Below are 56,375 nucleotides of genomic sequence, written 5' to 3'. Positions count from 1 at the left end.
GCGGTGCTTAGCACCGTCCTGCTGTCGCTGCACGGAACGCTGGCGGCAGCGCCACTTTCTGTGGGATCTGTACTTCCCGCATTGACGCTCAAAGATCAGCACGATAAAAGAGTGGTTATTCCTTCCGATACCCAGTGGGTGCTATTCGCCAGTGAAAAGTCGGTGAGCGACATGGTCAGCGCCGTCTTGTCGACGCAACCGGCCGACGTAGTTGCTGGCATGCGACTGATATACCTTGCTGACATCAGCGGAATGCCTGCAATTGTCACAAGCATGTTCGCGCTTCCCAAGCTTCGATCACTTCCTTTCTCGATCGCCCTGGTGCGAGATGCCAATGAAGCGACCCAGATCGCCGATCTACCCCGCCAGCCAGGTGCAGCCACCTTGCTACGACTTGAAGATGGCCGCATTACGCGCCTCGATGCGGTACGCAATTCCACCGAACTTCGCTTGGCGTTGGGACTTCCCCCAGCGATTCAGGCACCTTGAAATCAGCTTCACGTGCCCGCACCACGCCGTTGAATTCGCACTTCGTCTCTTTTTTGCCCGCGATTGTTTTTCCAACCCACTGGAGTTCCACACTATGAAGAAGTCTTTCCTGATCACCACCATCCTTATGTCAACAGCCCTCGTGGCGCAGGCCGACGAGTTGTTTGTGTCCATACATTCGGGCGCAGCCATGGCACAGGGCGCAGGTCTCGTCCTTGCCGGACAAGCGCTAGAACAGAAGGTCGACGTGCGCGTGCTGCTGTGTGACGCAGCCGGTAATATCGCGGTCAATGGCCAGACCATGCCCAGCCTCAAACCGCGCAACGTCACACCGCAACAAATGCTTCAAGGCTTAATCAAAGCCGGAGCTAAGGTAGAGGTGTGTGCGCTTTACTTGCCAAACACGGGTCGTCAGCCCGCCGACTTGCTCACAGGTGTGACCCCGGCAAAACCCGCCGAAGTCGCTGCCCATCTCCTCAAACCTGGCGTACGAACCCTCGCTTTCTGAAAGCGTATCGAGGGAAATCGTTTGACTGATCCCCTTCGAGGCTACGTTCAGTGCTTTCTACACGATCCACACTTTGTCCGTCTCAACCTATTCTCATTGCAAACCTATGAAAACAGCACACGATCTCGTCCTCGCCGCGAAGGCTCAATGCACCGAGGTAGCCGTCGAGCATGCTCAAGATGCTCTTCGCTCAGTTGAAGTAATCATCGACGTTCGTGAGGCGGATGAATACGCAGCGGGGCATTTGGCTGGATCCATCAACATTCCGCGGGGTTTGCTCGAGTTCAAGTTGTCAGGGACGCCGGAATTGGAGCGACGAGACATTAGCGCATTGCTGTACTGCAAGACGGGCGGACGTTCCGCGCTTGCCGCAGCCACCATGCAAAGCATGGGATACCTTCATGTAGTTTCAATGGCAGGTGGCTATGACGCCTGGGTTGCGGGGGGTGGCGCGGTTATTAAGGCGTCTCAGCCGACTTTTGACTGATAAGTTCGCACGGCATTGATTTCCACGCAAGACCTAACTGTCTTGTGTGGGGGTCAACACCGGTTGTCGACGATGTTGCTCTCGACTTAATCTCAAATTCGCTTATTCCCAGGGGCGAGAGATTCGATCAACATGGTAACGCCTGCCACATTGTTACCTGTAAGGACGGCAGGGCTACTTCCGCGGCCAAATTCAGCTATGAAACTGCACAAGCAAGCGTGACTATCTTGCGGGCCATGGGCGGCGATTGCAGGGTTAACACCGTAACCTTCGATCGGACGCTACAGCGCAGCACCAATCTTTGGACAATAGCAGCGCCAACGTATGTCACGCCAAAATTCAAACCCCGGACGGGTACCGCTCAGTCCAACACCAATGTTTGCGCAGCTACCGGGCGACATCGGATAGGCTGTGTTCCCAGACCAACCCTGCCTTGCGGGAGCTCCGTGCTATGGCGAGCATTGAACGTACTGCGTACCCTCGATTTCCTCGAACGCTGACACTCAAGGATCTCCAGGCCTCCTTCACCCCGAGACCTGAAGAAATCGAATGGGCCCACCAACACTCGCGTACTCCAGAACGCCGCCTGGCCATCCTCGTGCTGCTCAAATGCTTCGAATTCCTGCGGCACTTCCCAGCGCTCGAAGCGATTCCAGCCGAGGTTGTCGAGCATGTTTCCGCGACGCTGGGCACCGCCCCGACTGTCAAGATCGAATTCGCTTCGCTAGCCACGCTGTATCGTCATCACAAAGCGATTCGAGAGCTGCTCGGTGTGAAACCCTATACCGACGGGGAAACTCGAGCGCTGGCGATCCAAATTGCTCAGCAGATCGCCAGCGTGGTGGAGACGCGCGTTGACATTATCAACATCACCATTGAGGAGTTGGTACGGCTGGGTTACGAGCTGCCAGTGTTCCGTACGCTCGACGAAATATCTGAACAAGCCCACTCGGCGGCGGAGGTCGCATTGCACGAGCGAATCAATCAGCGCCTGGGCTCGCCCCAAAGAACGTGGCTTGACCGATTGCTGGAGTCGGAATTTCCGGCACGGCGAACTCTGTACAACCAGATCAAGAAATCGGCAAAAAAAGCCTCGCGTAAGCATCTCGATTTGCTGTTGGACCAGCTGACATGGCTTGAGTCACTGCCTGACAGCGACGCGCTGCTAGACGGCATTCCGGTCACTAAGCTGATCTACATGGCCGGCATGGCTTCGGCGCTTGATGCGAGCGACATGAAGGACTTGCTACCCGCCAAGCGCTACACATTGATCCTGGCATTGATCCGACAAATGCGAGTGAAGGCCCGCGACGATGTGGCTGAAATGTTCATTCGCCGCATCGGAGCCATCCACAAGACCGCAAGAGAGGAACTGCAGGTGATCCAGGCGCGACAGCGCGAACTGAGCGAAGAACTCGTCGCCACGCTGGAGCAGGTGCTGGAGATCCTTGCAGAAAACCTGGATGACGCCAGTACCGGGCAGCGCGTTCGAGATCTGCTAGCTCCGCACGGCAACCTGGATCAACTGACCATGGACTGTGAGGCCATCCGAGTCTGGAGCGGGGGCAACCATCTGCCGCTGGTCTGGAAAGCGTTCAGCAGTTGGCGTGCGGCGATGTTCCGGATGGCGAAGGCGTTGCGCTTTGAAGCTGCGACCCAGGACCGCAGTCTTCTGGATGCCCTGCAGGTCGTGCTGGCCAATGAACACCGCAAGGTGGAGTGGATCGAGGATGACTTGGCGCTTTCGTTCGCCTCCGAACGCTGGCGCAAGCTAGTGCGCCGTTCTCATGGGCTGGGGCACCCGACTAACCGTCGCTACCTCGAAGTTTGCGTTTTCAGCTATTTGTGCAGTGATCTTCGTTCTGGCGATATATGCATCGAAGGCTCGGAGTCATTTGCCGACTACCGCTTGCAATTGCTGCCTTGGGAGGAGTGCGAAGCGCAGCTGCCAACCTATTGCGACCGGATTGGAATACCCGCCACTGCGGGTGAATTCGTAGACGGACTCAAGCAATTGCTAACCGAGACGGCCAAGAAAATCGATGATGAGTTTCCGCAGCATGCTGGAGACGTGGTGATCGGTGCCAACGGTGAGCCGACGCTTCGGCGTACTGTTGCACGCGAAGTGCCTGCCTCTGCCATAGCACTGCATGCCGCCATCGAAAATCGCACAGCCCCTCGCAACCTGCTGGATGTTCTCGCCAACATCGAGCACTGGACCGGATTCACCCGGAACTTTGGGCCGCAGTCGGGCGACGATCCCAAGCTTCGCAATGCGCGTGAGCGCTACTTGCTGACCGTTTTTGCCATGGGCTGCAACCTGGGACCCAACCAAGCAGCGCGTCATCTGTCCAACGGCGTGACGCCACATCAACTGTCGTATGCCAACCAGCGGCACATGAGCCTGGACCAGCTGGACAACGCCTGCCGGGATCTGACCGAACTGTATCTGCGGCTTGAGCTGCCCAAGCTGTGGGGCGAAGGCAAAAAGGTCGCAGCAGATGGCACCCAGCACGACTTCTACGACCAGAACCTGCTGGTGGGCATGCATTTTCGGTATCGACGCATGGGAGCTGTGGCCTACAGGCACGTCGCCGACAACTACATCGCGGTGTTTCGCCATTTCATACCACCAGGGGTTCTGGAAGCTGTCTACGTCATCGAGGGCCTGATGAAGGCAGGCCTGAGCGTTCAGGCGGATACGGTGTACTCGGACACCCATGGCCAATCGGAGACGGTGTTCGCCTTCACGCACCTGGCGGGCATCCAACTGATGCCACGCATCAGAAACTGGAAGGATCTACGTTTCTATCGCCCTGAGAAGGGGATGCGCTTCCGGCATATTGACCGCGTGTTCAGCGATGTCGTGGACTGGAAGCTCATCCGCGACCATTGGCGAGATCTGATGCAGGTATCGATATCGATCCAGTCTGGAAAGATCGCCTCACCGATGCTTTTGCGCAAGCTCAGCCAGGAAGGGCGTCACAACCGACTTTTTGCTGCGGCACGCGAACTTGGCCGCGTACTGCGCACGATCTACCTGCTGCGCTGGATTTCCAGCAAGGAAATGCGACAGGAGGTGAGTGCGACGACCAACAAAATCGAGTCGTACCATGCTTTCACGAAATGGCTGGACTTCGGCGGCGACGTGATCAATGAGAACGATCCGAACGAGCAGCAAAAGCGGGTGCGCTTCATCGACCTGGTTGCCTCTTCGGTGATCCTGCAGAACACGGTAGACATGATGCGGGTGTTACAGGAGATGTACGCAGACGGAGAGCCGGTTTCTGCTGCCGATGTCGAGTACCTGAGTCCCTATATGACTTCGGGCATCAAGCGGTTTGGCAACTATCACCTCGACCTGAAGCGCCCCCCGGAGCCTTGGGTCAAGGAATCACAGTTTCGTGAGGCGGCCAAGCGTGCACGAGCTGCGGCAGTTGCAGTGGCTGCGGAGGGGCAGCGAGCCGGCCAAAAGGGAGCTGGAGCATGAGTGATCCAGAAACCACCGCCCTCACGGCCTATGGTCGGCTGGACAAGGCAGCGCTGACACGGCTACAGAGCACTTACGACACCTCAAAACTGCTGCGTGCAGTTGAACAGCTAGACAGAATTGTGGGAAACGCACGAGGCCAGGACGGTCTTCGGGACGTACTGCTACGGCTTCACGGAATGGCGCACGTGGTGGTCAACGGGGCCGGTTTGTCAGGCTCTGCGGAAGAGAGCTTGCCCGAACTGGCTTTTGAAGCATCTTCAGAGATCCGTCAAACAATCGCTACGCTGCAGGAATGGGTGAAGCTGATTGAACCGCTGGAAACACTACACGTGACCAATTGAGCTTCTAGTTTGAATAAAGGAGCGATTTCACATAACCAAAATGCTTATGAGTCAAAACTGGCTCTATCCCGGCTTGCCCTCAGATCCCGCAGGAGTGCGCCCATGCTGGGCGCACAATACAAAAAAGCTTCCTTCTGGAAGCTTTTTACTGCCCGTCGCGACAGGGCTGAATCTGGCGTACTGCCGCGCTTTAGTTGATGCGCATGCCGGCCTTGGTCATCATCTTGCCGATCAGGTCTTGGGCATCTGCGCCATCGAGGTTGACCTGGTTCAACAGCGCGTTGCGGGCATCTTCACTGATCTCAACGCGGCGGGCGCCGTCAAAACGCTTTTCCCAGTATGCAATGTTCATGCTTTCCACACGCACGGTCGTACCGGTGCGGGGTGAATGGATGAACTTGCCGTCGCCCATATAGATGCCGACATGGCTGAAAGCGCGGCGCATGGTGTTGAAGAACACCAGATCGCCCGGCTTCAGATCTGCCTTGGCGATTTGCTCGGTAGCGGCGGCCTGCTCTTCGGCGCGGCGCGGCAGAATTTTGCCCCAGCTCTCGGCATACACAGCACGTACCAGACCGCTGCAATCAAAACCGGTCTCTGCACTGTTACCACCACGGCGGTAAGGCACGCCAATGAGGTTGAGGGCATTGCTGATCAGCACGCTGGCCTGGTCACGGGCCTGGTGGTGCATGGTGTCCAGCCGGGTCAGACCGCTTTGGCCAATGCCCAGCAGCACATCCAGATCGGATGGTTTTTTCTCCACATCGGGTTCGGCGTGCGCAGCGCTGGCCGCCACGGCCACGATGAGGGTGCAGATCCATTTCAAAGACATAGCGGGCGACTGTAGCATGGTTTATTTTGCGCACGGGTCATAAATGTGTAACGAAATATACACCAGCGCCTCCTTATAAACCCGCGGTTTCTATATTCATCGGCATATATTGCGGCAGATCAAATGCATGCAGAAGTGCCTTTAAACAATTGAATTTATTAAAAGTTTTCCATATCGCACTGACCATCGCGGCAGCACTCGTTGTATCTAATTGCAAGCGCACTTACTATTTGCCGTGCGTCAGCCATGTGTAAAGTGGCAGGCATGGGCAAAGATATGCCTGAATTCAGATAAGCAAATAAGCGCAGGCCTCAGCACATCAGCAGTGCCTGCTGCTCCTGCACCGTCGATTGCAGGTAGCGCCACACCAGCTGGATGCCGGGCAGCGAGCGCAGCTCGGGCGGCATCGACATCCAAAAGGTGCGCGTGAACTGCGCTTGCTCGGGCAGCACACGCTGCAACAGCGGGTCTTTGTCTGCCAAAAACCCCGGCAATACGCCCAGCCCTGCACCGGTACGTACAGCCGTGTACTGCGCCAAAATGCTGGTGCTGCGAAAGCTGAAATGCTGCGGCGTAGCCAGCGTGTCCAAGAACTGCAGCTCCTTGGTGAAGAGCTGGTCGTCTATGTAGTGCACAAAGCGGTGCCGGGCCAGATCTTCTGTCGAGGTGATCAGCGGATGGCGCGCCAGGTATTCACGCTGGCCGTACAAATACAAGCGGTATTCGGTGAGCCGGCTGGTCACCACCGTGTCGCGAATCGGGCGCTCCAATGAGATGACGATATCGGCCTCGCGCCGCGACAGTTGCAGCATGCGCGGCACGGCCAGCAAATCGATGGTCAGCAAAGGGTAACGCTGGGCCAGCACGGCCAGGTGCTTGGCCAGGATCTGCGTGCCAAAACCTTCGGTCACGCCGATGCGCACCACGCCGCTGGGCGTATCACTGCTCTGGTTGACGGCGATCGGCGCAATGCCGCGGGCAATCTGGTCCATGGCTTCGGCACGCGGCTGCAGTTGGCGACCGGCATCGGTCAGCTTGTAGCCGCTGCCCTCGCGGGTGAACAAGGTGGCGCCCAATTGCTTTTCCAGCGCCTGGATGCGGCGCGACACCGTGGTGTGTTCCACGCCCAAAGCCTTGGCCGCACCCACCAGGGTGCCCGCCTGCACCAGCGCCCAGAAATAGCGCAAATGGTCCCAATCCATGCCGTGCTCCGCCTTGTATCAATGCACAGCATTATTGTGCAAATATGCAGAAGCTAGGGCAAATGATTCCGAACACTACAAAAACAAGAGCTGTTGGCGCTCAATGGGTGAGCACCAACAGCTCTTTGAATACCAATTTACGCATGCACAGCCACCGGTGCTTTTCGGCACGCTTATTGGCAGCCCCCCACACCACCAATCGAGGTCAGGCGCTGCAGGTTGAAATGCTGCGTCCCGTCCTTGCCCGACAAGGTGGCCTTGGCCAGGCCGCAGCTGCTGAAGGTGATATCCAACGTGCCCCAGGTCTCCACCTGGTACGCGGGCTGCGTGAAGGAACCTGCAGTCGTAGCACCCAAGGTGGTGGTGTACTTCACATTGGTTTTGAGCGTGCCGGTTGGCACTTCGGTCGAAATCAGCCACAGCGGAAGGCTGGAAGCGCTGCGCCCGTAGTACGTCGCAAAAAAACCGTTGTCCGCCGCAATAAAGTTAAAGCCCGTGCCGTTGGAGGCCGGGTCGTACCAGAGGCCGGTGATGCCTTGGGGGGCGAGTGGCACCTGCGGGAGCGTGTCACCGCCATTGATCACCGGCGTCAGACTGGCGGAAAACGTGCCTACCATGGTGACGGTCGTCGTGCTCGAGCGCAAAAGTATGATGCCCGACAGCCTTCCCGCTTCTTTTTCATTGTTGCCATACATATCAATGTATTGCGGGAACGCTTGGCGCCTGCAGTCCATGCTGACCCGCCCTTTGATGGGTTGGCCCACGCTGTCGGTGGCCTGGCGGAACTTGCCGGTGCCGACAAAGTTGCCCATGCCAGTCAGACTCTCCACCGTGCAGTTAAGAGTGCCATCGTCCTCCACCTTGAAGGTGACCGTGCCTTGTTCCGACCACGGTGCATCTACACTGGCCCGGGCCGAGTAGCTGCCGGTATAAGTCGTCGTCGCTGCTGCCGTTTGCCACAGCCCCATCACCAGACCCAGGCCAAGCAAGGATTTTTTCAAACCATGGAATACACGCATGACTGCCTCCCATCGAAATTGGAATGGAAAGGCGATTATTCCATTGCTATTTTAAATTTCAATAGGCATATCAATTGATATCAGACATGGCAGAGTCCTCAGGCACAAGGCGTGCGAAAGACGCCTTGTGGTGCAGCAGCCCTGCCTCTGCCCGTCAGCAGCCGCCCACGCCGCCGATGGTGGTCAGGCGCCGCAGGTTGAACTGCTGTGTTCCGTCCTTGCCCGACAAGGTGGCCTTGGCCTGGTTGCAACTGCTGAAGGTGATGTCCAGCTTGCCCCAGGTTTCCACCTGAAAAGCTGGTTGTGTGAATGAACCCGCCGTGGTGGCACCCAAGGTGGTGGTGTATTTCACATTGGTTTTGAGCGTGCCGGTCGGCACTTCGGTCGAAATCAGCCACAGCGGATGGCTGTCAGCACTGCGGCCATAGAAGGTCGCAAAAAAACCATTTTCGGCCGCAATAAAGTTAAAGCCGGTGCCGTTGGAGGCCGGGTCATACCAAAGCCCCGAGATCGCTGGCGGGCTCAAAGAGCTGCCTCCAGCGTCGCCGCCACCACCAGCCGACTTCTTGGCCGTGAAACTGCCCTGCTTGATATCGCCGCTGCCCGTTGCCGCCGTGGCGTACTGGCCGGTCAGCGTGTCAGCGCTGCGAACATTGTTGCCGGAGACCGAGAGGTAGTTGGGAAAATCATTGTGGTCGCAAGTGAAAACCAGCGACGGCGTTTGCTGGATCACACCGCCCTTGCCGGAATAGTTGCCGTTGCCTGCTGCGCTCGACAGGCTGCAACTGACTGCTCCGTTGGCATCGATATTGATGGTGATGCTACCGTTGTCAGCGCCCGAATACGTGCCCACATAGGTTTGCGCACTGGCCACTTGCGCCAGGCCAGTCGCCAAACCCAAACCAAGCACCCACTTGCTGCACATCTTGATTGCTGCCATAGCCGACACTCCCGTCAACGGATTGAAAATGAAAAGCCATTATTTCATTGACTTTTCATAATTCAATAGGCATATCAATAGTTTTTTACAACAATTGGTGTATGCGCCAGGGCAACAAAAGCGAACAACTCAGCGCTTGCCGTCCCGCGTACGCAGCCAGGCGTAGGCCAGGCCCAGCAGCACAAACCAGGCGGGCGTAGCAATCAGCGCCTGGCGCGTGTCGCTCTCAAAAGTGAGCAACACCACAATTCCGGCGAAGAAGGCCAGGCACAGCCAGCACATGGCCACGCCGCCGGGCATGCGGTAGTGCGAGGTGCGGTGCAGATCGGGGCGGTTCTTGCGGTAGCTGATGTACGACAGCAGGATCAGCGACCAGACGAACATGAAGAGAATGGCCGAGACCGTAGTGACCAAGGTAAAGGCCTGCACCAGGTTGGGCACCACCCACATCAGCACCGCACCGCCCAGCAAGCAGATGCAAGAGAAGATCAGCCCGCGCGAAGGCACGCTGCTGGCCGACAAGCGGCCAAACGAGCGCGGTGCATCGCCCTTGAGCGCCAGGCCGTAGAGCATGCGGCTGGTGGAGAAAACGCCGCTGTTGGCCGACGAAGCAGCCGAGGTCAGCACCACAAAATTGATAATGCTGGCGGCAGCCGGCAAGCCTGCCAGCACAAACAGCTCGACAAACGGGCTCTTGCTGGGCACAACATCGCGCCACGGCGTCACAGCCATGATGGCTATCAAGGCGCACACGTAGAAGATGATGATGCGCACGGGGATGGAGTTGATAGCGCGCGGCAGCGTGCGCTGCGGGTCTTTGGCCTCGGCCGCCGTCGTGCCTACCAGCTCAATGCCAACAAAGGCGAACACGGCAATCTGAAAGCCGGCAAAAAAGCCCATGGCGCCATGCGGAAACATGCCGCCGTCGTTCCATAGGTTGGCCAAGCTGGCCGTGCGCCCGGCAGGCGATTGGAAGCCGGTGAACACCATGTACAAACCGGTGCCCACCAAGGTGACGATGGCGACGATCTTGATCATGGCGAACCAGAACTCGATCTCGCCGAACAGCTTCACCGTCAGCAAATTCAAAGTCAGCAGCACGCCCACACAGGCCAGTGCCGGCGCCCATTGCGGCAGATCCGGCCACCAGAACTGGGCGTAGGCCGAGATGGCGATCACGTCGGCAATGCCGGTGATGATCCAGCAGAACCAGTAAGTCCAGCCGGTAAAAAAACCGGCCCAGGGGCCCAGCAGATCAGCCGAGAAGTCGATAAAGCTTTTGTACTGCAGGTTGGACAGCAGCAGCTCGCCCATGGCGCGCATCACAAAGAACAACATGACGCCGATGATGGCGTAGACGAACACGATGGATGGGCCGGCCAGGCTGATGGTTTTGCCCGAACCCATAAACAAGCCGGTGCCGATGGCGCCACCAATGGCGATGAGTTGGATGTGGCGGTTGCTGAGGTTGCGCTGCAGATCGTCGGCGCCCGGCAGGCCCCCCGATTGCTCCGCTGGGGCCGGTTTGCTCATGGGTCAGCTCGGTTCAGTGCGTTAGCTTGAAAAGGATCGCAGGGGTTTGCGCATGCTCAAACCCGTAACGGAACGCAAGCATAAACCAGGGTTTCCCCTTGATATTGGCGCAAGGTTATTTTGCTGCGCAACTATTTATGCAGCCAATGGAGTCTTTGCCCCAGACGCTGTGCCAAGCCCAGCAAGGGCTCGACCGCGCTGTTATCCACCACCGAGAGCGGGTAACTGTCGCTATCAATATCAAAGCTGAGCAAGGCCAGGCCTTGCGTTTGCAGAAAACTGCCCGCTTCTTGCAAGGCGTCAAAACCATCGGCTTCGCTGGCAGCCAAAACATCCAACGGCACCGCGGCTTGTTGCATGGATTTGAGCTGTTTCAGGTTCCAGACCAGGTCGTCCATGTCCAGCTTCCAGTCGAACTCGCAGTTTTGGCCTCGGCGCTGCAGGCCATCCACCAAGGCCAACCAGGGCCGCACGCCTTCGGCGCCATAGATGCCCCGGTTTTCCAGATCGTCGGTGAAGCGGCTGTGGTAGAGCGCCGGCTCGGTCAGCGCCAATTGCACCTCGGTCCACAAACCATCGACATCGTCTGGCACCAGCGCCTGCGCCACCACAATGCTCAGCGCGCGCCAGTCCTCGATGGTCACTGCGCCTTGCGCGGGCAATGGAGCCGGTTTGGCCACAGACGCCTGCTCTGGCGCAGCCGCTTGTGCATCCGCTGGCTTGCCCAGCGCTTGCTTGATCCAGTTGCTCAGGCCCATGGCTCGCCCTTTCCCGCTTGGCGATTGCTGAAAGCCACAGTATGCCGCAATCCCCATGACCAAAATCAATTGTGCGCAGCCGCACATATCTGTGCAACCAACCTCTTGCTCGGGCGATTGCGCACACCTACCATGTGTAACACCGGTGGCGCTGCAACGCCGGACGGGCGACCATCCACTCTCGGACGCCTGCGAGCAGGCAGCCGCTTTCCGCACCCAACCAACCCAGGAGACAAGCATGAACGCACCGCAATCCACCGGCACGCTGGCGCCCACCGTCAAGCTGCTGATCAACGGCCAGATGGTCGAATCCAAAACCACGCAATGGCGTGATGTGGTCAACCCGGCAACGCAGCAGGTGCTGGCGCGCGTGCCTTTTGCCACGCCCGACGAAATCAATGCCGCCGTGGCCAACGCCAAGGAAGCGTTCAAGACCTGGAAGAAAACCCCCATCGGCACCCGCGCCCGCATCTTCTTGAAGCTGCAGCAGCTGATCCGCGAGAACATGAAAGAGCTCGCTGCCATCCTGACCGCCGAGCAAGGCAAGACACTGCCCGACGCCGAAGGCGATGTGTTCCGCGGCCTGGAAGTGGTGGAGCACGCGGCCAATATCGGCAGCCTGCAACTGGGCGAGCTGGCCAACAATGTGGCCAATGGTGTGGACACCTATACGCTGAACCAGCCGCTGGGCGTGTGCGCCGGCATCACGCCGTTCAACTTCCCCGCCATGATTCCGCTGTGGATGTTCCCGATGGCCATCGCCACTGGCAACACCTTCGTGCTGAAACCTTCCGAGCAAGACCCGATGGTCACCATGCGCCTGTGCGAACTGGCGCTGGAAGCCGGCGTGCCCCCAGGCGTGCTGAACGTGATCCACGGTGGTGAAGACGCGGTCAACGCCATCTGCGACCACCCCGATATCAAGGCCATCAGCTTTGTCGGCTCTACCAAGGTGGGCACGCACGTGTACAACCGCGCATCGCTCAACGGCAAGCGCGTTCAGTGCATGATGGGCGCCAAGAACCACGCCATCGTGCTGCCCGATTGCAACAAGGAACAATCGCTCAACGCCCTGGCCGGTGCCGCTTTCGGTGCCGCTGGCCAGCGTTGCATGGCGCTGTCGGTGGTGGTGCTGGTGGGCGAGGCGCAAAAGTGGATCCCTGAGCTGGTCGAGAAAGCCAAGACGCTGAAGGTCTCGGGTGGCACCGAAGCCGGTACCGATGTGGGCCCGGTGGTGAGCTGCGCTGCCCTGTCGCGCGTGGAAAGCCTGATCGAGCGTGGCATTGCCGACGGCGCCAAGCTGGAGCTCGACGGCCGCAAGCCCAACGTCAAGGGCTACGAAAAAGGCAACTTTGTCGGCCCTACCATCTTCTCGGGCGTCAAACCCGGCATGTCGGTCTACGACCAGGAAATCTTTGGCCCCGTGCTGTGCATTGTGGCGGCGGACGATATCGACCAGGCGATCGAGTTCATCAACGCCAACCCCAACGGCAACGGCACGGCCATCTTCACGCAAAGCGGCGCTGCGGCCCGCAAGTTCCAGGAAGAGATCGATGTGGGCCAGGTCGGCATCAACGTGCCAATCCCTGTGCCCGTGCCGCTGTTCTCCTTCACCGGCAGCCGCGCCTCCAAGCTCGGCGATCTGGGCCCTTACGGCAAGCAAGTGGTGATGTTCTACACCCAGACCAAGACGGTCACCGCCCGCTGGTTTGACGACAGCACCACCAGCCACGGCGTCAACACCACGATCAGCCTGAAGTAAGAGCGAGCGCAAGAATGCAGGCGGCATTGCCACGCCGCCTGCGTTTTTGCTGCGATGATCGACGGCATGGCTTTTATTTCCCCACTCCGCAAAACCCGGCACCCAGCCGAACTGGCTGTGCCCGCCGATGCAGACCTCTGGCCTAAAGCATCCGTACTTTCAGCGCTGTTAGCTATGTTTTTTGTAGCATCCACTGCCACTACGCCTTTGCCCGCTTTAGCGCAAGCTGGCGCGGCCTGCGTGCCCGGCGGCACGGTGGAGCAAACCAATGCCTGCGCCGTGCAGGCCTTTCAGCAAGCCGATACCGACAACAACATTCTTTATGGCGACGTGATGCGCATCCTCTCCGCCCACGAACGCCCTGCTCTGCGCCGCGACCAGAACGACTGGATTCGCCAGCGCGCCGCCACCTGCAAAAAGCAGGAAGCCGCGCACGAAAACCAGGCCGACTGGAGCCGCCGCTACCACGAATGCCTGGTGGCCGAAATCGGCAAACGCAGAAAAGAATTGATGGTTTGGCTGCACGAAGGCCCGCCCACCGGCACAGCGCAAAAACCATAGCCAACCGCGCTTGGGGCGTGCTACGTAATCCTGCACGCCTACCCTCAGCCGCCCAGCCACTGAGCAAGCAGGACAGAACAAAACAAGACAGGAGACAACACCATGGATTTCGAACTCTCAGAAGACCAACGCGCCTTTGCCGACACCGCCCGCGCCTTTGCGCAGACCGAGCTGGCCCCGCACGCCGCGCACTGGGATGCCGAAGCCATCTTCCCGCGCGAAGCCATTGCCAAGGCGGGCGAGCTCGGTTTTTGCGGCCTGTATGCGCCCGAGAACGCTGGCGGCCTGGCCCTGCCTCGGCTTGATGCCACACTGGTTTTTGAAGAACTGGCCGCCGTCGACCCGTCATCCACCGCCTTCATCACCATCCACAACATGGCCACCTGGATGCTGGGCACCTGGGCCACCGACGCGGTGCGCAACGAATGGGGCGAGGCGCTCACCAGCGGCCAAAAACTCGCCAGCTACTGCCTGACCGAACCAGGCGCCGGCTCGGACGCTGCCTCGCTCAAAACCCGGGCTGAGCTGGTCGGCAACGAATACATCATCAACGGCAGCAAAGCCTTCATCAGCGGCGCCGGCAGCACCGATGTACTGGTGCTGATGGCCCGCACCGGCGACGCCCAATCAGGCGCATCCGGCATCAGCGCCTTCGCTGTGCCCGCCAATGCGCCCGGAATCAGCTACGGCAAAAAAGAAGAAAAAATGGGCTGGAACAGCCAGCCCACGCGCGTCATCAGCTTTGACAATGTGCGCATTCCCGCGCACAACCTGCTCGGCCGCGAAGGCGAAGGTTTCAAGATTGCGATGAAGGGCCTGGACGGCGGCCGCATCAATATCGCCACCTGCTCGGTGGGCGCAGCACAAGGCGCGCTGACCCAAGCGCAAAGCTATATGCAAGAGCGCAAACAGTTCGGCAAGCCGATTGCGAGCTTCCAGGCGCTGCAGTTCAAGCTGGCCGACATGGCGACCGAGCTGGTTGCCGCGCGCCAAATGGTGCGTCTGGCTGCCAGCAAGCTGGACGCCGGCGCCCGCGACGCCTCCACCTACTGCGCCATGGCCAAACGCTTTGCGACAGATGCCGGCTTCAACGTCTGCAACGACGCCCTGCAACTGCACGGCGGCTACGGCTACATCCGCGAGTACCCGCTGGAACGCCTGATGCGCGACGCCCGCGTGCACCAGATTCTGGAAGGCACGAACGAGATCATGCGCGTGATCATCGCGCGCCGCATGTTGGATGGCGATGCGCCTGAGGTGATTCGCTGAAATACGCCCATGCCTGATGCCCTGACCACTACCGTCCAAGCCGTCCACCAAGACAGCGAACACCGCTTCAGCAAGCCAGCGGTGCCAGCCATCGTGCTGCAAGCGGGCCTGGGTGTCGTGGGCGATGCGCACTACGGCGCCAAGGTGCAGCACCGCTCGCGTGTCAAAGCCAACCCTGATCAGCCCAACCTGCGCCAAGTGCATCTGATCAGCGCCAACCTGTTTGCGCACTTGGCCACGCTGGGTTTTCAAGTACAGGCCGGGCAGTTGGGCGAGAACATCACGCTCGCCGATAGCGCAGGCCTCGGCTGGCACGCACTGATCAGCCTGCCCGTGGACACCCGATTGCACTTCGGCCAAGGGCCGGTGTTGCAACTCACCGGCCTGCGCAACCCTTGCGTGCAGATTGACCATTTTCAAAAAGGCCTGTTTGCCGCCATGCTGGACAAAACCGCCGACGGCCAGGTGATACGCAAGACCGGCGTCATGGCCGTCGTGCTGCAAGGCGGCACGGTGCAAGTGGGTGACAGCGTCGCCGTGGAATTGCCGCCAGCGCCGCATCGAGCGATGGAGCGCGTCTAACGCAGGAGAAGCACCATGCCCCGCCGCCCCATCGCCCCCGAAACCCTGCAGCTGATCGACGCCGTGCGTGAGGCGCTGGCCGAGAACGTTGCGGGCGTCGATGTGCAAGAGAAAACCATGTTCGGCTGCCATGTGTTCATGGTGGACGGCAAGATGTGCCTGGGCGTGGAAAACGACGAGCTGCTGGTGCGCCTGCCACCCAGTACGCACGCCCAAGTGGCCGAGACTCCGGGCGTGCGGCCTTTGTCCAGCAAAGGGCTGATGGACGGTTATTTTCTGGTGGGCCCTGCTGCCTATGCCACACGCGAAGCCTGGCAGCAATGGATCGATGGCGCACTCGCCTTCAACCCGCTGGCCAAAGCCACGCCGAAAAAGAAGAAAAAGGCCGAAGCCGAGGCCGCGCCGCCCACACCTGCCCGCAAACGCCATAGCGTGTTTGACAGCGATCTTTAACCCGCAGCACGGAGCCACAACCCCATGCCCATCCGCATTGTCCAACTCGGCACCCCGCGCACAAGCAACGAAGGCCTGCGTATTGGCACCGTGCGCCGCCCGCCGCGTGGCGTGCCCAAGGCCGAATTTGCCAGCCGCGATTTTTACGACATCTGGTACCCCGAGCTCTCGCCCGAGCCCGAGCTGATGGCCGCCGCGCAAGCAGCGGTACAACTGCTCGAAGCAGGCAATACAGCCGAAGGCAGCAAACAGTGGAAAGCCTTTGACAAACAGTTTCGTAAACAGCTGGCCGAAGCACCGGCAGCGCGCACGCTGGATCTGCTGGCCGCGCTATCGCACAGCAGCGCTTTCTCGCTGGGCTGCTATTGCGACAACGAGGAGCGCTGCCACCGCAGCATTCTGCGCGAGCTGCTGCAATCGCGTAACGCAGCCTTGGCTAACTAATCACTAGTAAAAACAGCCCAGGCGAACCCCCAACACCCGTATCACTTACTGCAAACACCAACCCCAAGGAGACAAAAGCATGGCAAATATCGCATTCATCGGACTGGGCAATATGGGCGGCCCCATGGCCATCAACCTGGCCAAGGCCGGCCACAGCGTCAAGGCATTTGACCTGAGCAAAGACGCAGTCGCCAAAGTAGTGGCCGACGGTGGCCAGGCCGCAGCCAGCGCCCAAGAGGCCGTGCAAGGCGCAGAGATCATTGTCAGCATGCTGCCTGCCAGCCAGCACGTGGAAAGCCTGTTTCTGGGCACGCCCGCGCAAGCCGGCCTGCTGGGCAGCATCAAGAGCGGCGCACTGATTATTGACAGCTCCACCATCGCCGCCGCCACCAGCCAGAAAGTGGCCAAGGCGGCCGATGCCAAAGGCGTGGCCTTTATCGATGCACCAGTGTCCGGCGGCACCGGCGGCGCAATTGCCGGCACGCTGACCTTCATGGTGGGCGGCAAGGCAGCCGATCTGGAACGCGCCCGCCCGCTGCTCGAGAAAATGGGCAAGAACATCTTCCACGCCGGTGACGTGGGCGCCGGCCAGACCGCCAAGATCTGCAACAACATGCTGCTGGGCATTTTGATGATCGGCACAAGCGAGGCAATCGCCCTGGGCGTGGCCAACGGCCTCGATCCCAAGGTGCTGAGCGAGATCATGCGTCGCAGCTCGGGCGGCAACTGGGCGCTGGAGGTCTACAACCCCTGCCCCGGCGTGCAAGAAGCCAGCGCCGCCACGCGCGGCTACACCGGCGGTTTTGGCACCGACCTGATGCTCAAAGACCTGGGCCTGGCCCAAGAAAGCGCCATGACGGTAAAAGCCAGCACGCCGCTGGGCGGCATGGCGCGCCAGTTGTACGCAGCCCACAGCATTGCCGGCCACGGCGGCGAAGATTTCTCCAGCGTGATCAAGATGCTGCAGAAGAAAAGCTGAAGGTTAACAAGCTATCGCGCACCATTGCGCAATAGCCCAAAGGCGCTGTAGCATGGCTGCAGCGCCTTTTTTTGCGCACTTCCCTGATTCAAGCAGGAGCCCAGCATGTCCAGCATCAATGGCATTGGCACCCGGTACATCGGCCACGCTGAGCAGCGGCGCGATGGTTCCTTCATCACCACCAAGTGGTTGTGCATAGGCTTTCCGCTGGTGCCGCTCGGCTCGTACCGCATCTTCCCGGAGAGTCGCAGCAGCCACGCCCTGGGCATGTACACCCGCTCCACCTTCAGTGCAACGCCCGACGGCCTGTATTTGCCACACTTGTTCCAGGTGTATCGCTGGTATGCGGCATTTGCGCTGGTCTTGTTCGTGGCAGAGCGCTTCAGCCGCGCCTAGTGGCGGAGTCAAGCATGAGCCATGCCTACCAGGAGATTTGCCATGAAACCGAGCGTCATCGTTCTTTTCTCATTGATGGCTAGTGCGGGCAGCGTCAGCGCCTGCCCTCCTCCGAGAACCCCGCCACCCCCATTCACAGAAACCATTGCCGAAGAGTTTCAGCTTGCCAACACTGTTTTTGAAGCCACCGTGGTGGGTTACAAAGACACCACCCAGTATGACAAAGGCATTGCTGGCACGCTCTATACCGCAGTCAAGCCAATCCAGGGCTACAAAGGGCAGGCCAAAGACTTTCCGCGGGAATTTCGCGTTGAAATGGCGGGACACACCTGCGACAAATGGCCCAACTACCAAATCGGCAGCCGGCTGCTGGTGATGACGGTCAAGGGCCAAGAAAGGCCGCTACGGGTAGTTTCAGCCGATTGGGGCACCGAATTCCAAGAATCCATGGCCGTAGTACGCCAACTCAGCCCAACGACCAAACCCTGAAAGCGCTCAAGCCCGAACCAACGGCACTTGCAGTCAAGAGACCAACAGACGAATAGTTACACCATTGGCGCTCGCTGCTATGCCAAGGCGGCCGTTGATAGCCGCGCTTCCGCTATGCTGTGCTGCAAGCAACTACTTCACAGCCACACCACGCCATGACCTACCCCATCCAGCACGAAGAAGCCAACTCCAAAGGCGCGTTCTATGTCGAAAAAGACAAGCAGCGCATTGCCGAGATGACGTACAGCCGCACCAATGCCACGATGATCATCATCGACCACACCGAGGTCGACGAATCGCTGCGCGGCGAAGGCGTGGGCCGCCACCTGCTCGATGCGCTGGTGGCCTGGGCGCGCAGCACGGGCACCAAGGTGCTGCCACTGTGCCCTTTTGCCAAGGCGCAGTTTGACAAGGATCCGTCCATCCGTGATGTATTGGTTTAATTCCTTGACTGGCAAGAATTACCAGCAGTTCACGGTGGCGATGTGTGCAAACGTATACCGGCAGCCTATTTTTTCAACAAACCATCAAGTGAAACGCTCAGATGTTTGACTGGCTAAATAAGCGCCGCTACCAGCCTATGGTGCCAGCGGACAACCCCGGCCGCGGTTGCGAGGCCACCATCTCGTTTGAAGGGCCTGCGCCACGCACCGAACACTTGCGGATGCTCCCCCTGCTGGCAGAGCAGCTGACGCGCCAAGGTTTCGCCGCAACAGAGCAAAACGGCTGGTTGCTGCTGCCCAACGGCCTGCTGTTGCAACCATTGCTGCTGTCGGTCAATCCCAGAGACGATGGTGGTGCGCAATGTGCCACGACGGTTTCCGTCTGTCATGCCCAACAAATTCCAGGCGGCCTGTTTGAGTACCAATACTCCAACGGTCCCACAGCGATACAGGCGATTACCGACGGTTTTGAGCAGTGGATTCAGCTGGATTTGCAGACACTTTGCGAGGCCGTAGAAGCAGCAAAACCGCAGGATGCCCAGGTGCTGATGCACATGAAGATGAACTTTCCCGCGTCGGACACCCATGGGCCACTGAATCGCCGCGTGGTGCTGGGCCACACCATGCGAGTGCGCCAACAACCCGACGAAACGGCTGAGGCTGAGCACCCGTTTTGCCCCTGCTGCTTGCTGACCAACAGCCTGGAAGGCTTTGAGGCACAGCTCAAAAGCGAACAGCTCTACGGCTTAAGGCTGTTCGCTTCGCGCGACAGCGAGGGCCAAATCCAGGCTGACTGCCGTGTCAACGGCCAGGAGTGGCCGCAAGGTGCACAAGCTCTGATGGGCTATGTGCGCAGCTGGCCTGATCAGGGGTTTGAGTTGAGAAAGCAGTATGTGGTGATCTGCAATGGCTGACAGGCACATTTCCAGTCCTTCTGCTTGATAGCAGCGCCATAGCGCAGAGCCAACACCCAGCCCCGCACACCTGGCGCAACAGCTAGGTAGTCGCAGCGCGACGCTCCCACCGCTCCATAGCGACCTTACCGCGAGCGGGCGACCTTTCCGTTTCATTGCAGCGCAGCTGACAAGGCACCGTTGTCGGCATGCATCAATGCTGTCGATAGTCACCAGATATCAATAAATTGTATTGATTTCACAATATCAATTCACAAATAATCATGCACTTCTTCTATCAAGAAGGCGCTGGCAGTTATGTCGCTTTATCGAGCAGGCAACTGCACTAACAAGGAGAGGCAGCGAGATGATGAGCAATAATCGAGGGGCGATGGCGGTTGCAGCCGCTTTGCTGGTGTCGTCACAAGCGGTGCTGGCAGACGTTGGCGATTGCACAATGACAGCCGGAGCTTATAAGGCAAACACCAGTGTGCAGGTGTACCTGATGTCGGACCCAAACACGCCATTGACGGTACGCGGCAAACTCAACGACACAGACTCCAGCCAGGGCAATACCACGACGCCATACACAAGAGCGAACGGCGTTTTCATATTCACTTCGCAATACAGCAATGGCGAAGCCTATAAAACAATAGGTCCCGACAAGACCTCTGTACCCCCCAATAAAGTGGAGTACATTGATTACAAAACATTCTGCGACTTCGGCCCCAAATCCAGCAACCTGCAATTGACGGGCTCTCACAGCTGGTCGGCGAACATTGGTGAGGAATACGACCAGGAAGGCATCGCCATCCAGTTCTATGACACCACCACCAAAGCAAATTTCGGGCCGGCATTGACGGGCGCCGCCGTGGGTTTGACCAATGGCGATATCAGCAAAGTCAAGCCGCAAGACCCTGCCGCAGCCACCATGCCTGCGGCGTTTCTGTCGGGCCATACCTACGAAATGCGCATCAAGGATGCCAAGGGCAATCTGCCGCGCACTTTCGCCATCACCGACCCGCGGATGTACCACAGCTTTACCGTCCCCCTGGCCATGAGCGCCGTCGCGCTGAACAGCGGCGAAACATCGGTTACTGGTAATGCCACTGCTGGTGCAACGCTGACTGTGACTGACGCCGCTGGTGCCACTGTAGGCACTGCCGTGGCCCAGGACAACGGCACATTCAGCGTGGCATTTACCCGTGCGCTGGTACCCGACGAGGTGCTGACGGTCACTGCCACCGACCCGAGTAACGCCCCGCAAACCGCAACCGTCAAGGCAGCACCGGCCCCTGTAGTCACGCCTCCGGTAGTCACACCGCCAGTTACGCCTCCAGTGGTCACTCCGCCTGTTACTCCACCAGTGGTGACGCCACCAGTCACACCGCCAGTCGTCACTCCGCCAGTTACCCCACCAGTGGTGACGCCACCAGTCACACCGCCAGTCGTTACCCCACCCGTGATCACTCCGCCCGTGGTCACTCCGCCTGTGGTCACTCCGCCTGTGGTCACGCCGCCGGTAGTGACCCCACCCGTGGTCACGCCACCAGCCGCCAACGGCGCCGTACCCGTACCGGTGGATGCGCCCTGGGCCCTGTTCTTGACCGTAGCGACCATTGCTGGCTTGGCACGACGCTACCGCCGCAAGGAATAATCTGCATCAGCGCGAGGCGAAGGTCTTGCAAGCAAGCCCGGCATGGATAAGCCCGCCGGGCTTTTTCTATGGGCAAGCAACGGAGCGCATCGCCTGCGCGGCTGGGCGCCCCGCACTCTGATGTATTTGAGCCATTGCCCCAACCTGCGTCTCAGCCGGTTTGCTAGCATGAAACCCGCATGCAGCGGCAGGCACCGCCAGCCTGCCTGGTCGCCGTATGCCTTGCGACAAGCTTTTACCGAGGGAGACACCATGCCAGAGACTCCTGTTGTCACGCTCGAAATGCATTTCAGCCCCTGGGAGGCGCATATCAGCCGCGCACTGCTGGAGTCCGAAGGCATTCCCGCTTTTCTGGTCGGCGAGTACCTGATCGCCATCGAGTGGCCCATGGCTCTGGCCAGGGGCGGTGTGCTCCTGGTGGTGCCCGTATCCGCTCAACCAGCGGCGCTTGCCTTGTTGGCAGAGCGAGATCAGGGGGTGCTGCAGGCGGCGTTGGAGTGTGACTACCCGCCCGAGCCGCTTGTCTGCGCCCACTGCGGCAGCACGCAATTCCGGCGCCGGCGCAACTGGCCGGCAGCACTGGCTTCGATGTGCATGCTGTTTTTGTTTTCAACGCCTTTTCCGCCCGGCAAAGTGCTCCAGTGCAGAACCTGCGGCACGACAACAGCTTGCTGACTGGCTGGTGTATTTGCGGCTGCCGCGCACGCGCCAAACCTTTGGTTTCCGCTAAACAACGGCCAGCTCAATCCAAACCGATGCTTTTGACGATCTCGCCCTCTTCGGCAAAGGCTTTTTTGGCGAAGGCGCTGTAGTCCGCGGCATTGCGGTATTCCAGGCGCACGCCGTAGTTGGCGGCGGCTTGCTGGAAGGCCGGGTCGGTCATGGCGGTTTTCACGGCGGCCTCCAGCTTTTGCACGATGGCCGGTGGCAAGCCTTTGGGGCCGGCAATGCCCAGCGGCGATGGGGTCACCACGTCGTAACCTTGTTCGCGGAAAGTGGGTACATCAGCAAATGCGGCAGGCCGCGTTTCCGAGGCAATGGCCAGCGCGCGCAGTTTGCCCGATTGCATGTGCGGCAGCACGGTATTGCCGAAAACGCCGGTTTTGGTGTGGCCGGCAATCAGTGCAGTCACCGCTTCGGCATCGCCTTTGTACGGCACGTGGGTGAACTGCACGCCCGCCCGCTTTTCCAGCAAAGCCATCAGCACATGGTTGGCCGAGAACTTGCCCGGCGTGCCGTAATCGACCGAGCCGGGCTGCTTTTTGGACTGCTCGACGATGTCTTTGACCGATTTGAACGGCGAATCCTGCGCCACCGCCAGCAAGAAGTCGTAGGACATGAAGGCCGCCACGTAGCTCAGATCGGCAATCGGGTCGTAGGCCACTTTCTGGATATGCGGCTGGCGGAAGATGCCCACCGGGCTGAGCGTGAGCCGGTAGCCGTCGGGCTTGGCGTTCTTCATGTCCATCACGCCCATCGAGGCACCGGCGCCGGGCTTGTTCTCGATAATGATCGACTGCCCCAATTGCTTGCCCATCGACAAAGCCAGCGCCCGCGCCACCACGTCGCTCACGCCACCGGCGCCATAGGGCACGATCAAGGTAATGGGCCGGTTCGGGTAATCCGCCTGGGCCAGCGCTGGGGCGGACAAGCTGCCTGCAGCCAGTGCAGCAGCCAAAGCAAAGAGGGTACGGCGTTGCATCGAAGTCTCCTGGTTTGAGGTGTTGCAGCCAGCCTACGAGATGCCTTGGCAGCAGACAAGATGCCCAGGCGACAACGCGCCGCTCTGCTTACCCTAATACGCAACCATGGCCAAACCCGGCGGGCACAGCGAAATATGGGCAAAAGCGCCTGCCAAAGCACCAGCGCCGCAGCGCTCAAACCAAGAAATCGTTGAACAATTCCACATAACACATCCAACAAAACAAATTTATCAACCTACAAGATTTGCGTATTGTTGAAATCCCTGATGGTCAGGCTGCCATGAAACTGTTAATTTTCGTACCCAGAATCTGTTGCAACCCTGGTGTTTCACCCGGCCCGCTGTCTGAGCTTGGGCCGCCCTCGTCCGTAAGGAGTCTTCATGAAGCGTCGTATTTTCTGTGCCAGCGCCACCTTGCTTGCCAGCCTGGGCATCGCCACGGCTGCAGCCGCACAAACCAAGTGGGATTTCGCCACCGCCTACGGCCCGGGCAATTTCCACTCCAAGAACAACGAGCAGTTTGTGAAGGACGTGGACGCAGCCACCGACGGCAAGCTCAAGATCACGCCACACTTTGGCGCTTCGCTGTTCAAAATGCCCGAGATCAAGCGCGCCGTACAAACCGGCAACGCGCAAATGGGCGAGTTCTTCCTGGTCAGCTTCCAGAACGAAGCGCAGATCTTTGGCGTGGACGGCCTGCCCTTCCTGGTGAGCAGCTATGACGACGCCTTCAAGCTCTACCAGGCGCAAAAGCCCGCGCTGCAAAAGCTGCTCGACAAGCAAGGCCAGGTGCTGCTGTATTCGGTGGCTTGGCCACCCCAAGGTATTTACACCAAAAAGGCCATCAACTCGGCCGCAGATCTGAAGGGCATGAAGTGGCGCGTTTACTCGCCCACCACCGCCCGCATTGGCGAGCTGATTGGCGCGCAACCCGTCACCGTGCAAGAAGCTGAGTTGTCGCAAGCCCTGGCCACCGGCGTGGTCGACGGCCTGATCACCTCCAGCGCCACCGGTGCCGACAACAAGCTGTTCGAAAACCTGAAGTTCTACTACAACGTACAGGCCTGGATTCCCAAGAACGCCGTGACCGTGAGCAAGAAGGCTTTCGCTGCGCTGGACAAGCCCACGCAAGACGCGGTGCTCAAGGCCGCCGCTGCCGCTGAAGAGCGCGGCTGGAAAGAATCCAAGGAAGTCGATGCCCGCTCGCAAGCCGCGCTCAAGGCCGGTGGCATGACGATCGACGCCGGCTCCGCCCAGCTCAAGGCCGATCTGGCCAAGGTGGGCGAGACCGTGGTCAAGGAATGGACCGAGAAGGCTGGCGCCGAAGGCCAGGCCATTTTGGACGCTTACAAGGCTGCCAAGTAAGCGGGCACCGCTGCGATGACGGCGCACGTCGGCCCTGCGGCAGATGTGCGCCGTTCTCCGTTGCAACCTGCTTGGGAACACTAGCATGCGTAAATTTTTGGACGCTTTGTACGCCACCGCCGCCTGGATCGCCGGGCTGGCCATGATCGGCATTTTGCTGATGGTGCTGCTCACGGTGCTGAGCCGGCTCATCGGCTTCAGCGCCCCCGGCACCGACGCCTATGCCGGCTACGCCATGGCTGGCTGCGGCTTCATGGCCTTGGCCAGCACCCTGAAAAAGGGTGAACACATCCGTGTCACGTTGCTGCTCGGCGCGCTCAAAGGCAAGGCCTTGAAGACGCTGGAAGTGGTGGCCTTGCTCATCGCCACCACCTTGGCCGGATTTTTGGCTTTTTACTCCACGCGCCTGGCCATCCAGTCGTGGGAAATTGACGATATCTCGGTGGGCATCGACGCCACGCCGATGTGGATTCCGCAGATCTTCATGGCGCTGGGAACGATCATTTTCTTTATCGCCTTTTGCGACGAGCTGGTGCTGGAGCTGATGGGCAAACGCCAGGCCGTGGTCAACGAGGACGCGCACCATGAATGAAATTACCGCAAGCATTGCACTCATCGTGGTGCTGTTGGCGCTGCTCGCGGGCGGCGTCTGGGTAGGCCTGACGCTGGCCGGCGTGGCCTGGTTCGGCATGGAGTTTTTCACCGCCCGCGCCGCTGGCGACGCCATGGCCATGACCATCTGGGGCTCGGCCAGCAGCTGGACCTTGACCGCCTTGCCGCTGTTTGTCTGGATGGGCGAAATCCTCTACCGCACCAATTTGAGTGAAAGCATGTTCCGCGGCCTCGCGCCCTGGGTCAACGCCCTGCCCGGCCGCCTGCTGCACACCAATGTGATCGGCTGCACCATTTTTGCAGCGGTCTCCGGTTCGTCGGCCGCTACCTGCGCCACCGTGGGCAAAATGAACGTGCCCGAGCTGCTCAAGCGCGGCTATCCGGAAAACATGGTCATCGGCTCGCTTGGCGGCCCGGCCACGCTGGGCTTGCTGATTCCGCCGTCGATCATTCTGATCGTCTACGGGGTCTCGGCCGAGATGTCGATCTCCAAGCTGTTCATGGCCGGCGTGCTGCCCGGCATCATGCTGGCGCTGATGTTCAGCGGCTACATCATGGTCTGGGCGCTGCTCAACCCCAACAAGGTGCCCAAGGCCGAAGGCGCGACCAGCTTCAAAGAAAAGGTCTACGAATCGCGCCACCTGATCCCGGTCGTGCTGCTGATTGCCGCCGTCATTGCCAGCATCTACTCGGGCATCGCTACCGCTACCGAAGCCGCCGCCATTGGCGTGGTGGGTTCGCTGGTGCTGTCGGCAACCCAAGGAGCGCTGACCTGGAAGAACTTCAAGGAATCGCTGTTCGGCGCCACGCGCCTGTACTGCATGATTGCACTCATCCTGGCCGGTGCCGCCTTCATGACTTTGTCGATGGGCTACATCGGCCTGCCGCGTCAATTGGCAGAGTTTGTCGGCAGCCTTAACCTGTCGCCGGCCATGCTGATCATCGTGCTGGGCATCTTCTACATCGTGATCGGCTGCTTTTTGGACGGCATCTCCACCATCGTGCTGACCATGAGCGTGGTGCTGCCCATCATTCAGGCCGCCGGCATCGACCTGCTGTGGTTCGGCATCTTCCTGGTGATCACCGTGGAGACGGCACAGATCACGCCGCCCGTGGGCTTCAACCTGTTCGTGCTGCAAGGCATGACGGGCAAGCAGATCACCTATCTGGCCCGCGTGTGTGCGCCCTATTTCCTGCTGATGGTGCTGGCCCTGGTGATTCTGTGGTTCTTCCCCCAGATCGTCACCGTGCTGCCTAACAACATGTAAGCGCACCGCTGTCCACCCCCCGCAAAACCGGCTCGCTGAGCCGGTTTTTTTGTGATTGCCAGCCGCATCAACCGCACTGTCGCGGGCAAAAGACAGGGTCATCCAGGCCCGGATATACCAACGCACAATAGCCGTGGCACACCCAACCAAGTGCCCAGAGAGAAAGGCCCACATGCATATCCACGGCTCCTGCCACTGCGGCGCCATCACGTTCACTGCCGATGTTGACCCTGCGCAGGTGGTGGTCTGCCATTGCAGCGATTGCCAGGCTATGTCGGGAGCGCCCTTCCGCGCGATAGTGCGTGCCGCCAGCGAGCAGTTCCACCTGCAAGGCACGCCCAAGGCTTACATCAAAACCGCGCAAAGCGGCCAGCGCCGCGCCCAGGTGTTTTGCCCCGAATGCGGCACGCCGCTGTATGGCAGCGCGGCCGAGAACCCAACGTTTGTCGTGATCCGCCTGGGCTGCGTGGCGGAGCGGGCGCAGTTTCCGCCAATAAACATTTAAAATCAATAAGTTGTAATACTATTTATTTTTCATACCACTTAAAATACCACTAAAAACAAACGCTGCAAACTTCGGTTTGTGGCCTTTATGCCTTCTAGGTCTGGGGCCTCACGAGGCCCGAGTAAGGCAGTCTTGCTAGGTCATTTCTATCTGGTGTGCTCCGGAAAGAGGCTCTCTGGGTCAGCGTGCCTACAGGGGATCGTCCGATCCTAAGCCCTGATGATCGTCCCAAGTGGCAGCTTCGGTATCTCGAACCCCGGCAGCAACTCCGCCAGCGAAGGCGGGGGCTGCCGCAATGTTTCCATGGCCGGATCGTCGTAGCGATAGCGCACAAAGAAGCCATCAATGGGATTGCTTGCAAAGAACGCCGCTTGGTAGCTCTTTTTGAACACATCCCAACAGTCGCCCCCAAAAAGTTCAGTCAACCGCTCTTCAATATGGCCCCACACTTCCGGTAGACACTCTTCATAACTCACATTCAACAGCGACCACGCTCTGACCCTGGGCTTATCTAGCTGCCTGCCATCACTGGTCATCACATCCAGCATCTTGCGCTGCGACCTATCGTTCCAATAAGTAGTCACGCGGACATGGACGTGCCGAGGCCTGAGTGCGTCAAACCAGGCGTTGAGTGCGTCCAGACGCTTTTGCATGGTCATTGGATCAATTGGCGCAGCAGTTTGCAAGGGTGCAACTACTACACCATCCAGCAAATCGCCAAACTGCTCATTTGCAATGTTCGACGCATGCGGGTGCAACGTTGCAAAACGATCGTCTGCATTTCGCAGCATTTGCATCCGCGCAGCAATGGCAAGGGCTTTGGCACTTTCTTCACCATGATGAGCAATCGAAAAAGACTTTAGCCACTTTTGGCCATTCATTTCCAATCTAGCGCTCCATGCTACCAGCTTTCCATGACGCCGAATACCGTGAACACCCGATGTTCCCGAAGTATTAGTAGAGCGGAGCTTGGAATTCACCTGAAGTTGGGTCTGTGGTGGAATCAAGCGTAACAGCGCATCACGATAGCTTCGAGCCATCAAAAGCGCAGCTTGCTCGCCTCCGTAAATTCCATCATGAAACTGCCGAGCAATTACCTTTTGTTGGCGGCTCAATGTAGCAAGCCAAAATCGTAGTTGGAGCCCTCTGGTGCTAATTTTCTCGACCCGATATACACCATATTCAACCGCAACCTTTGACTTTGAGCGCATTTTTAAAAACTAAGAAAATTAGATCAGATATCCGTACACCTTATTCAGGCGCTGACCATTTGCACGCTAGTGCATCTGACATCCTGAGACACTAATATAATAGCAAGCAAACTCATTAATTGCACTGCGAGTCGCAAGACATCACGGGATTTGAAAGGAGCCCTGCTGCACGGTTTGTTTCTTGGGGGCACACACCTCGTGCCTAACCTCTTATGTAGATGTGCAGTCTATTCCTCGTTTCAAGCATCTGGATCGTCTTGGCAGACAGGTCCGTTAAAAGTTAATGATCAGCGCTTGCATTGACAGGAGGTTCCTGTAATGCAACAACGCCCTTTGGCAGGGCTGTCGCCTTCATCAAGTTTGTGAACCGGATTGCCTGCAAGTGTCTTGACTTCCCACTCTTCCGCAACCGTTGATCCCCAGGTTTTGTAGCTGGCCTGCCAGATCACCTGCCCTTGGGCATTGGTCAGCTCTTGCGTCATGCCTACCTGGTCGGTGTGGAAGTAGTAGACCTTGCATAGCTGGGCTTGGTCGGCGCTTGCCGCCACCCTTTCTGTTCCGGTGCCCCAGTCCTGGATTTGCAGCGCTTGCGCTTTTTGCCGCGCCGTTTCGTTCAGCGATGCCCAGTAACGGCTTTCCGCATCGTTGGCCGCAGAGTTTGAAGGATTTGAGACTGTAGCGCTTGTCTGACTTACACTGACTGCTGCATTATTAATAGCATTTAGCGGCTACGCGTCATCTACAGTGCCCAGTCCGCCTTGCCAGTGGCACGTAGCTGCCTGGCTCATGCTCCTAACTAAAGGTGTTTCTACAAATTTGGCCAAGCGCTCTTCAATGATTTATCTGACCCTATTGCAATGAACGAACTCTCTCTATCCCCATATACCTGCTGAGCAGAGAGAAATATGCAATCAATATCTATTAAATTATTAATAATTTCAATATTAAGGCATAGCGATTTATCCAACTCAGCTCCATCCAATTTGCGTACATCTATATATTTACTAGAAATTATTAAAATTGCATTCTCTTCTAGGGCGAGGTAATCAAAATACAAATGAATCTCTTCCTCAATTAGATTTGCAATAGCAAAAAATTTTACTTTAGATTCATTTTTTACACTATACTCTTCATATATTTTTTCTGGTTTTTTGAGATCAATAACAGCTGGATGTTTCCATATTTTCTTATGATTGGTAATCGCATTATTTGATTGCCATGCATTATTTCCAAAAAGCATTTTACAATCAACAATATCACCTTCGGATTTGGATTTTTTAAGGATGGAAGCGAGAATTTCTATTTTTTTCTTTTTTGGAAAATCTGCATTAAAATTCCAGCGTATTCCTCCAGCATGATTGGAGATTTTTTTTGTGAGACCAGGGAAATTCGATGTGCAATTTGAAAAGTTGTAAACACAATTATCTTCAGCGAGACAATTACTTCGCTCAGTTGATACTTGATCAAAAAAATTGTCTTTAGTAGTCATAATGCTCTCCGTCTTTATCGTTAAAGTGAGGCCCTCTATTTTGTGAATTCCCCTTCCCAAAATCATGCCCTCCGGCATCATCACGGATGGTGATTGTCTTAGTCCCACCTCCAGCTTTAGGAACATCGTATTCATAAATCCGTCCAGGCTGACGATTGCCTCGTTTGTCAACATTAGGAAGTGTTCGCGTTGGAGGCTGGCTAGTAGGAATACCAGAGCGACGCTTGGCTTCACGAAGAGCGCCACGTCTGCCTGCTCCGTCAGGTGTAAGATTTGCAGGTCTTTCGCCTTCAGCATTGCACTTCGCTAGTCCCCAAGGATCAATCCACATCAGCGGATTAGGCGAATAACTCCCTAAATTGATCCCTCCAGCCAATCCAATCGGATCAGGACAGATGAACCGCCCTACATCCGGGTCATAGTACCGGAATGTGTTGTAGTGCAGCCCGGTGTCGCGGTCAAGGTACTGGCCCTGGAAGCGCAGGTTTTGCTGTTGATCGGCTTTGGCAGGGCTGTCGCCTTCATCAAGTTTGTGAACCGGGTTGCCTGCAAGTGTCTTGACTTCCCACTCTTCGGCAACCGTTGATCCCCAGGTTTTGTAGCTGGCCTGCCAGATCACCTGCCCTTGGGCATTGGTCAGCTCTTGCGGCATGCCTACCTGGTCGGTGTGGAAGTAGTAGACCTTGCATAGCTGGGCTTGGTCAGCGCTTGCCGTCACCCTTTCTGTTCCGGTACCCCAGTCCTGGATTTGCAGCGCTTGCGCTTTTTGCCGCGCCGTTTCGTTCAGCGATGCCCAGTAACGGCTTTCCGCATCGTCGGCCGCAGTTTTTGAAGGATTTGAGCCTGTAGCGCCTGTCTGGCTTGCGCTGAATGCAACACTATTGATAGCATCTGGCGGCTGCGCATCATCTACAGTACCCATCCCGCCTTGGTCTGCTTTCTCTCCGTCTGCATCCAGCCTTGCCAGTGGCACGTAGCTGCCGGGCTCGTACACATAGCTGATGGTGTTGCCACCCCGCCTCTCTTCGATCAGCCGCATGCCTTCCCAGATGAAGGTGGTGGTGCCAAAGCTGTCGTGTTTGGCGACTCTGCGCCCTATGGCGTCATAGTCAAACCGTGTGGTTTGTGTTGCCTGGTGTTCGGTACCAGGGCGTCTGGTTGTGATGACTTCGATCAGGTGGTTTTCTTCATCCCACCTGAATTGCTGTTCGGTGTGTCTGCCTGCAAGTTTGCGGATCAGTCTGCCATGGCCATCGTAGAAGTAGCGCTTGTCTTCAAACACCCGCACCAGGTTGTCACGCACGTAGCCGCGTTGCGACAGGGCCGTGCTGCTGCGCACTGCCTGCTGTGTAGCGGCATCCTGGATATTGCCAGCCGGATCGTAGCCAAAGCTTTCATTGGCCGCCTGCGCAAATGGCTGGCGTACACCAGCCAGAGGGGCGTGCTGGGTGTGCAGGATGCGGCCCGTGGCGTCGTACTGGTGGCCGGTGTCGCCTTGCAGGCTGTGGCGGCTGGCTCGCAGCTCACCCACCTTGTCGTACTGCCAGGCCTTGAGCAGCCCTTGCGGGCGCTGTACCTGACTGGCGGGATCTTGCTGCAACGCGGCCAGCGCGCTGCGCCATTGGCCTGCTGCAGCATCGTGGAGCCCAAACGGCTGGCTGGGTGTGTCGGCCGCTTGTGTCCAGGCCCCGGCAAGGCGCCCTACAGGGTCGTGGCTGTAGCGGGTGTGGGCGCGGCCCTGGCTGCGCAGTATTTCCTGGTGCAGGTCGTCACGCTCGATGTCGCAGATGAGCTGGTGCACAGCCTGCGCATCTGCGGCTGCCGTGTTTTGCTGGCTATAGTTGACCTGGTGGAGGTGGCCCGAGCCGTAGTAGAGGTAGTTGAGCGCTCGCTTGTGCAGCGGCTGATAGGGTAACTGCGGCAGCACGGTCTGCGTGCGGTTGCCCAGAAGGTCGTGCTGGTGCTGGAGTGTGTGGCACTGGCCAGTGATGTGGTCAATGCTCTCTTCCTGCACCACGTCGCCCATCAGGTTGTAGGCAATGCGTGTTGTGTGCAGCGGTTGGGTCTGCGGGCTACTGCCGGGGGGTGTAGTGTCTGCGGGGCCGGTGTCGATGATTTTGAGTTTGACAGCCTCCACCAGTTGGTCAAGCAGGTCGTACTGATAGCGGTAGAGGTATTCTGCAGTTCGCTTTTCTACCAGCCTGCCCACTTTGTCGCGCACCAGCTCGATGCGACGAGGCTGTACGCCTGGCGCGGCTGGCTGGCCAGCATGGGTTGTTCCCCAACCGGGCACCTCTGGCGTCGCACCTGCGCCAGTGATACCAGCTGCGCTGCCGATGTCATCGCCCAGCCCTGGGTGGTAGGTGACAGCAATGGGCATGCCTGTCAGGTTGTATTCAATGTCTACCTTGACACCGCCAACGCGCGTTTCCTGTACCAAGCGATCGGCCTGGTCGTAGGCAAATTCAAAGGATTCACCGTTTTCGTTGACGAGCCTTTGCAGCCGTAGCGCGCTGTCGTACCCAAAGTTGACTTCTCGTTGCTCCTTGTCGATGGTGCGCAGCAACTGGCCGCGGCTGTTGAAGGAGAAGCCGGTGACGCGGCTCAAGGCATCGGCAATGTTTTGCAGCATGCCGCTTTCGTCGTAACCATAGTTGGTGTTGGCGCCATCTGCCGTGGTGGATGCGAGCAGGCGCCCTTGTGCATCGTGCACATAGCGCGTGACTGCGCCGCGCGCGTCCGTAGCGGTGCTCAGGTTTCCCCAACCGTCATAGGTGAAACGCGTGGTTTTGTCAGAGCAATCGGTGTATGACGCAAGCTGGGCTCTGGGCGTCCAGGTCAGATACTTGACGCCGCCTTTGGCATCCACGATCTTGGTGGCAAGGCCTTTGTCGTCGTACACATACTGGGTAAGGCTGCCATCGGGCGCTTTGATGCTGGTGAGATCGCCCGAGTCGCTATAGGTGTAGAGGTAGGATTGGCCATTGGGTAGGCCTTGGAGCCATGGCAGGCCCATGTCGTTCCAACCCGTGGCGGTAACCCGGCCAATGGGGTCGGTCACACCGCTGACGTTGCCTTTGGCGTCGTAGCGTACCAGCGAGGTATTGCCACCGGGCTCTGTGTATTTGCTGACCAGCCAGCGGTCGTTGTATTCGAGCTTCCAGTGCTGCTGCTCTGGCCGGATGGCTTCCAATAATTCGTAGTGCGGATTCCAGGTGCACAGGTAGCGTCTGCCCAGATGATCCACGACCTCGGTTCCCCCAAAGACGTCGTTAGGCCCAGGAGCCTGCGCGTCCCACTGACCCTGGAGCAGTCGATAGGCAAAATGGTAGGTTTCACCATCATTGGTCCAGTTCTTGACGACCCGGGGCCGATCTTCGAACTGCTGCCATTCGTAGTAACTCTCCAGTCCCGAAGCATGCGCGTGCATGCTCATCAGCCGTTGGGCGTTGTAGGCAAAGCGCCGTGAGATTTTCTGGGTGCGGTCAATCACATGTTGCAGCTGACCGTGGGCATCGTAGCGGTACTGCACGAGCGGCCCCACATTCTCGCCAGGGGCTGCCTTGGTGATGGCAATGCTTTGGAGCTTGCCGCCAAGCTGTGTTGCATAGTTGAAGCGCAGAACGCGGCCGGTACTATCCGTGCATTCTTCCAGCTTCCCTGTGCCCGGTTGGCGGCGCAGCGATATGTAGTTGGCATGCCGGTCTTCGATGCGTTCCAGATCGTGAATCAGCGCATTTTGGGTAGAGTCGGCACGTGCCTGTTCTTCGAACAGGTAGTACATGCCATCGGCTGCGGACACAAAATACCGGTCGCCCTCCGTGCGGTACAGAGACAGTTGCTCTACCTCGTGGTACCACCCTTGAGCACGCGGGAGATCAGGAAATTCGATTTCCCGCCCGCCATAGCTGATGAACTTGAGCGTACGCTCGCCATCCTGCGCCGTTTCAATCTTGAGCTGCAGGCACAAAGGGGTGCTCCAGCCTTGGCCGAGCAGCGCGTTGTCCCTCGTATCCGCACTGCTGTAGATGCGGTGCCAGTCAAGCGGCAAGGGGCCTGGCAGTGAAAAATCCACTTCAGGTTGCAAGACCTTGATGCCTGTCGCCAGATGCACCGGGTTGCCCATGACTTGCTCGACCTCGGTCAAGATACCGTTGACGGCAAAACCAACCGACGCACCAGCCTGAAAAAGGCACGGCAGGTTTTTGGCGAGCCGCGGCACTGCAGTCAAGCACTTCCAGGCCTTTCTGAGGTTATGCAACTGCCATAACACATTGGCAACCCGCAGGATCGTAGAGACCTCGCTCGCAACATCACGAACGCGGGCCTTTGGATCTCCGATGAACACATCCGGAGATCCACTCTCGATCCGCGCGCCACATTCGACTTTGTCTCCCACCCGAGACGCCACGCAGGTATTGACAAATACCGTCTCTGCCCCTTCGGCAATCAGTATCTGCGGGGTATGCTTGCTACAAATAACTTCATCGATCGGAGAATCGGGTGTTGCTCTTGCTGCGCCGGTGGATTCGCTGTTGATGAACACATCCTGAGAGGCAGTAATGATCTCTCCAGTGATCTCGTATTCTTCGGGGCATATCTCGTCGACGAGAGGCTCCATGGCCTCAGCCCCTAACGATGCCCCATACACGCTGCCAGCCACTCGTGCCGCTACCACCACCAGACCCACGGCGATCACCGCGCCGGTACCCAGCGAGATGCCGGTCAAGAAGGTACCCAGGGCCACAGCACCCGTCACCAGTGCTGCTGCGGCAATTCCCCCCAGCATGCCACCTATGGCACCGCCGATACCGCCAACGACAAGTTTGGTAAGGTAACGCCAATTGGGGTTTTTCTGGTGCGCAATCGGATCGTGCAGCCGCGCTGCTGGGTGACTGGCTACCGACATCAGGCCCCCTCTCTGAACCTGAAGCTCTGGAGAATTTTTTGCCAGTACTCTTCGTCGGCTGCAGACATAGTGCCGCCAGTACTGGCCGTAAAAATAAGCAAATCATCAGAGGCAGGAAGCTGCATCACCACCTGCTGCTGAAAAGTTGCAACCCCGTTTTGCTTGAACTGCAGTTTCAGCAAATAGCCCTGCAGTTTCTTGGTGGACGAGGCTTGCATCGCCAAAGGCAACTGACCATTCGATTTGAAGCCACTCAAATAGGATTTCATCTTCTTGAGCTGCCGCTCAATGAACAGCTCCAGGCTCTCACCAGCTTCAAGCACATCGCGGGTCACCACAATGGAGATGCCGACGCCATCTTCAGGCATCAACACATTGGTGGTGCGGTCAATGTGGGGTTTTGGTAAATCAAATGCACCTTCTTGAATATGGAATTTCATAAATTCTTAGCTTTTGAAAAACTCAAACTCTTATACTTCAAAGATCCATCCAAATAGAATTCAGGCATTCCATATTGCTCATTTTGAAACCCAAATTTACCTCTTTACCGTTCAATTGAAAGGTTCTTACGGCCATCGCATCTGGGTATGGATGAGATGGAGGCTTAGGGAAAGGAAGCTCCCCCCACTTCTTCTCCATGTCACTCAGCTTTAAACATCCATTAATACCCTCTATCATGATATAATTTTTCTTATTATCTTTGGATGATCTAAAGTCAATTTTTGAAATTACCAGCCCATCCTCCAAAGAAATGGATTTGGTAGTTTCAAAAAACCTAAAATACTCATTCTCATCAATTTTTTTGAGTTTTTCATGAATAATTGACTCTATTTTATTTTCTGATGTAAGAGAGTTATTTTCAGCACCAGTTGTTAATGCATGAACCAAAGCCCAAATAGTCAACATAGCAATCTCCATTAATTATTTCTTGTAATTGGCATCATACCAATCACCGTAGTAATCACCATATTTCTGACCCGTTGTAGAGGTCTTTTCTCCTTGGCCATAAATTGATCCTATTTTATCTCTTGCCTTTTGGGCATTCCCGTCTTTCTCATAGGCATCATAGGCTTTATTGTACTCAGCGTGATTGCTAGAATTTCCTGCAATTCCGATATTTGGCCCTTTGGAATTCAAAATCTCCCGCTGAACTTTTATATTATTCATGGTCGCCGCCCCCTCATCACCTAGCGGCCCTTTCACATACGCCTCTTTAGAGGATGTGTCAGCCTTGTATTCATATTTTGCATGCCCCACCTCGTGCGCCAGAACTTGCACCTTCTGCCCGGGATCTTTATTCAGGTTTGAATCCAGAATAATTTCCTTTCCTTTTTTATAGGAACCACCTCCAGCAGGCCCATCTTTTATGGTGTAGCCGTCCTTTTTTAATTGTTCTATATCAGCTTGAAGTGATGGCGATTTCTTTGCAATATCTTCAAAGCTGCCGGGGGCTGGCTTTCCGCCATCACCATCGGGAGCCGGCTCTACTAATTCCTGAACTGAATTATCCCCCTCAACAGATAGTTTTTTTGGGGCAGCACAGTTAAGCAAGATTTTTCCACTACGCTCATCCAGCAACTCTGTGAAGCTGATCAGGCCATTCTTGCCCACTATCTCTATTTCTCCAGTGTCCTTGAGTGTCAAGGACGCGGCGCCATCTTTGCCTGCGACCAAGGTAATGCTGCTTCCAGCTTCCAGCCTGATATGTTGACCGGCCTTGATAAGCACCGAGTCATCATTGGCCCGGATGTTGACGTTTTGCTTGGCCATCACAGATGCATCGTTGTTTGTCGACGCCATGGTGATGCGCTCTTTGGCTGTCAGATTGAAGTTGCCCGTTTGTGCGTCGTGAGCTATATCACCACCCGTCACCGTCGTGCGCTGCCCACCAGCAGTGACGTGAGTGAGCATGCCTGCTTTTGCAAGCAGACTCAGCTGATCCTGCGTGGAGGAAACCGTGACGCTGCCCGTGCCACGCATCGTGACCGACTGCCCCGAGCTGATCACCACCGGCTTGGGGCTAATCATGGAGTGCCCCTCGGGACTCACAATGGACACAATGGGCTTGTTGATGTCCTTGGACCGCGTAAGCAGATCATTAGCCCCCGGCAACGCTGGATCGGTATTGAGCGGCATCTGCATCTCGGGTCCCGTTCCTGATTTGCTTCCGGCCGCCGCAAAGGCCTGCATGGCAGCAGCCATGCCGCCCAGCGAGGTCTTCGCAGCCTCTTTTCCCACCATTGAAAGGATGCCGGAGGCAAGCTCTGACATGTGGTCTTTCTTGATATCGTTCAGGCCTGAAATCACTGCATCCATGGCAGATACGGCAGACGATGCTTCCTGCATCAAAGTCTTGCTGTCGGCCAGGTGTTCGCCCAGATGCTCAAAGCCGTCCGGATTGTCATGGGTGATTTTGTTTTTGAAGTCCTGCGTATACGTGGTGATCAGCAAGCCTTTATCCGCGCGGATAGCTCCCCACTCATTGGTTCGTAACTCAAAGCCGTAGCTGCGTTTGGCTTCCGTGCTTTGGTTCATCAGGTAACCCATATGCAAATGGGTGTTGCCATGGTCGCTGGACAACTCCAAATGCTCGATGCCCTTTTGGTCCTCGAAGCGCAGCATGTTCTTGCCCCCACCGCCCTTGCTCCAGTTGGTCTGCGTACCAGATTGGGTCTTGTGTTTGGGCAGCTCCCACGGGGGCATCTGCATGGCGTTGTAGACACGGCCTGTGATGATGGGGTAGTCCGGGTCACCGTTCAGAAAGTCCACGATGACTTCCTGCCCGATGCGCGGGATGTGCATGCTGCCGTAGTTGCTGCCCGCCCAGGTCTGGCTCACACGTATCCAGCAGCTGCTGTTCTCGTCCATGCTTCCGTAACGATCCCAGTGAAACTGTACCTTAACTTGCCCGTATTTGTTACAATATATTTCCTCGCCCGGTGGACCCGTAACCACTGCCGTTTGTGGGCCGGTGGTATGGGGCTTGGGAGTAACGCGTTGACTGCGGTAGGCCGTGCTTTTAGGCACGACGGCAAAGCTGATGCGGTAGGTAGTGCCGCTGTCGATGCCCCCTCGCTTGGCTGCGCCCGAGCCCCCGGCTCCGTCGCTTCTGCGCACGTTTTCTTCAAACCGGTAGTGCGCAGACTCAATCAGGTAGTCCTTATTCTGGTCTGCCCGCGGGTATTTGCTGAAGGTAAAGAGGTAGCCGGGGGCGATGTTGCGGGCATTGCCTTCGCCTTGCGCGATTTCCCGCTGGGCCTTTTGCTGCTCGATGCGGATGCGCGCGTAGTTCTCGCCGTCGCCATGCTCGGTGTAGCCGCCCGGCCATTCGTATTGCTCTCTGCTGTCTTCGCTGTGGCCTGCAGGCTGCTGCTGGCGGGTGGTCAGATCGGCCTTGGGCTTTTCGAAGTCGTAGTCATCGGCTTCAAAGTTGCCAGAGGCGATATCTTCGGCATACACCCATGAATCGATGAAGTCTTCGGAGTGCACATGCGCAGCACGGCTATTGGGGTAATAGGCAATAGTGGTGGGGCCGTTGGGCAAGGGGCTGACAGAGCCAATATCGTCAGCGAGCACCAGCTTGTGGCTGCCGTTGCTGTGGGAGAAGAAGTAGAAGATGCCTTCTTCTTCCATGAGGCGGGAGACAAAGTTGAAATCGGTCTCGCCGTACTGGACCATGTAGGTCCATTCGCGGTAGGAGCCGCTGAGTTTGTCTTCGATGGAGAAGCCGTACTTGCCCAGCACTTCCTTGATGATGTCGGGCGCTTTTTTGAACTGGAAGATTTTGAAATCACTGCGGCGCGTGGCGTGCCACAGCCAGGGGCGCAGGATACTCTCGTAGAGGCTTGAATCGCCGTCTCTGCCGATGTAGGTGAATTGGGTGACTTGCCCAGAGATGAACCGCTTGCCGCTGCCTGCGTCCTCAGTGGTCAGATCAATCTCAATGCTCATGTCCTTGCCTAGCAAGGATTTGGCAGAGATGCTGGGGGAGTCGCTCAGCAGCCGCACCCGGAATTCGAACAGACGTGATAATTGCTCGGTCCCCTCCATCGAGCGAAACTCCAGCTGTTCACCTAATGGACTGTGGGCAATGAATGTGCGATTGGCCATAGGCTAACCCTTAACCCTTCTTTATATTCGATAACTTTTCTTTATCATAGTCAACGTCAACCAAAAATCAATCGCCAATTATGGTGTTGCGGGGTTAAAACAGGCTGCGCCCAGCAATTGCTCAATGAATTGCTCAATGGATCGGCGTGCGATCGCAGCCCTCATCTGGCGTTGATGCATGAGCTACATGAGACGTTTTTGAAGGTAAGGTCAGTAACACCCGTCTACCAGAACAGACATAGCTCAAGATACCAAGACGGCTTGCTCCTGCGGCGGTAACTCAGGAATACAAAAGTCTGAGAGCAAAGGTGCTAATAGCGCGGGCGGCGTATTGCGTATGTCCTGCCCGCCTGGCCGGTCGTAGCGATGGCGGATGAATAGCCCTTTGTCTGGCGTGCTCGCAAAAACGGCTGTGCGGTAGAGATCCTTGAATTCGTTCCAGCAATGCACTCCAAACCGCTCTGTCACTCTGTCTTGGATATAGGGCCAGGCCAGCCGTAAAGCTTTCTCATACGGCCTGCGTTTGAGCATCCAGCTTTTGGCGTCCTTGCTTTTGACCTCTCGGGCTCGCTTGCTGGAAGACTCACCATCTCCCACCGTTACGAACAAACCTTCGTAGGTGTGACCTCTGCGGCTGATTTGGTAGACGCTCACGCGCACACAGACAATCTGGGGGCGCAGGTCATCGAACCAGGCATTGAGCTGATCGCGCCTCTCATGCAACGCAGCTTTGTCCAATTGCATGCTTCCATCTGCATCTGTGCCTAGACCGCTATCCACACAAGGCTGCAGAAGACCAGGAAATGCAGCCTCAGCAATTTGCGTGGCACCAGCATTGAAGGTGGCAAATTGGCTTGGGTACTGCGCCAATAGCTCTTGCCGTGCTGCAATTGCCAACTCCTTGGCTCTATCTCCATGCTCCCGAATGGGAAAATACCTGGTGTGTGTCTCGCCGCAAACACTCAAGGTTGCTCGCCACGCTTTGATCTTCCCATTGAAGAGAATCGTAGATACGCCCGGAATACCGGATTTGTTGTTGGCCCGCCTTTTTGCGCTCAGATCCCGCCTCGTATAGGGGGGCACCAAGCGCATCAACGCATCGCGATACGCCTGGGCCATCAAATGCGCAGACTGTTTACCGCAGTATGTGTTGTCATTAAAGGCGCGAGCAAAGGTCACACCCTGGCGCTTGACAATCACTGCCCACCTGGGTGCATTGGCATCGTTGGCATGAAAGTCATCAATGCGCGTTATGCAGTAACTGCCTTGACTGGAGCATTCCCTAGTTTCCTTAATCTTCATCAAGCATTGATCAACCGAGCAAAAGCGCTATTTTGTCCAATACTTGAACAATTACGCCACTACGTGTTGCAGGTCTGCGGCGAAATCGCCACGGCAATGTGCACGCGCAGCCTGCAAGCAGCGCTGCGCAGGAATTGCACCTGGTTAGCAGCTTACTGGTAACGGGTTGGTGAATTGGTAGCTGGCTGATAGCGGGCCAGTAGCGGGCAGGCTTGAATCATCCGAATCTAAAAATTCTCAATCACATATCCTCAAGGGGATACAGGCATAGATCCGGCGTGATCTGAGCCTGCATCACCCTGGTTTTTCTCTATCCGCATTTCTTCCATCCTCAGCGCCCTTGGCTTCGTGCCAGGGGCGCTTTTTTATGCCCGGAATTTTCATGATGATTCAATGCACACGCTGTAAATCCTTGTCCGTCCATACCAAAAGCACCGCCAAGAAGGTGGGCCAGAACGTCGGCGCCATCGCAGGCACGGCAGCCGGTATTGCCAATGCCGTCCAAGGCGCATCACTGGGCGCCCGCGTGGGCTTTGTCGCTGGCCCCGCAGGCTCGGTGTTCGGCTCCATGGTCGGCGGCGTCATCGGCGTTGTGGCCGGAGGCGCTGTCGGGCGCGAGATCGGAGGCGCCATTGGCGAGCAGATCGACGAATCCTACCTCGATAACTACCAATGCCAGGACTGTGGCCACTCCTTCAAAGCCTGATACGTACAGAACCTATCCAACCAATTTCATTCAGGAGAACCTCACCATGTCTCACCTCATCGAAACCATGGCCTACACCGGCCAAACCCCCTGGCACCAACTGGGCCACGCCCTGCCCAAGAAGCAATCCATCGACACCTGGGCACAGTCCGCTGGCATGCAGTGGAAAATTCTTGAAACGCCAGTCCGCTATCTGGCAGCCGATGGTTCGGGCGCATCCTCAGCACTTTCTCCATCCCTCTATGGCGAGCCCATGGAGTTCCCCGACCAGAAGGTGCTCTATCGCAGCGATACCAAGGCGCCCTTGTCGGTGGTCAGCAACCGATACCAGGTTGTTCAGCCCCGCGATGTTCTGGAGTTCTACCGCGACCTCACCGAAGTTGCAGGTTATGAGCTGGAAACCGCAGGCGTGCTCAAGGCTGGCCGCAAGTTCTGGGCATTAGCGCGTACTGGCAAGTCGTCCGCCCTCAAGGGCGATGACCTGGTCAATGGCTATCTGCTGCTCGCCACCTCCTGCGACGGGACGCTTGCCACTGTTGCCATGCCCACCACCGTCCGCGTAGTGTGCAACAACACCCTGGCCATTGCGCTGCAAGGCGGTGTGAATGCCGTCAAGGTGCCGCACTCCACCAGCTTTGATGCCCAGGCCGTCAAACGCCAGTTGGGTATTGCAGTCGGTCAATGGGATGCCTTCATCTACCAGATGCGCACCTTGGCCGAGCGCAAGGTCAAGAGCCACGAGGCCATGAACTTCTTTCTCAAAGTGCTGTGCGATACCGACAAGCCCAGCATCTCAGGAACAAGCAAGGGCGGTCTCACGAACGAGCGCGCCTTGCAAAAAGCCCAGATGCTCTACGACGGCCATGGGCGCGGCGCGACCAAGGCTGCCGCCCAAGGCACTGCCTGGGGATTGCTGTGCTCTATTACCGAGTATGTGGACCATGAGCGCCGGGCTCGCAGCCAAGACAACCGGCTCGATAGCGCCTGGTTCGGCCAGGGTGCTGCGGTGAAGCAACGGGCGCTCGAACATGCCATGCAGTTGGTGGCTTGAACCAGCAGGCATCTATTACCGGATCACGGTGAATTTTTACCATTCCCGGCCATATTCGTCCAGCCCCAGCCAGAAGCCTTCGCCATTTCCGTGGCGAGGGCTTCTGTGCTTTGGGCGTGCTCTTCTTTCCTTCGGAGGTTTCATGCCTATTAACGTTGTTCCCTCGCAGCAGGCTCCGCAACCTGTTCCTGCCAATCCTTCTGTGTCTCCTATCAGATCGGCTCGCCCGGTCCCGCGCCCCGCACTGCGACTGGTCTCCACCCGGGACATGCCTCGCGAGAGCTGGCTCGATGTGCGCAGACGCGGCATCGGCAGCTCCGATGCTGCTGCTGCTGTTGGTCTCAGCCCCTACCAATCTCAGCTGGAGCTGTGGATGCACAAGACCGGCAAGGCCGATCTATTGCCGCCCATCGACCCCAACGACGAAACTTCTCCGCTGTATTGGGGCACCTTGCTCGAGCCCATTGTGGCCGCCCACTACACCAAGCGTACCGGTCGCAGGGTGCGCCGCGTCAATGCGGTCCTCGGCCATCCCCGCATCCCCTGGATGCTCGCCAACATCGACCGGGAGGTCGTGGGTGATCCTGATGTCCAGATCCTGGAATGCAAGACCGCAGGCATCCATGGTGCCAAGCTCTGGAAGGACGGTGTGCCCGAGTATGTGCAACTGCAGGTCATGCACCAGTTGGCCGTGACCGGCAAACAGGCTGCGGATATTGCCGTGCTGATCGGTGGGCAGGAACTGCAGATTCACCGTATCGAGCGCGATGAGGCCATGATCGCTCAGCTCATTGCGCTGGAAGAACAATTTTGGGGCTGGGTGCAGCGAGAGGAGCAGCCACCGGCTGATGCATCTGACAGTGCCGACCTGGCACTGCGCTGCCTCTATCCGCAAGATACGGGCGAGACCATTGACCTGACGGACGATGCAACTGCCGCGCAGGCGTTCAGTCAACTCGTACAGATCCGTCAGCAAATCAACGATTGGGAGTCCCAGGAAGCGTTGCTCAAGCACCAGATTCAGCAGCGCATGGGCTCAGCCTCCCGTGCCAGCTTTACCAACGGATCCATCAGTTGGAAACGCAGCAAGGAAGGGCAGGCCTTCAATGCAGTGCGGTTTCAAGAGGAGCACCCAGTGATGGCTGCTCGCTACATGCAGCCCAAGGCTGGTTCTCGGCGGTTTCTGGTGCAGGTCAATGAGGTGGGAGAGACCGGCGAAATTGGTGAAGCCTGAGGCCCGTGCCGATAACCGGGCAGTTGGGCATGGTGAGGAAAAAAATAGCCGATGCTCAAAGAGCATGCAGGGGCAAGAAACTGTCAGGGATGGAAAACCACCCCGGCCCGGCGTAAAAATTGGAGTGAAACTGCGCCGCTATTAAAGCATGAAACCCATCCCCCCCTCAGGTCCCGTAATGACTTTCTACTGATTCATTGAATCTATTGATTAACCACCTATCACCGCCATCCATCACCACTTATTGCCCCAGCGCTCGCGCCGGGGCTTTGTTTTTATAAGGAGCCCATTCATGATCCAAGGACTGATGATGACGCCACCGGTCGTTGGCCGAATTGCCATCGGCAAGATGGTCGAGCGCAATGGCAAGCGCTTACCCGAGAAGGATGATGAGTTCACCATCACCACCCAGGTGCAAAGCCGCGCAGGCTGGGTATTGCATCCCATAGATGCAGCGCTGCGTACGCAGCTGGCTGGCCCGGCAGTACACCCCTCAATGACTGCAGGTGCGCCAACTGCCGCAGTGGTAGAGGTGCCCTCAGGCAACAGCGTCCCTCTCAAATCCACTCTGCAAAGCAAGCTGGTCAAACGTGCCAAGGCGCAGAACCTGTCCACAGGACCGATTACCGAGGAAGCCACCACCACCGCTTCGTCGGCCCAAGACACACAGCGCCCGGCAGGCGCGTCCAAACTGCGCAGCATCCCGGTGCGCCTCCTCTTCAATGACCCGAGCCTGAACCTGCGGGCCGCCTACACCCTGTTTGACCGGGCTACGGCCAGGCCCGTCTGTGTGGGCGACGGCGAAAGTTGCAAACGGGTGCGCCAAGGCATTGTGGAGTCTCACCCCTGTCCAGGGCCAGATCACTGTGCGCTCGGAATGGAGGGGAACTGCAAGCTCTTTGGGCGCTTTCATGTGCGCATCGACCATCCAGCCAACCAAGTTGATGCCTGCAGCACCTTTGTGCTGCGCACTACGGGCGTCAACACGGTTCGCACATTGATGGCGCGCATGCAGTACTTCCAGGCGATCTCGGGAGGACTGCTGGCCTACCTGCCGCTGGAGCTGCGCTTGCGGGGTAAATCTACCGCGCAGTCGCATCGCTCGCCGATCTACTACGTGGATCTGTGCGTTCGCCAGAGTTTGAGTCTGGAAGCAGCCGTGCACCAGGCCCTGGAAGCGGCGGAGCATGCCCGGCAGATGGGGCTGGACCAAACCGCCTTGGATGCAGCAGCCCGCGCAGGCTATGCCCAGGGGCTGTTTGCAGAGACTGGGGAAGAAGCCGCAGATGTGATGCAGGAGTTCTATCCTGCCAGAGACCCGCACCAGGATGGCGCTCACCAAGAGGAGGCCCGTCATGGTCAAGAAATCCAAGCATGAGCGTGCGCATGAACCTGTGCCATCACATTCCTTCCATTTGGAGCATCGCTACATAGATGGGCTCAGGTTCGATGGCGTCTGGTCGTATGCTGCGAGAAACAGCGCAGGTGCATGGCGCTGGAAGGCGCTGCCTCTGCCTGAAACTCCATCGGCCAGGGTCAGACTCGGTGGTCCACAAGGCGCTTGGTGGTGCGCGCGGCAGTGCGCTGCCGTGATGAGCACAAGTGCAGTATCGCCACAGTCCCTGGTGAAGACGCAGATGCCGCACTCTGAGCCTGCTGCTCTGGCGCAGGCGCTGCAAGCGTTTCTACCGGATTGTTCTGTCCAGATGCGCGAGTGCGGCGATACGGCAAGCCAAGCCATGGATATCACTGTGAATATGGCAACGGACATGGCACAGGTACTGCAAGCCGGGGGATGCGCCTTGCTGCGGCTGGAAAGCCTGGATCGCAAAGTGGAATGCAATGACAGCTCCCCCAATGTGCGCTGGGCCTGGATGGTTGGTATGGAGGCATGGCACCAAGCCCGTGCTGACAGGCCCATGCAAGGATCCACGAACAGTACTGTCACGGATAGCACCGTACATGCCTTGCTGGTTGTTGGCCCACACTGGCCTGCGCCTTGGGGCAGCGGGTTTGGCGCAAAGCTGCGTCCTCAGGTGGATGGCAGTTGGCGACTTGCCAGCGCAGATGGCGAAGTCATGCATTGCAGGGTGACCGCCTGCATTGCTGTCTTGCCTGCAGTGCCAGTCGTGTCAACAATGCCTGTATCACCCGTAGCGGGTAACTGATGCACCTCGCAGGCATAAATGGCGGGCCTCGTGGCCTGCCATTGTTACTTTGACAGGGTCTCCGTCAGCGGCCACCCCACAACTACTCCAGTACTCCATCACACACCGGCCTCCAAGACCGGCATATCTCTATTCAACACTCCAATTCAAGAGGACATGAACATGAGCGCAACAAATACACAGTCATCTGAAACTACCCAGTGGTTCTACGAAGAAAACGGCCACAAAAAGGGGCCGGTCTCTGGGGACGCCATCGCCCAGCTCATTCGGGCATCCGCCATCTCTCACGGCACACCAGTCTGGAAACAAGGCTTTGCCGATTGGATTCCTATCGAAAACACCGATCTGCGTATGCACCTGGATACCATGAGCCCGCCGCCGCTGTCCGGCGACCATATGAACAACACGCTGGTGTGGGTTCTCGCCTTTGCACCAGTGCTCGGATACATGCTGGAATGGGTGGTTGCGGGAGCCATTCATGAGGGCAACGAGTTCGCAGCCCAAAGCGCCATGGAAGATGCCAAGTACTGGTTCATCACCTTGGGGCTCAATCTCGCTCTGTCATTCGCAGACGAGAGCCGCCTCAGAAAAGCGGGACACGACACCCGCAAGTTCAAAGGCTGGGTGTGGCTGGTACCGGTCTATCTGTACCAAAGGGCCAAGGCGACACGGCAGAGCTTGGCGTATTTCAGTGTCTGGATCATTTGTTTTGTTTTTACCTTGTTGGGCTGAAAAGCGGCTCCATCCACCGCAGGTGCCTGCCCTCGGCATCTGCTTTCCCCACACTCCACCCACACCAATCCCTGCAGTCACGCCCCCCCCCCCGCCACAGTCGCGGGTATCGTCGGTATCACCACTATTGGCGGTATTCGTGGTGTCGGGGGCTGATCTGCATGGATGACTTGCACCACCAGGAAAGCGTTTATGAAAACCACCCTCATCACACTTATCGCCATTGCGGCGGCGGCCATGACCAGCGGCTGTCGCGACTCCACGCCCAATGTGGACATCGAGACCCGGGACAAGGTCAATCCAGTGTTCGGCATCCGGTATGCTCTGGTAAAAGCCAAAGCGACCGAGGACAACGTCGTCGTCAAGGACATCATCGTCAACCGAGGCAAATGCAAAATCGAGAACGTCGATTTTCTGAGCAAAGAGCCCATTCTGCCCAAGAAGCTCAAATTCGGCGAATCGGTCTCGTTTTCTGGGCCATGCGAGGCATCTGAGGTGGAGGTCGTCACCAACACAGGCAGCTGGATCGAGTCTTATTGATGCCCGAGCCAGTGCAGCCTACGGCATCATTTTGAGCACAAAGACGTGGTTGCGCATCATGCGCTGGACGGCAAGTTCTGCGCCGTGAGGTTCTGCGCCATCAGATGACATTCGAGGTGAAGTGCACACCCTCCCCACGAAACACTGGGTCACATCTAAAGTGCTGTTCCCTGCCATTTTTACCTTTGCAACGACTACCGCGCTTTATGCGGTTTGCCTCGCCTCTGACAGTCCTGCTCGCTCTCTTGTGCCCATGGGAGCGCAGAGCGCTGTGCCCCCAGGCCCAAGAGCCTGCGGGCAAACCAAGGGGTACGTCTTCTTTTTTTCTAGCGTGGTCTGCTCGCCTCTAATAACAGTACCGTTAGTGCGCAGGACTACTTGCTGGCCTTATCGGCTTTACGCTTGGCGTTCTTGGGATCGACCACTGCCTTGAACTTCGCGCCTGGCACGAACTTGGGCACTGTTGCAGCAGGAATCTTGAGCGCAGCGCCCGTGGACGGGTTCTTGCCGACTCGGGCTGCACGTTTGACCGACTTGAAAGTGCCAAAGCCAACCAGTTGCACCGGATCGCCTTTTTTGACAGCCGTCTGAACGGTCTCAATCAGCGTGTCGAGCACATCGCTGGCTACTCGCTTGGACAGGTCATTCTTGGTGGCCAGGATTTCCACAAGTTCTGCACGATTCACAATGGAGCTATAGGTAGAAATAAAAAAATTTGCTTTATAGCGCATATGCACGCCGTGGACCTGATCGCCCAGGGCTTTGATCATATGCAAATTGCTTACACTTAGCTTGTAGTAGTTCTACTTAACATCGAATTTTGTAATTTTGGAGACTTCGTACTTTTCATCTTGAGTAACTGCTTCGCCATCTGGCTGTACAACAAAGGTATTCTTCAAAAGAAAGCCTCTATATGGCGGAGTTGCGGCGTACCATTCTGTCCTACTTATAAGTCTAGGCTTTATGCTATTGTCATGATAGGTAACTTTTTGCCTAACTTCAAATTTACAAGTTTCAAACCTTCCCATGGCAGTTTCTACGACTTCGCGACCTACATAAGTTCTGTCGTGAACAATATTAGTCGAAATGTCCAATGGCCCTGGATCGGTACTGGTTTGGTAGTTAGTTGAAACGACCTGATGACTCACCTCTCCTGGCTGCATTCGGAAGGGACGTCGAAATGGAGGGGTGCTCCATCCAATCATGTCACCATTCTGGATGCCATACTCAAGGAGCGTGTCTTGGTCAAGGTAGTACAAGTTCCCGCCATTAGAAATGGCTCCTTGCACAACAGTCGACACCTGAACCAAGGCTGGGGTTTGCGAGGTTGCTGCGTATGGCGTAACTTGCCATACGAAAGGAATAGATACATCCCCCACTTTCCGCTCATATTCAACAGTGGATCCGGGTTTATACAGCCCCCGGTTGAAGCAGTCTTCAGAATCTGCTTGTCCTATGGGCGCACTACCTCCACCTTCAGCAGCCTCATCGCCTCCCCCCCCACCGCCACAAGCAGTCAACAAAGCAGCACTCAAGAGGCTAGAGAAAGCGATTGCACGAAACGAACAGTGGTTCATGATGGTTGTGGTTAAATTTTTCCCACCATCTTAATTTAAAGATTGTGTCAAAAATCACACATTGATAGAAATACCTAACGATCTGTGTCAAAGAACTCCTGCCAATTTAACTCTGGCAAATGCCCGCACTAGTGGACTTTTTGCTGGGTGCGGGTGAACGAGGACCACCCCAAAAAGACATTCATCCATACCACCGCAAAGCACTCTGCCATGCACCAAAGCCCAAGGCATCAAGTGGGTTAACCACTTCTCTCGCAGCCAAATTCTGCTGGATACATTACCTTATGCGTCATGAGTAGTCGGACATTCGCTTGCCTTCACTGTCGCAAGCTTCAACGAAAAGACCAAAACATTGAGACGGTCATCTGTCCACTTTGCGGTCAGGAGAGTGTTCGAGTCCATTGGAAGCTTCACGTACCTTCTCCGAAAAAAAATTAAGAAGTGGAACTCATTTTGGAATCGCTACTTGTTTGAGCTTCGGCAGATCGAAGAATTCAAATGCAACCCGAGCATTTCGGAGATTCGCCTACAACTCTTGAACCAGGTATTCCGCCGCCAATCTCGGTGAAAGCGCAACTGATGCTTTGGTATGACCTTGTCTACCTGGGCCATACAAAAGTTGCGCGGCCCGGTGAATTCGTAGGTTGAATGCCCGCTCTCCTTACCGTCAGCGGTAGCTCCTGGCCGATAGTGAATGTCGCAGTTCGACCCATAGCAGCCATCGGCGGATTGCTTCTCACAGCACTTCGACGACTGCAGTTTCAGCATGAATTTGGAAGTCAAGCCACGCGATAGGGAGAAACGTGGAAATGCCTTCTATCCCGTACGATCTGAAGCTGCCACCAGTAAGTGGCTCGACTTTCTCAATCACATAGGCTGGACTGAATCCGGCCGGAGCTTGAGGCGGGCCGATGTACTCAGTTACTTCGAGTCTAGCTCGCGATACGTTGTGGAAGGTCGCCCGGATGCGGTGCATTCCCTGTTCGCCAAGCACAAACACTTGGGAAGCCACAATAGATACAGTTCGCCCTGCAACGCCTATGCTCTCAATGTTGCTTTCCGTCCAATGCAATTTGTCAGGCGTCACCAGGCGTTCTCCTCATCCGCTTTTGGCCGATTACCGCAGTCACTGTCGACCCGAAGCTGTCGTCAAGCTTTGCTCACGGCAGACGTTCCAACCACTCAGAATGCGTCCATCCAGCCCTGAGAGTCCATGTACTTAAGGAAGTCGTCCAAGCGAGACCGGTCAACCTCCAAGATTGCAAGATTACCCCCTTTGTGGTGCTCCTTGATCGCTTCGACTGAAAGCAATCCAGGCGCGCTTGCCAAGGAGGCCGATAGTGCAGCCTTCTCCTCCTTGGGATCTGAGAAAGACTTACTCTTGTGCAGGTAGCGAGGGCCTATTTTCATTGGTTGGATGTCAGCAGTTGGCCGAACTCAGTCCCAACAAGCAACTAGCCGCTCCAGCAGTGGCTCTACAAAATGCTTCCCCTGCAGTTGCTCCCGCCATCGCTCTGGAATGGCATCCTCTCCGTATAGCAACCCGGCCCATCCTCCGGCAACACACGCGGTAGTGTCTGTGTCATTTCCAAAGGAAATAGCACACCGCACGCAATCCTCGAAAGTATGAGTGCGAAGAACTGCAGCCACGGAGGACCAGAAACAATCGACCACATAGCCACTTCCGTTTGGTGCGTCCAGCCTACCATCTAAAAAGATGCGAAGCTCATGTCTTTCCACTCCTGCAGTTGTATCTTCGAGGTACTCTTGAGCATCATCCAGAGCCCTCACGAATCCTTGACCTTCGAGCAATCGTGCAGAAATCAGGGTCGACAGAGAGCAAGCGAGCAACGACCTTGCATGCCCATGTGTCGGAAGACTCTGCCTACGTGCCCGATCGATGAGCACGCCATCATCGGCCGCAGGTAGTAGCGCAGCCGGAAGCACTCTCATAAGTGATCCATTGCCGTTGTTTTGCTCTTCGTAAGGGCCACTCTGATTTGGTGGTACACCTCGCGCAAGACGAGCAAGTGCTTCCTGTGTCTGAATGCCAATGTCGAACACCCGACCATCAGGAGTGAGTTCGCCCGAGACGCTCCAAGAATGCAGACCTTTGGCGAACCGTTCCTCGATGGCAGCATCTCCTTCAAGCAAGACCCTGAGCAGATGCAATGCCTGTGCGCCATCGTCGCTCCAGGTTCCCTGTGGAACTCCCTGGTGTGCCCGTTGAAAGCCCACGGGTGGGGTCATCTCAATGAGATCAGGTAATGGTAGCTCTGCCGCACTAGAGAACTCGTAAGGCACACCTAATGCATCACCAACAAGAAAGCCATAGACGGCACCGCGAAGGCGCGAACGCCTTGACGGGGGGACAGTTGAGGAGGCTTGCATTGGTATGAGCGTCTTAGGGCTGAGCATGCATTGGGTGACGGCTCTTGGCCGATAGTGAATGTCGCAGTTCGACCCGCAGTGAAAATTCATCCCGGCGCGAGGCAGACTTTTCTTCAGCCTTGCAACTCAACATGGGTGTCGGTTAAGGCGACTCCGTCGAATGAGGTGACACAGAGCCAATGGCCCCAGAAGAGATCGCCGACTTCGTAACTGAGTTCAAGCATGCCAGTGCCGGTTGCGTACAGACCCGTTAGGGAAAGTGCCTCGACGAACTGCTCCTCTCTGAGCATCGGCTTCTCAAAAGCCGTCGTTGATCTATCTGGCCGAGCAACTGCACCGAATCTCCAATCGTTGTTATATGACGCCAAACACTCGGCTGCGGCTAGCAGTTTGCAGCTAGCATCAAGTTCCGGAAGTATTGAAACCGCATTCGCTGCCAAAGAAAGAGCAGATTCGCATGAAGCACCATCGGGATTCACGCGAATATCTATCTTCATCCCACCTACACCGATAGAGCCTTCCAGGATGTATGATATCTTTTCGCTGGGCTCAAGCCGACCAAGAACTAGATGATGAACAGCCTCTAACCTGACGGGTGGCAGCCTCTCTTTTAGTCCAAACAAAATTACCTCCTTTTGGCAGCTGCTTCTGGCTGGAAGTCGCCGATTGGCATATTAGGCCGAGCGTCGTACAAGTGCCTGCAGGCTCTCATACGTATATCCGTGCCGATCAGCAATGAGTCTATTCGCTAGGGCGAGCGAGCCCTCGAATATTGACCCACCCCCCGCCAAAGAAAGCAAGGCATTCGCGATGTCAGTTGCTCCGACCGCCTCAAAGGCCTCAGCGAAGGTGCGCATCGCAGGTAGTCCGTATCGGTGAATAAGCCCCTCAATGCCGTCCTTGTCGCAGTAGACCTCTGCTTCGGAAATCGCGAAAACAAGCCGCTGAACTCCAGCCAGAGACTCCAACCCATATCGCTCACCGCGCTCGACCGCAAGTTGAATAACAGAATCAGATTTCATGATGCTAGGAAGTCGGTATTGATGTCCGCTCATGGCCGATAGTGACTGTACCAGTTCGACCAACATGAGTCATCCGTTCCAATAAGCTAAACGCTATTTCTTAAAGCAAGGATGTTCTTTCCCTTCTCTGGGTCTTCGGGCGAAAAACACTGTAGCGATCCATCCTGAGAGTCGATAAACAACCGTCCACAAGATCCACATTGCCACATCGTGCGGGTCGGCGTCTGGACTATTTTTCTTGCGTGCATATATGCATCATCTTTGCTTAATTTGCCGCTGAAGATTGAATCAATGATGGCACTGTCGATAGTGTCAAAAACATTGAACCAGCCTTGATCAGGCGTTAAATGTGCTTTGTTGGGTAGGTAATCCGTACCATCAACAATGAGAGAACCACAGCGGCATGGAATTTTCAAAGTAAAGCCTCAGGTTAGTATTGCCGGAGTGTTCCCGCAGTATTCTAGTGCGCATCAAAGGACTGCTATTGGCCGGATGCGGCTCAAAGCGGAAGTTCACGCTTTTGGCGACGAAGTCGTCACCTATCTAGCACTACTAACGATGATAAGCTGCTCAGGGCCGTCCAACTAAGCCATTTCTTGGTCGCAAAGCGAAGTACGGCCAACGATGGTTTCCGGCTTCAACAAGGCCCCCGGGGCAACCACAGAGTTTGCCCCATGGCGACATCCGTCCCCAACAAGAGCGCGGGCGTGTCCGGAATTTTGTGTAAACGGGGCGGACTTCAGTTTGCGGAGATGCGATCCCCAAACTGAATGGTAAACCGGGTCAATGCTGCCTTCCAGTCTCGAATCGGCATGGTCCACTTCTGGCTGATGTTGCGCAGGGCCAGATAGAAGAGTTTGGTCAGCGCCTCGTCGCTCGGAAACGATCCGCGATTCTTGGTCAGTTTTCGCAGGCTCATGTTGACCGATTCGATGGCGTTGGTCGTGTAAATCACCTTCCTGATTTCCGGCGGATAGTCAAAGAACGGCGTGAGCCGTTCCCAGTTCCTACGCCATGACTGGCCAATCGGCAGATACTCGGCATCCCAGCGGGCCTCGAACTCACCTAAGCGCAGTTCGGCATCAGCGACGGTTGCTGCCTCGTAAATGCGGCGCAGGTCGGACGCCACTTCCTTGCGGCGTTTCCAGGAAACATAGTTCAGGCTGTGACGCACCATGTGAACGATGCAGAGCTGCACCACGGCCTTGGGGAATACCGCCTCGATGGCATCAGGGAATCCCTTGAGCCCGTCGACGCAGGCGATGAAGATGTCCTGCACGCCCCGGTTGCGCAGTTCCGTTACCACCTGCAACCAGAACTTGGCGCCCTCGGTTTGCGCCAACCACAGGCCCAGCACGTCCTTCTCGCCGTTCATGGTGATGCCGATGGCCAGGTACACGGCCTTGACCCGCACCGCGCCGTCGCGCACCTTCACATGGATGCAGTCCATGTAGACGATGGGATAGAGAGCGTCCAGCGGGCGTGCCTGCCACGCCTTGACTTCATCGGTCACAGCATCGGTGACGGAGGAAATCAGGCTGGGCGAAACTTCGGTGCCGTACATTTCCTCCAGATGGCTCTGGATCTCGCACACCGTCATGCCACGGGCGTACAGGGAGATGATCTTGTCGTCGAATCCGCTCCATCGCGTCTGGTGCTTCGGGATCAACTGGGGTTCAAAGGTGCCTTGGCGGTCCCGGGGAATCTCGATGGGCAACTCGCCGAATTCCCCCTTGAGGGTCTTCTTACTCTTACCGTTGCGGGTATTGCCGCCGGTATTGGCCACCGCCTCATGACGTTGGTGACCCAGATGTTCGGTCAGCTCGGCATCGAGCGCCTTCTCGACCAGCAGCTTGGTGAGCTGCTTGAGTAGCCCGTTCTCACCGATCAGGTCTTCAGGCTTCTTGTAATCGGCCAGCAGGCTGGCCAGCAGTTCTTGGGGTACTTCGTGCTTCTTGGTTGTCATTGTGTTTACGGACATGCAGGCCGCAGCCTGCGGTGGATTGTCCATTTACACAAAATCTTGCACACCTTCGGAAGTGCAGCCCAGCGAGTACTTGCGGTAACCGCTCCCTTGCTCAAGGCGTTGACCGTGGCCGCATGCGCGGCAACGCCAAGGTTCGCGCTCTTGGTGAGCCTATTCTGCGGACAACAGCATGCTATCTACCTTTTGTAACATTTGAATCCGCCGCTCACGTGGAAACATGCCTTTGTCCATTTGAATGAACGCTTCACGCACTGCCGCGTAGCGCTGTGGGTTAACGGCCTTGGCCAGCAGCAAACTGCGCATCGCTAGGTGTTCTATCGGACCGCCTGCAGAAGGGTTGGTGTCAGCCAAAGGCTTTTTGTTGACCCACTCTTCTACCTCAGCCAGATCGCCAAATCGTTGATAGAAGGGCAGCGCCCTTTGCTCAAAGACATTCGATAACTCTTGTCCAATACGCGCAGCATCTTCATTCATCGATTCAGGCACCACATGCATTGGAACCGCATCCTGCCCCAGTGGAGGGCGCCAATTGAGCGTCCACGTCTGGCGTTGATTGTCTTCGCCGTAGACCATGCCCAAAGTATTCCACGGGATCTCTATCCTGTCATGGCGCACTTCCACATAGCACTTAATCTCAAAAAACCGCCCCTTGGCGGTGCCTTGGTTGACCACTAAAAAGGCATCATGCCCATAGCCTTGGTTGCGCACGAAATAACCCCAGTCCTTGCACAGCTCAAAACCATACCGCTTGAGTGTGGCTTGCATCGTATTGCAAATTGCGCGCTCAATCCGATCCATATACTTAGTTTCCTGGTCTGTAGATGGGCACCGGCCCTGTCTGAATGTTGACGAGGGAATGAGGAAGAATCGTTCCTTTCGGAGCACGAATATCACCGCCTCTCAACCCAGTCACCAATCCCCCCTATTGCTTCAATGCTGTGCAATGCGCATCTTGATTCACTGTCAACCGTGCGTTGGGCGAGAGCTTATAGTCGATCAAGTCCCAGCCGCCATCAGCACGCAAGCCCAATTGGTCAAGTCGCACGCTACCCCGCAGCAAGTTACACTTGCTATCAAAGGCTCGTACGTAGAGCTGCGTGGCGGTTCGCCCACCATAGAGCGAATAACTGTCGAGTAAACCTTGGTTGGCCTCGAAGCGGATACCCATTTGCATCTTATCTGCACCAATAACACTAGAAAGATAGTTGTTACTGGTAAGTGCATAGGGAGACTGCACGTCCATTGTGCCTGAGCGTTGAGCCCCCAAGAAAGATGGCACAGCTCCTTTCATAGCGGCAGCAGACATCAGTAAGCCATCGGCAGCGCTGCCTACGCCCAAAGTCATCTCTTGAGTGGCTGCGCTCGCTCCTGCCAAGTTAGCAAGCCCGTATGCCCCGCCCCCCAGCGGGCTTGCTGCTGCCCGAGCTATCAGGGCATAACGAGGATCAGCTCCATACATCGCATTAATTTGCGCAGCCTTTTGCTGCGCATCTGGCACTGTGTATGTCGCCCAATCGACCAGTTTTCCCACCGTACCCAGCGGGTCTTGGGTCAGTCCACCTGCAATTTCTCCAAATTTTCGCCAAGCGTTATAGTTGGAGGGGCCGCTGAGCGGTCGGAGGCACGCGACCTCTTAGTAAACCAATATCTGCACCACGCAAGCCGGTCACTAGTTGTGGCCCGTCAAGAGGTTATTTGCAGATCTGAGCCTGGACATCGGGGCGATATCACCGATGCCGCTGTGCGGCCTGTGCCAGTTGTAGTGATGCAGCCAGCTCGCCAAGGCATTGGTTCGTTCGGCTGAGTTCTGGTACGTCCAGCCATAGGCCCACTCACGTAGCGCTGACTGGATGACCCGCTGCAAGTGCAGCGGGTGTTGGACAAGTATCGGCCTTGGATTCGGGAACTATATAAGGACTAAGCGGCAACTTAGCGGCGACCGTACGACAACGAACATCAGCGGCTTCAAGGCCACGCAAGCGCCCGACAGGGCACAAACTACATCACTACCCCCCCTACATCCAGCAACGCTTGCCGCAGTTCGGCCTCGGTGAGGTTGAAACCCCGGTTCTTTTTCTTGTTGTGGCAAAAGTAATCCACCGTACCAGTGGTGGCTGAGAGTTTCTCGCGCTGGTGCACCGCCAAATCAAGAAATTCTTTGAATTGTCCGGACCATTCCCGCTCTAGTTTGGATGCCGCAAGATGCCGATCGTATGGCACTACAAACTGTGGCCAGGGAGCGAACTTCTGGCGCTGGATGTCCACGCTAAAGAAGCGGCACAAGTCCAAGGTGGCCTGCGTGAAGTCGCATTCGATCAACTCGCCTAGGGTGTCATAGGTCTTGGACACCGGGTCGATATTGGGATCGCGCCCGAAGTCCACGCCCAGGAACTTGCCTTTGAAGGTGCAGCGTTCGTATCGGTTGCCGAAGGCAATCGCTGCATAAGAGACATTGACTGACGCGAGAAACGTTGAAAGGAAAGCTGGAAGTATTTGAACGCTCTACGGCGACATCACCTAGGGCTGGTCATGTCCTTAATCAGTGTCTTTCACAACCGCTACGGACGACAATAAGGCAAACGCCGCTGAAGCCCTCAAAGCCGTACAGGTCTCCCAAACCGTGGATCAGAACAGAGCAGTGATTTCTCACTGCTCTTATGCTCTCCTGCCCTGCCCTGCCTAGTTGTAGCTGCAACCAAAGGTGTGAAAGCCTTGGTTGTACTCCTTGGTCTGCATCTTCGCAAAGTAGCTCAGCCGGTGGAACACGCAGAGAAATGATGCAGCATCATCTCTGGTGATGTGATAAGTCGGATTTTTCGGAATATGGATATAACCTCGCATGTCATCCGTGTACATGCCAAGAGCAGATGCCCAAGCCCCATGGATCGGTAATCCCCCCGCAATTCCAGCGCGCTGAGAAGTAGAGACTCTCACAGGAGAATCTCTACCATGAAGAAATCACGT

At 56.9% G+C, this 56,375-nt stretch carries 57 protein-coding genes and 1 pseudogene (1 of these 58 running past the window's edge); 30 read left to right on the top strand and 28 right to left on the bottom strand.

The window, feature by feature from the left end; all coding sequences use genetic code 11:
* The 5 genes from ACFIQF_RS01920 to tnpC all read left to right on the top strand — a co-directional run.
* A protein-coding gene (locus ACFIQF_RS01920; protein ID WP_393939601.1) for a hypothetical protein crosses the window boundary here: on the top strand, nt 1-489 show its 3' portion. 57 nt of this gene lie to the left of the window's left edge; only the last 489 of its 546 coding nucleotides appear in the window; its start codon lies beyond the left edge, outside the window; the stop codon is at nt 487-489.
* Between the two features lie 94 nt (nt 490-583).
* The gene (locus ACFIQF_RS01915; RefSeq protein WP_393939600.1) at nt 584-997 is read left to right on the top strand and encodes a DsrE family protein; all 414 of its coding nucleotides are present in this window, start codon (nt 584-586) and stop codon (nt 995-997) included.
* 106 nt (nt 998-1,103) lie between these two features.
* Complete coding sequence (locus tag ACFIQF_RS01910; protein ID WP_198460494.1) at nt 1,104-1,484, top strand: rhodanese-like domain-containing protein; 381 nt, start codon at nt 1,104-1,106, stop codon at nt 1,482-1,484.
* 451 nt (nt 1,485-1,935) lie between these two features.
* The gene (locus ACFIQF_RS01905; RefSeq protein WP_393939599.1) at nt 1,936-4,974 is read left to right on the top strand and encodes a Tn3 family transposase; all 3,039 of its coding nucleotides are present in this window, start codon (nt 1,936-1,938) and stop codon (nt 4,972-4,974) included.
* Nucleotides 4,971-5,318, top strand: coding sequence for a Tn3 family transposase post-transcriptional regulator TnpC (tnpC, locus tag ACFIQF_RS01900; protein ID WP_393939597.1), 348 nt, complete (start codon nt 4,971-4,973; stop codon nt 5,316-5,318). The genes ACFIQF_RS01905 and tnpC overlap by 4 nt, the downstream gene beginning before the upstream one ends.
* A 190-nt stretch (nt 5,319-5,508) precedes the next feature.
* Here tnpC and ACFIQF_RS01895 read toward each other — a convergent pair whose 3' ends face one another.
* The 6 genes from ACFIQF_RS01895 to ACFIQF_RS01870 form a co-directional block, all read right to left on the bottom strand.
* The gene (locus ACFIQF_RS01895; RefSeq protein WP_393939595.1) at nt 5,509-6,150 is read right to left on the bottom strand and encodes a C40 family peptidase; all 642 of its coding nucleotides are present in this window, start codon (nt 6,148-6,150) and stop codon (nt 5,509-5,511) included.
* Between the two features lie 311 nt (nt 6,151-6,461).
* Nucleotides 6,462-7,352 carry a LysR family transcriptional regulator gene (locus tag ACFIQF_RS01890; protein ID WP_393939593.1) on the bottom strand — a complete coding sequence of 297 codons (891 nt, stop codon included), beginning with the start codon at nt 7,350-7,352 and terminating at the stop codon, nt 6,462-6,464.
* 173 nt (nt 7,353-7,525) lie between these two features.
* Nucleotides 7,526-8,371 (bottom strand): hypothetical protein, encoded by an 846-nt coding sequence (locus ACFIQF_RS01885; protein ID WP_393939592.1) that lies wholly within the window; start codon nt 8,369-8,371, stop codon nt 7,526-7,528.
* A 154-nt stretch (nt 8,372-8,525) separates the two neighbouring features.
* Nucleotides 8,526-9,311: a hypothetical protein gene (locus tag ACFIQF_RS01880; RefSeq protein WP_393939591.1), complete on the bottom strand. Its 786-nt coding sequence runs from the start codon at nt 9,309-9,311 to the stop codon at nt 8,526-8,528.
* Between the two features lie 129 nt (nt 9,312-9,440).
* Entirely contained in the window at nt 9,441-10,844 is a 1,404-nt protein-coding gene (gene cycA / locus ACFIQF_RS01875) for a D-serine/D-alanine/glycine transporter (RefSeq protein WP_393939590.1), read from the bottom strand.
* Between the two features lie 131 nt (nt 10,845-10,975).
* Nucleotides 10,976-11,602, bottom strand: a complete 627-nt coding sequence (locus ACFIQF_RS01870) for a DUF6630 family protein (RefSeq protein ID WP_393939588.1) — start codon at nt 11,600-11,602, stop codon at nt 10,976-10,978.
* A gap of 238 nt (nt 11,603-11,840) precedes the next feature.
* Here ACFIQF_RS01870 and ACFIQF_RS01865 point away from each other — a divergent pair, with 238 nt between their 5' ends.
* The 13 genes from ACFIQF_RS01865 to ACFIQF_RS01805 all read left to right on the top strand — a co-directional run bounded on the left by ACFIQF_RS01865 (nt 11,841) and on the right by ACFIQF_RS01805 (nt 22,205).
* Nucleotides 11,841-13,364: a CoA-acylating methylmalonate-semialdehyde dehydrogenase gene (locus tag ACFIQF_RS01865; RefSeq protein ID WP_393939586.1), complete on the top strand. Its 1,524-nt coding sequence runs from the start codon at nt 11,841-11,843 to the stop codon at nt 13,362-13,364.
* Between the two features lie 174 nt (nt 13,365-13,538).
* Nucleotides 13,539-13,925 (top strand): lysozyme inhibitor LprI family protein, encoded by a 387-nt coding sequence (locus ACFIQF_RS01860; protein ID WP_393939585.1) that lies wholly within the window; start codon nt 13,539-13,541, stop codon nt 13,923-13,925.
* 102 nt (nt 13,926-14,027) lie between these two features.
* Nucleotides 14,028-15,194 carry an acyl-CoA dehydrogenase family protein gene (locus tag ACFIQF_RS01855; protein WP_393939583.1) on the top strand — a complete coding sequence of 389 codons (1,167 nt, stop codon included), beginning with the start codon at nt 14,028-14,030 and terminating at the stop codon, nt 15,192-15,194.
* A gap of 9 nt (nt 15,195-15,203) precedes the next feature.
* On the top strand, nt 15,204-15,776 hold the full coding sequence (locus ACFIQF_RS01850) for an MOSC domain-containing protein (protein WP_393939582.1): 573 nt from the start codon (nt 15,204-15,206) through the stop codon (nt 15,774-15,776).
* Between the two features lie 15 nt (nt 15,777-15,791).
* The gene (locus ACFIQF_RS01845) at nt 15,792-16,229 is read left to right on the top strand and encodes a TfoX/Sxy family protein (RefSeq protein WP_393939581.1); all 438 of its coding nucleotides are present in this window, start codon (nt 15,792-15,794) and stop codon (nt 16,227-16,229) included.
* A 24-nt stretch (nt 16,230-16,253) separates the two neighbouring features.
* Nucleotides 16,254-16,673, top strand: coding sequence for a DUF488 domain-containing protein (locus tag ACFIQF_RS01840; protein ID WP_393939580.1), 420 nt, complete (start codon nt 16,254-16,256; stop codon nt 16,671-16,673).
* A 79-nt stretch (nt 16,674-16,752) separates the two neighbouring features.
* Complete coding sequence (gene mmsB, locus ACFIQF_RS01835; protein WP_393939579.1) at nt 16,753-17,652, top strand: 3-hydroxyisobutyrate dehydrogenase; 900 nt, start codon at nt 16,753-16,755, stop codon at nt 17,650-17,652.
* 105 nt (nt 17,653-17,757) lie between these two features.
* Nucleotides 17,758-18,048, top strand: coding sequence for a hypothetical protein (locus tag ACFIQF_RS01830; RefSeq protein WP_393939577.1), 291 nt, complete (start codon nt 17,758-17,760; stop codon nt 18,046-18,048).
* A gap of 42 nt (nt 18,049-18,090) precedes the next feature.
* Nucleotides 18,091-18,537, top strand: a complete 447-nt coding sequence (locus tag ACFIQF_RS01825; protein ID WP_393939575.1) for a hypothetical protein — start codon at nt 18,091-18,093, stop codon at nt 18,535-18,537.
* 119 nt (nt 18,538-18,656) lie between these two features.
* Nucleotides 18,657-18,980: a GNAT family N-acetyltransferase gene (locus ACFIQF_RS01820; protein WP_393939573.1), complete on the top strand. Its 324-nt coding sequence runs from the start codon at nt 18,657-18,659 to the stop codon at nt 18,978-18,980.
* A gap of 101 nt (nt 18,981-19,081) precedes the next feature.
* Nucleotides 19,082-19,894, top strand: coding sequence for a DUF6348 family protein (locus ACFIQF_RS01815; RefSeq protein ID WP_393939571.1), 813 nt, complete (start codon nt 19,082-19,084; stop codon nt 19,892-19,894).
* Nucleotides 19,895-20,378: 484 nt separating this feature from the next.
* Nucleotides 20,379-21,530, top strand: coding sequence for an Ig-like domain-containing protein (locus tag ACFIQF_RS01810; RefSeq protein WP_393939570.1), 1,152 nt, complete (start codon nt 20,379-20,381; stop codon nt 21,528-21,530).
* Nucleotides 21,531-21,572: 42 nt separating this feature from the next.
* Nucleotides 21,573-22,205 (top strand): putative signal transducing protein, encoded by a 633-nt coding sequence (locus ACFIQF_RS01805; protein ID WP_393939567.1) that lies wholly within the window; start codon nt 21,573-21,575, stop codon nt 22,203-22,205.
* A gap of 67 nt (nt 22,206-22,272) precedes the next feature.
* Here ACFIQF_RS01805 and ACFIQF_RS01800 read toward each other — a convergent pair whose 3' ends face one another.
* A complete protein-coding gene (locus tag ACFIQF_RS01800; RefSeq protein WP_393939565.1) occupies nt 22,273-23,232 on the bottom strand; it encodes a tripartite tricarboxylate transporter substrate binding protein in 960 nt (319 codons plus the stop codon).
* 381 nt (nt 23,233-23,613) lie between these two features.
* Between ACFIQF_RS01800 and ACFIQF_RS01795 the strand changes: the two genes are divergently transcribed.
* The 4 genes from ACFIQF_RS01795 (at nt 23,614) to ACFIQF_RS01780 (ending at nt 26,982) form a co-directional block, all read left to right on the top strand.
* Complete coding sequence (locus tag ACFIQF_RS01795; protein ID WP_393939564.1) at nt 23,614-24,597, top strand: TRAP transporter substrate-binding protein; 984 nt, start codon at nt 23,614-23,616, stop codon at nt 24,595-24,597.
* 85 nt (nt 24,598-24,682) lie between these two features.
* On the top strand, nt 24,683-25,189 hold the full coding sequence (locus ACFIQF_RS01790; protein ID WP_393939563.1) for a TRAP transporter small permease: 507 nt from the start codon (nt 24,683-24,685) through the stop codon (nt 25,187-25,189).
* Nucleotides 25,182-26,477 carry a TRAP transporter large permease gene (locus ACFIQF_RS01785; RefSeq protein ID WP_393939562.1) on the top strand — a complete coding sequence of 432 codons (1,296 nt, stop codon included), beginning with the start codon at nt 25,182-25,184 and terminating at the stop codon, nt 26,475-26,477. The genes ACFIQF_RS01790 and ACFIQF_RS01785 overlap by 8 nt, the downstream gene beginning before the upstream one ends.
* 172 nt (nt 26,478-26,649) lie before the next feature.
* The gene (locus ACFIQF_RS01780; RefSeq protein ID WP_393939560.1) at nt 26,650-26,982 is read left to right on the top strand and encodes a GFA family protein; all 333 of its coding nucleotides are present in this window, start codon (nt 26,650-26,652) and stop codon (nt 26,980-26,982) included.
* A gap of 209 nt (nt 26,983-27,191) precedes the next feature.
* Here the strand turns inward: ACFIQF_RS01780 and ACFIQF_RS01775 are convergent, their stop codons facing one another.
* From ACFIQF_RS01775 to ACFIQF_RS01740, 8 genes are all read right to left on the bottom strand, one after another.
* A complete protein-coding gene (locus tag ACFIQF_RS01775; protein WP_393939558.1) occupies nt 27,192-28,097 on the bottom strand; it encodes an AP2/ERF family transcription factor in 906 nt (301 codons plus the stop codon).
* A 383-nt stretch (nt 28,098-28,480) separates the two neighbouring features.
* Complete coding sequence (locus ACFIQF_RS01770; protein WP_393939556.1) at nt 28,481-28,741, bottom strand: RHS domain-containing protein; 261 nt, start codon at nt 28,739-28,741, stop codon at nt 28,481-28,483.
* Between the two features lie 260 nt (nt 28,742-29,001).
* Nucleotides 29,002-29,682, bottom strand: coding sequence for a hypothetical protein (locus ACFIQF_RS01765; RefSeq protein ID WP_393939554.1), 681 nt, complete (start codon nt 29,680-29,682; stop codon nt 29,002-29,004).
* A complete protein-coding gene (locus ACFIQF_RS01760) occupies nt 29,672-34,591 on the bottom strand; it encodes an RHS repeat-associated core domain-containing protein (protein ID WP_393939553.1) in 4,920 nt (1,639 codons plus the stop codon). Before ACFIQF_RS01760 ends, ACFIQF_RS01765 begins: the two co-directional genes overlap by 11 nt.
* Complete coding sequence (locus ACFIQF_RS01755; protein ID WP_393939551.1) at nt 34,591-35,031, bottom strand: DcrB-related protein; 441 nt, start codon at nt 35,029-35,031, stop codon at nt 34,591-34,593. The genes ACFIQF_RS01760 and ACFIQF_RS01755 overlap by 1 nt, the downstream gene beginning before the upstream one ends.
* 37 nt (nt 35,032-35,068) lie before the next feature.
* Complete coding sequence (locus tag ACFIQF_RS01750) at nt 35,069-35,497, bottom strand: hypothetical protein (protein WP_393939549.1); 429 nt, start codon at nt 35,495-35,497, stop codon at nt 35,069-35,071.
* A 15-nt stretch (nt 35,498-35,512) separates the two neighbouring features.
* Nucleotides 35,513-38,701: a type VI secretion system Vgr family protein gene (locus tag ACFIQF_RS01745; RefSeq protein WP_393939547.1), complete on the bottom strand. Its 3,189-nt coding sequence runs from the start codon at nt 38,699-38,701 to the stop codon at nt 35,513-35,515.
* Between the two features lie 243 nt (nt 38,702-38,944).
* Nucleotides 38,945-39,880 (bottom strand): AP2/ERF family transcription factor, encoded by a 936-nt coding sequence (locus ACFIQF_RS01740; RefSeq protein WP_393939546.1) that lies wholly within the window; start codon nt 39,878-39,880, stop codon nt 38,945-38,947.
* 51 nt (nt 39,881-39,931) lie between these two features.
* On the opposite strand from ACFIQF_RS01740, the gene ACFIQF_RS01735 reads away from it, so the two are divergent.
* From ACFIQF_RS01735 to ACFIQF_RS01700, 8 genes are all read left to right on the top strand, one after another.
* Nucleotides 39,932-40,165 carry a hypothetical protein gene (locus ACFIQF_RS01735; protein ID WP_393939544.1) on the top strand — a complete coding sequence of 78 codons (234 nt, stop codon included), beginning with the start codon at nt 39,932-39,934 and terminating at the stop codon, nt 40,163-40,165.
* 250 nt (nt 40,166-40,415) lie between these two features.
* Nucleotides 40,416-40,709 (top strand): hypothetical protein, encoded by a 294-nt coding sequence (locus ACFIQF_RS01730; RefSeq protein ID WP_393939543.1) that lies wholly within the window; start codon nt 40,416-40,418, stop codon nt 40,707-40,709.
* 46 nt (nt 40,710-40,755) lie between these two features.
* Complete coding sequence (locus ACFIQF_RS01725; RefSeq protein ID WP_393939542.1) at nt 40,756-41,760, top strand: DUF932 domain-containing protein; 1,005 nt, start codon at nt 40,756-40,758, stop codon at nt 41,758-41,760.
* A gap of 142 nt (nt 41,761-41,902) precedes the next feature.
* Nucleotides 41,903-42,994, top strand: a complete 1,092-nt coding sequence (locus tag ACFIQF_RS01720; RefSeq protein WP_393939540.1) for a YqaJ viral recombinase family nuclease — start codon at nt 41,903-41,905, stop codon at nt 42,992-42,994.
* A 292-nt stretch (nt 42,995-43,286) separates the two neighbouring features.
* Nucleotides 43,287-44,372 carry a recombination directionality factor gene (locus ACFIQF_RS01715; protein ID WP_393939538.1) on the top strand — a complete coding sequence of 362 codons (1,086 nt, stop codon included), beginning with the start codon at nt 43,287-43,289 and terminating at the stop codon, nt 44,370-44,372.
* Nucleotides 44,350-45,162, top strand: coding sequence for a hypothetical protein (locus tag ACFIQF_RS01710; RefSeq protein WP_393939537.1), 813 nt, complete (start codon nt 44,350-44,352; stop codon nt 45,160-45,162). Before ACFIQF_RS01715 ends, ACFIQF_RS01710 begins: the two co-directional genes overlap by 23 nt.
* A 162-nt stretch (nt 45,163-45,324) precedes the next feature.
* Nucleotides 45,325-45,894: a DUF4339 domain-containing protein gene (locus ACFIQF_RS01705; RefSeq protein WP_393939536.1), complete on the top strand. Its 570-nt coding sequence runs from the start codon at nt 45,325-45,327 to the stop codon at nt 45,892-45,894.
* Between the two features lie 192 nt (nt 45,895-46,086).
* Complete coding sequence (locus ACFIQF_RS01700; RefSeq protein ID WP_393939534.1) at nt 46,087-46,434, top strand: hypothetical protein; 348 nt, start codon at nt 46,087-46,089, stop codon at nt 46,432-46,434.
* A 374-nt stretch (nt 46,435-46,808) separates the two neighbouring features.
* Here ACFIQF_RS01700 and ACFIQF_RS01695 read toward each other — a convergent pair whose 3' ends face one another.
* The 13 genes and pseudogenes from ACFIQF_RS01695 to ACFIQF_RS01640 form a co-directional block, all read right to left on the bottom strand.
* Nucleotides 46,809-47,120, bottom strand: coding sequence for an HU family DNA-binding protein (locus ACFIQF_RS01695; protein ID WP_393940008.1), 312 nt, complete (start codon nt 47,118-47,120; stop codon nt 46,809-46,811).
* Nucleotides 47,121-47,237: 117 nt separating this feature from the next.
* Entirely contained in the window at nt 47,238-48,011 is a 774-nt protein-coding gene (locus ACFIQF_RS01690; RefSeq protein WP_393939532.1) for a hypothetical protein, read from the bottom strand.
* 736 nt (nt 48,012-48,747) lie between these two features.
* The gene (locus ACFIQF_RS01685; protein ID WP_393939531.1) at nt 48,748-49,098 is read right to left on the bottom strand and encodes a hypothetical protein; all 351 of its coding nucleotides are present in this window, start codon (nt 49,096-49,098) and stop codon (nt 48,748-48,750) included.
* 350 nt (nt 49,099-49,448) lie between these two features.
* A complete protein-coding gene (locus ACFIQF_RS01680; protein WP_393939529.1) occupies nt 49,449-50,402 on the bottom strand; it encodes an ADP-ribosylglycohydrolase family protein in 954 nt (317 codons plus the stop codon).
* 113 nt (nt 50,403-50,515) lie between these two features.
* The gene (locus ACFIQF_RS01675) at nt 50,516-51,025 is read right to left on the bottom strand and encodes a DUF2262 domain-containing protein (RefSeq protein WP_393939527.1); all 510 of its coding nucleotides are present in this window, start codon (nt 51,023-51,025) and stop codon (nt 50,516-50,518) included.
* Nucleotides 51,026-51,076: 51 nt separating this feature from the next.
* Nucleotides 51,077-51,490: a hypothetical protein gene (locus tag ACFIQF_RS01670; protein WP_393939525.1), complete on the bottom strand. Its 414-nt coding sequence runs from the start codon at nt 51,488-51,490 to the stop codon at nt 51,077-51,079.
* A 20-nt stretch (nt 51,491-51,510) separates the two neighbouring features.
* Nucleotides 51,511-51,840 (bottom strand): hypothetical protein, encoded by a 330-nt coding sequence (locus tag ACFIQF_RS24625; protein ID WP_489672284.1) that lies wholly within the window; start codon nt 51,838-51,840, stop codon nt 51,511-51,513.
* A gap of 323 nt (nt 51,841-52,163) precedes the next feature.
* A complete protein-coding gene (locus ACFIQF_RS01665; RefSeq protein ID WP_393940006.1) occupies nt 52,164-53,390 on the bottom strand; it encodes an IS256 family transposase in 1,227 nt (408 codons plus the stop codon).
* Nucleotides 53,391-53,561: 171 nt separating this feature from the next.
* The gene (locus ACFIQF_RS01660; protein WP_393939523.1) at nt 53,562-54,209 is read right to left on the bottom strand and encodes a hypothetical protein; all 648 of its coding nucleotides are present in this window, start codon (nt 54,207-54,209) and stop codon (nt 53,562-53,564) included.
* Between the two features lie 124 nt (nt 54,210-54,333).
* The gene (locus ACFIQF_RS01655) at nt 54,334-54,942 is read right to left on the bottom strand and encodes a hypothetical protein (protein WP_393939521.1); all 609 of its coding nucleotides are present in this window, start codon (nt 54,940-54,942) and stop codon (nt 54,334-54,336) included.
* Between the two features lie 138 nt (nt 54,943-55,080).
* Nucleotides 55,081-55,272 (bottom strand): annotated as a pseudogene (locus tag ACFIQF_RS01650) (integrase core domain-containing protein); the annotation flags it as partial.
* Between the two features lie 137 nt (nt 55,273-55,409).
* Complete coding sequence (locus ACFIQF_RS01645; protein ID WP_393939520.1) at nt 55,410-55,793, bottom strand: hypothetical protein; 384 nt, start codon at nt 55,791-55,793, stop codon at nt 55,410-55,412.
* Between the two features lie 297 nt (nt 55,794-56,090).
* A complete protein-coding gene (locus ACFIQF_RS01640; protein ID WP_393939519.1) occupies nt 56,091-56,345 on the bottom strand; it encodes a YagK/YfjJ domain-containing protein in 255 nt (84 codons plus the stop codon).
* Between the last annotated feature and the right edge of the window lie 30 nt (nt 56,346-56,375).

Origin of the sequence: Comamonas trifloxystrobinivorans (assembly GCF_043359985.1) — a bacterium.
In the GTDB taxonomy this organism is placed as follows: domain Bacteria; phylum Pseudomonadota; class Gammaproteobacteria; order Burkholderiales; family Burkholderiaceae_C; genus Comamonas; species Comamonas trifloxystrobinivorans.
The sequence above is the reverse complement of the archived record's forward strand: the minus strand, read 5'-3'. Positions and strand labels throughout refer to the sequence as shown.

What these genes read in the sequence shown, in the direction of transcription:
- ACFIQF_RS01885 (WP_393939592.1), bottom strand. Translation starts at nt 8,371, where the DNA reads ATGCGTGTATTCCATGGTTTGAAAAAATCCTTGCTTGGCCTGGGTCTG.
- ACFIQF_RS01665 (WP_393940006.1), bottom strand. Translation starts at nt 53,390, where the DNA reads ATGACAACCAAGAAGCACGAAGTACCCCAAGAACTGCTGGCCAGCCTG.
- ACFIQF_RS01830 (WP_393939577.1), top strand. Translation starts at nt 17,758, where the DNA reads ATGTCCAGCATCAATGGCATTGGCACCCGGTACATCGGCCACGCTGAG.
- ACFIQF_RS01805 (WP_393939567.1), top strand. Translation starts at nt 21,573, where the DNA reads ATGGATAAGCCCGCCGGGCTTTTTCTATGGGCAAGCAACGGAGCGCAT.
- ACFIQF_RS01710 (WP_393939537.1), top strand. Translation starts at nt 44,350, where the DNA reads ATGGTCAAGAAATCCAAGCATGAGCGTGCGCATGAACCTGTGCCATCA.
- ACFIQF_RS01790 (WP_393939563.1), top strand. Translation starts at nt 24,683, where the DNA reads ATGCGTAAATTTTTGGACGCTTTGTACGCCACCGCCGCCTGGATCGCC.
- ACFIQF_RS01910 (WP_198460494.1), top strand. Translation starts at nt 1,104, where the DNA reads ATGAAAACAGCACACGATCTCGTCCTCGCCGCGAAGGCTCAATGCACC.
- ACFIQF_RS01785 (WP_393939562.1), top strand. Translation starts at nt 25,182, where the DNA reads ATGAATGAAATTACCGCAAGCATTGCACTCATCGTGGTGCTGTTGGCG.
- ACFIQF_RS01840 (WP_393939580.1), top strand. Translation starts at nt 16,254, where the DNA reads ATGCCCATCCGCATTGTCCAACTCGGCACCCCGCGCACAAGCAACGAA.
- ACFIQF_RS01800 (WP_393939565.1), bottom strand. Translation starts at nt 23,232, where the DNA reads ATGCAACGCCGTACCCTCTTTGCTTTGGCTGCTGCACTGGCTGCAGGC.
- ACFIQF_RS01865 (WP_393939586.1), top strand. Translation starts at nt 11,841, where the DNA reads ATGAACGCACCGCAATCCACCGGCACGCTGGCGCCCACCGTCAAGCTG.
- ACFIQF_RS01825 (WP_393939575.1), top strand. Translation starts at nt 18,091, where the DNA reads ATGAAACCGAGCGTCATCGTTCTTTTCTCATTGATGGCTAGTGCGGGC.
- ACFIQF_RS01855 (WP_393939583.1), top strand. Translation starts at nt 14,028, where the DNA reads ATGGATTTCGAACTCTCAGAAGACCAACGCGCCTTTGCCGACACCGCC.
- ACFIQF_RS01715 (WP_393939538.1), top strand. Translation starts at nt 43,287, where the DNA reads ATGATCCAAGGACTGATGATGACGCCACCGGTCGTTGGCCGAATTGCC.
- ACFIQF_RS01880 (WP_393939591.1), bottom strand. Translation starts at nt 9,311, where the DNA reads ATGGCAGCAATCAAGATGTGCAGCAAGTGGGTGCTTGGTTTGGGTTTG.
- ACFIQF_RS01905 (WP_393939599.1), top strand. Translation starts at nt 1,936, where the DNA reads ATGGCGAGCATTGAACGTACTGCGTACCCTCGATTTCCTCGAACGCTG.
- ACFIQF_RS01705 (WP_393939536.1), top strand. Translation starts at nt 45,325, where the DNA reads ATGAGCGCAACAAATACACAGTCATCTGAAACTACCCAGTGGTTCTAC.
- ACFIQF_RS01870 (WP_393939588.1), bottom strand. Translation starts at nt 11,602, where the DNA reads ATGGGCCTGAGCAACTGGATCAAGCAAGCGCTGGGCAAGCCAGCGGAT.
- ACFIQF_RS01680 (WP_393939529.1), bottom strand. Translation starts at nt 50,402, where the DNA reads ATGCAAGCCTCCTCAACTGTCCCCCCGTCAAGGCGTTCGCGCCTTCGC.
- ACFIQF_RS01765 (WP_393939554.1), bottom strand. Translation starts at nt 29,682, where the DNA reads ATGACTACTAAAGACAATTTTTTTGATCAAGTATCAACTGAGCGAAGT.
- ACFIQF_RS01700 (WP_393939534.1), top strand. Translation starts at nt 46,087, where the DNA reads ATGAAAACCACCCTCATCACACTTATCGCCATTGCGGCGGCGGCCATG.
- ACFIQF_RS01810 (WP_393939570.1), top strand. Translation starts at nt 20,379, where the DNA reads ATGTCGGACCCAAACACGCCATTGACGGTACGCGGCAAACTCAACGAC.
- ACFIQF_RS01690 (WP_393939532.1), bottom strand. Translation starts at nt 48,011, where the DNA reads ATGAACCACTGTTCGTTTCGTGCAATCGCTTTCTCTAGCCTCTTGAGT.
- ACFIQF_RS01845 (WP_393939581.1), top strand. Translation starts at nt 15,792, where the DNA reads ATGCCCCGCCGCCCCATCGCCCCCGAAACCCTGCAGCTGATCGACGCC.
- tnpC (WP_393939597.1), top strand. Translation starts at nt 4,971, where the DNA reads ATGAGTGATCCAGAAACCACCGCCCTCACGGCCTATGGTCGGCTGGAC.
- mmsB (WP_393939579.1), top strand. Translation starts at nt 16,753, where the DNA reads ATGGCAAATATCGCATTCATCGGACTGGGCAATATGGGCGGCCCCATG.
- ACFIQF_RS01915 (WP_393939600.1), top strand. Translation starts at nt 584, where the DNA reads ATGAAGAAGTCTTTCCTGATCACCACCATCCTTATGTCAACAGCCCTC.
- ACFIQF_RS01720 (WP_393939540.1), top strand. Translation starts at nt 41,903, where the DNA reads ATGCCTATTAACGTTGTTCCCTCGCAGCAGGCTCCGCAACCTGTTCCT.
- ACFIQF_RS01745 (WP_393939547.1), bottom strand. Translation starts at nt 38,701, where the DNA reads ATGGCCAATCGCACATTCATTGCCCACAGTCCATTAGGTGAACAGCTG.
- ACFIQF_RS01750 (WP_393939549.1), bottom strand. Translation starts at nt 35,497, where the DNA reads ATGTTGACTATTTGGGCTTTGGTTCATGCATTAACAACTGGTGCTGAA.
- cycA (WP_393939590.1), bottom strand. Translation starts at nt 10,844, where the DNA reads ATGAGCAAACCGGCCCCAGCGGAGCAATCGGGGGGCCTGCCGGGCGCC.
- ACFIQF_RS01780 (WP_393939560.1), top strand. Translation starts at nt 26,650, where the DNA reads ATGCATATCCACGGCTCCTGCCACTGCGGCGCCATCACGTTCACTGCC.
- ACFIQF_RS01755 (WP_393939551.1), bottom strand. Translation starts at nt 35,031, where the DNA reads ATGAAATTCCATATTCAAGAAGGTGCATTTGATTTACCAAAACCCCAC.
- ACFIQF_RS01890 (WP_393939593.1), bottom strand. Translation starts at nt 7,352, where the DNA reads ATGGATTGGGACCATTTGCGCTATTTCTGGGCGCTGGTGCAGGCGGGC.
- ACFIQF_RS01895 (WP_393939595.1), bottom strand. Translation starts at nt 6,150, where the DNA reads ATGTCTTTGAAATGGATCTGCACCCTCATCGTGGCCGTGGCGGCCAGC.
- ACFIQF_RS01735 (WP_393939544.1), top strand. Translation starts at nt 39,932, where the DNA reads ATGAAAGTCATCAATGCGCGTTATGCAGTAACTGCCTTGACTGGAGCA.
- ACFIQF_RS01760 (WP_393939553.1), bottom strand. Translation starts at nt 34,591, where the DNA reads ATGTCGGTAGCCAGTCACCCAGCAGCGCGGCTGCACGATCCGATTGCG.
- ACFIQF_RS01815 (WP_393939571.1), top strand. Translation starts at nt 19,082, where the DNA reads ATGTTTGACTGGCTAAATAAGCGCCGCTACCAGCCTATGGTGCCAGCG.
- ACFIQF_RS01860 (WP_393939585.1), top strand. Translation starts at nt 13,539, where the DNA reads ATGTTTTTTGTAGCATCCACTGCCACTACGCCTTTGCCCGCTTTAGCG.
- ACFIQF_RS01850 (WP_393939582.1), top strand. Translation starts at nt 15,204, where the DNA reads ATGCCTGATGCCCTGACCACTACCGTCCAAGCCGTCCACCAAGACAGC.
- ACFIQF_RS01660 (WP_393939523.1), bottom strand. Translation starts at nt 54,209, where the DNA reads ATGGATCGGATTGAGCGCGCAATTTGCAATACGATGCAAGCCACACTC.
- ACFIQF_RS01670 (WP_393939525.1), bottom strand. Translation starts at nt 51,490, where the DNA reads ATGTTGGTCGAACTGGTACAGTCACTATCGGCCATGAGCGGACATCAA.
- ACFIQF_RS01795 (WP_393939564.1), top strand. Translation starts at nt 23,614, where the DNA reads ATGAAGCGTCGTATTTTCTGTGCCAGCGCCACCTTGCTTGCCAGCCTG.
- ACFIQF_RS01725 (WP_393939542.1), top strand. Translation starts at nt 40,756, where the DNA reads ATGTCTCACCTCATCGAAACCATGGCCTACACCGGCCAAACCCCCTGG.